The organism is Burkholderia sp. SIMBA_062 (assembly GCF_046534765.1).
GTDB classification, from domain to species: domain Bacteria; phylum Pseudomonadota; class Gammaproteobacteria; order Burkholderiales; family Burkholderiaceae; genus Burkholderia; species Burkholderia ambifaria.
The window spans coordinates 1-42,059 of the sequence record NZ_JAWRYD010000050.1 but is presented as its reverse complement, the minus strand read 5'-3'; the positions used below and the strand labels follow the sequence as shown (position 1 = coordinate 42,059).

At 67.0% G+C, this 42,059-nt stretch carries 33 protein-coding genes and 1 pseudogene; 23 read left to right on the top strand and 11 right to left on the bottom strand.

Annotated features, from left to right (window positions below; all coding sequences use genetic code 11):
• The 14 genes and pseudogenes from SB786_RS33295 to SB786_RS33230 form a co-directional block, all read left to right on the top strand.
• Nucleotides 1–94 (top strand): annotated as a pseudogene (locus SB786_RS33295) (transposase); the annotation flags it as partial.
• Between the two features lie 436 nt (nucleotides 95–530).
• A complete protein-coding gene (gene katG, locus SB786_RS33290; protein WP_410731169.1) occupies nucleotides 531–2,702 on the top strand; it encodes a catalase/peroxidase HPI in 2,172 nt (723 codons plus the stop codon).
• Nucleotides 2,703–2,759: 57 nt separating this feature from the next.
• Nucleotides 2,760–3,218, top strand: a complete 459-nt coding sequence (locus SB786_RS33285) for a pseudoazurin (protein WP_410731167.1) — start codon at nucleotides 2,760–2,762, stop codon at nucleotides 3,216–3,218.
• A gap of 322 nt (nucleotides 3,219–3,540) precedes the next feature.
• Nucleotides 3,541–4,431 (top strand): transporter substrate-binding domain-containing protein, encoded by an 891-nt coding sequence (locus SB786_RS33280; protein ID WP_410731166.1) that lies wholly within the window; start codon nucleotides 3,541–3,543, stop codon nucleotides 4,429–4,431.
• Between the two features lie 92 nt (nucleotides 4,432–4,523).
• Nucleotides 4,524–5,246, top strand: a complete 723-nt coding sequence (locus SB786_RS33275) for an ABC transporter permease (RefSeq protein ID WP_006753458.1) — start codon at nucleotides 4,524–4,526, stop codon at nucleotides 5,244–5,246.
• A 12-nt stretch (nucleotides 5,247–5,258) separates the two neighbouring features.
• Nucleotides 5,259–6,005 carry an ABC transporter permease gene (locus SB786_RS33270; RefSeq protein ID WP_410731165.1) on the top strand — a complete coding sequence of 249 codons (747 nt, stop codon included), beginning with the start codon at nucleotides 5,259–5,261 and terminating at the stop codon, nucleotides 6,003–6,005.
• Nucleotides 6,006–6,033: 28 nt separating this feature from the next.
• Nucleotides 6,034–6,825, top strand: coding sequence for an ABC transporter ATP-binding protein (locus SB786_RS33265; protein WP_011660730.1), 792 nt, complete (start codon nucleotides 6,034–6,036; stop codon nucleotides 6,823–6,825).
• Between the two features lie 7 nt (nucleotides 6,826–6,832).
• Complete coding sequence (gene hutH / locus SB786_RS33260; protein ID WP_410731164.1) at nucleotides 6,833–8,326, top strand: HAL/PAL/TAL family ammonia-lyase; 1,494 nt, start codon at nucleotides 6,833–6,835, stop codon at nucleotides 8,324–8,326.
• Between the two features lie 62 nt (nucleotides 8,327–8,388).
• Nucleotides 8,389–9,144 carry a histidine utilization repressor gene (hutC, locus tag SB786_RS33255; protein ID WP_410731163.1) on the top strand — a complete coding sequence of 252 codons (756 nt, stop codon included), beginning with the start codon at nucleotides 8,389–8,391 and terminating at the stop codon, nucleotides 9,142–9,144.
• 89 nt (nucleotides 9,145–9,233) lie between these two features.
• Complete coding sequence (locus SB786_RS33250) at nucleotides 9,234–12,689, top strand: AAA family ATPase (protein ID WP_410731162.1); 3,456 nt, start codon at nucleotides 9,234–9,236, stop codon at nucleotides 12,687–12,689.
• Between the two features lie 76 nt (nucleotides 12,690–12,765).
• Entirely contained in the window at nucleotides 12,766–13,815 is a 1,050-nt protein-coding gene (locus SB786_RS33245; protein WP_410731161.1) for a patatin-like phospholipase family protein, read from the top strand.
• A gap of 138 nt (nucleotides 13,816–13,953) precedes the next feature.
• The gene (locus SB786_RS33240) at nucleotides 13,954–14,493 is read left to right on the top strand and encodes a hypothetical protein (protein ID WP_410731160.1); all 540 of its coding nucleotides are present in this window, start codon (nucleotides 13,954–13,956) and stop codon (nucleotides 14,491–14,493) included.
• Between the two features lie 149 nt (nucleotides 14,494–14,642).
• Nucleotides 14,643–15,572 carry a glyoxalase gene (locus tag SB786_RS33235; RefSeq protein ID WP_410731159.1) on the top strand — a complete coding sequence of 310 codons (930 nt, stop codon included), beginning with the start codon at nucleotides 14,643–14,645 and terminating at the stop codon, nucleotides 15,570–15,572.
• A complete protein-coding gene (locus SB786_RS33230; RefSeq protein WP_410731158.1) occupies nucleotides 15,572–17,035 on the top strand; it encodes an alginate export family protein in 1,464 nt (487 codons plus the stop codon). The genes SB786_RS33235 and SB786_RS33230 overlap by 1 nt, the downstream gene beginning before the upstream one ends.
• Nucleotides 17,036–17,053: 18 nt before the next feature.
• Here SB786_RS33230 and SB786_RS33225 read toward each other — a convergent pair whose 3' ends face one another.
• The gene (locus tag SB786_RS33225) at nucleotides 17,054–17,959 is read right to left on the bottom strand and encodes a LysR substrate-binding domain-containing protein (RefSeq protein WP_410731157.1); all 906 of its coding nucleotides are present in this window, start codon (nucleotides 17,957–17,959) and stop codon (nucleotides 17,054–17,056) included.
• A 242-nt stretch (nucleotides 17,960–18,201) separates the two neighbouring features.
• Between SB786_RS33225 and SB786_RS33220 the strand changes: the two genes are divergently transcribed.
• On the top strand, nucleotides 18,202–19,143 hold the full coding sequence (locus SB786_RS33220; protein ID WP_410731168.1) for an MBL fold metallo-hydrolase: 942 nt from the start codon (nucleotides 18,202–18,204) through the stop codon (nucleotides 19,141–19,143).
• Between the two features lie 142 nt (nucleotides 19,144–19,285).
• Here the strand turns inward: SB786_RS33220 and SB786_RS33215 are convergent, their stop codons facing one another.
• Nucleotides 19,286–20,194: a helix-turn-helix domain-containing protein gene (locus SB786_RS33215; RefSeq protein WP_410731156.1), complete on the bottom strand. Its 909-nt coding sequence runs from the start codon at nucleotides 20,192–20,194 to the stop codon at nucleotides 19,286–19,288.
• 402 nt (nucleotides 20,195–20,596) lie between these two features.
• On the opposite strand from SB786_RS33215, the gene SB786_RS33210 reads away from it, so the two are divergent.
• From SB786_RS33210 to SB786_RS33200, 3 genes are all read left to right on the top strand, one after another.
• Nucleotides 20,597–23,443 carry an ATP-binding protein gene (locus SB786_RS33210; protein WP_410731154.1) on the top strand — a complete coding sequence of 949 codons (2,847 nt, stop codon included), beginning with the start codon at nucleotides 20,597–20,599 and terminating at the stop codon, nucleotides 23,441–23,443.
• Between the two features lie 157 nt (nucleotides 23,444–23,600).
• Nucleotides 23,601–25,481 (top strand): amidohydrolase, encoded by a 1,881-nt coding sequence (locus SB786_RS33205; RefSeq protein WP_410731153.1) that lies wholly within the window; start codon nucleotides 23,601–23,603, stop codon nucleotides 25,479–25,481.
• Nucleotides 25,482–25,555: 74 nt separating this feature from the next.
• Complete coding sequence (locus SB786_RS33200; protein WP_410731152.1) at nucleotides 25,556–26,227, top strand: phosphohydrolase; 672 nt, start codon at nucleotides 25,556–25,558, stop codon at nucleotides 26,225–26,227.
• A gap of 79 nt (nucleotides 26,228–26,306) precedes the next feature.
• Here the strand turns inward: SB786_RS33200 and SB786_RS33195 are convergent, their stop codons facing one another.
• The 7 genes from SB786_RS33195 to SB786_RS33165 all read right to left on the bottom strand — a co-directional run bounded on the left by SB786_RS33195 (nucleotide 26,307) and on the right by SB786_RS33165 (nucleotide 35,213).
• The gene (locus SB786_RS33195; protein WP_410731151.1) at nucleotides 26,307–27,419 is read right to left on the bottom strand and encodes an alkene reductase; all 1,113 of its coding nucleotides are present in this window, start codon (nucleotides 27,417–27,419) and stop codon (nucleotides 26,307–26,309) included.
• 156 nt (nucleotides 27,420–27,575) lie between these two features.
• On the bottom strand, nucleotides 27,576–28,793 hold the full coding sequence (locus tag SB786_RS33190; protein ID WP_410731150.1) for an MFS transporter: 1,218 nt from the start codon (nucleotides 28,791–28,793) through the stop codon (nucleotides 27,576–27,578).
• Between the two features lie 241 nt (nucleotides 28,794–29,034).
• Nucleotides 29,035–29,952 (bottom strand): LysR family transcriptional regulator, encoded by a 918-nt coding sequence (locus SB786_RS33185; RefSeq protein ID WP_105789103.1) that lies wholly within the window; start codon nucleotides 29,950–29,952, stop codon nucleotides 29,035–29,037.
• Nucleotides 29,953–30,019: 67 nt separating this feature from the next.
• Entirely contained in the window at nucleotides 30,020–32,281 is a 2,262-nt protein-coding gene (locus tag SB786_RS33180; RefSeq protein ID WP_410731149.1) for a molybdopterin cofactor-binding domain-containing protein, read from the bottom strand.
• A complete protein-coding gene (locus SB786_RS33175; protein ID WP_410731148.1) occupies nucleotides 32,281–32,781 on the bottom strand; it encodes a (2Fe-2S)-binding protein in 501 nt (166 codons plus the stop codon). Before SB786_RS33175 ends, SB786_RS33180 begins: the two co-directional genes overlap by 1 nt.
• Nucleotides 32,778–34,058: a c-type cytochrome gene (locus SB786_RS33170; RefSeq protein ID WP_410731147.1), complete on the bottom strand. Its 1,281-nt coding sequence runs from the start codon at nucleotides 34,056–34,058 to the stop codon at nucleotides 32,778–32,780. Before SB786_RS33170 ends, SB786_RS33175 begins: the two co-directional genes overlap by 4 nt.
• A 333-nt stretch (nucleotides 34,059–34,391) precedes the next feature.
• Nucleotides 34,392–35,213, bottom strand: coding sequence for an alpha/beta fold hydrolase (locus tag SB786_RS33165; protein ID WP_034176910.1), 822 nt, complete (start codon nucleotides 35,211–35,213; stop codon nucleotides 34,392–34,394).
• A 555-nt stretch (nucleotides 35,214–35,768) separates the two neighbouring features.
• Between SB786_RS33165 and SB786_RS33160 the strand changes: the two genes are divergently transcribed.
• The 3 genes from SB786_RS33160 to SB786_RS33150 all read left to right on the top strand — a co-directional run bounded on the left by SB786_RS33160 (nucleotide 35,769) and on the right by SB786_RS33150 (nucleotide 39,240).
• A complete protein-coding gene (locus SB786_RS33160; protein ID WP_410731146.1) occupies nucleotides 35,769–36,194 on the top strand; it encodes a DUF3331 domain-containing protein in 426 nt (141 codons plus the stop codon).
• Between the two features lie 68 nt (nucleotides 36,195–36,262).
• The gene (locus SB786_RS33155; RefSeq protein WP_410731145.1) at nucleotides 36,263–37,084 is read left to right on the top strand and encodes an alpha/beta fold hydrolase; all 822 of its coding nucleotides are present in this window, start codon (nucleotides 36,263–36,265) and stop codon (nucleotides 37,082–37,084) included.
• Nucleotides 37,085–37,464: 380 nt separating this feature from the next.
• Nucleotides 37,465–39,240 carry a winged helix-turn-helix domain-containing protein gene (locus SB786_RS33150; protein ID WP_410731144.1) on the top strand — a complete coding sequence of 592 codons (1,776 nt, stop codon included), beginning with the start codon at nucleotides 37,465–37,467 and terminating at the stop codon, nucleotides 39,238–39,240.
• A gap of 124 nt (nucleotides 39,241–39,364) precedes the next feature.
• Here SB786_RS33150 and SB786_RS33145 read toward each other — a convergent pair whose 3' ends face one another.
• Both SB786_RS33145 and SB786_RS33140 read right to left on the bottom strand, forming a co-directional pair.
• Entirely contained in the window at nucleotides 39,365–40,273 is a 909-nt protein-coding gene (locus tag SB786_RS33145) for a LysR family transcriptional regulator (protein WP_410731143.1), read from the bottom strand.
• Between the two features lie 75 nt (nucleotides 40,274–40,348).
• Nucleotides 40,349–40,630 carry a XapX domain-containing protein gene (locus tag SB786_RS33140; RefSeq protein WP_165754098.1) on the bottom strand — a complete coding sequence of 94 codons (282 nt, stop codon included), beginning with the start codon at nucleotides 40,628–40,630 and terminating at the stop codon, nucleotides 40,349–40,351.
• A gap of 308 nt (nucleotides 40,631–40,938) precedes the next feature.
• Between SB786_RS33140 and SB786_RS33135 the strand changes: the two genes are divergently transcribed.
• Together SB786_RS33135 and SB786_RS33130 are read left to right on the top strand one after the other, a co-directional pair.
• Entirely contained in the window at nucleotides 40,939–41,625 is a 687-nt protein-coding gene (locus SB786_RS33135) for a hydrolase (RefSeq protein ID WP_011656592.1), read from the top strand.
• 165 nt (nucleotides 41,626–41,790) lie between these two features.
• Nucleotides 41,791–41,958, top strand: coding sequence for a DUF1427 family protein (locus SB786_RS33130; protein WP_034177745.1), 168 nt, complete (start codon nucleotides 41,791–41,793; stop codon nucleotides 41,956–41,958).
• The last annotated feature ends 101 nt before the right edge of the window (nucleotides 41,959–42,059 follow it).

Sequence of the window (42,059 nt, the reverse complement as noted above, 5' to 3'; positions counted from 1 at the left end):
GGTGAAGGAGCTGTGCAGGCAGCATGGCTTCAGTGACGCGTCGTTCTACACCTGGCGCGCGAAGTTCGGCGGCATGGAGGTGTCGGCCAGGAGGGTGATGGTCGCTGGGTAACGCAGTGAGCATTCGAGCGTCTGCAGCACTCCGGAAGTGGCCATTGAATCAAGCAGGGCTTTCTTCTTCATCGGCATATCCATGACTTTTACTCCGCATGATATGCCCCGCCCACAAAATGACGGATAGGTCCCCGCCTTCGCGACTCGCTCGTTCGCGAGGCTTGCGTACGGACTGGCAAGGCACGCGGCAATGACGCTGCCGCCTCACGAGCCCGATTGCCGCATGTGAATCCGTGGCATCCGGATCGCGGCCATAGTCCGCATTAATCGGAAGAATAAAAAATACCGATTGGCCGACGAATTCCATCAAAGACCACAATCCTCCCGCATCCCAACATTACGCCCAATTACGGAGAGGTCATATGCAGAAAAAAGGTATCGGAAAATCGGTCGTGGCCGCGCTCGCCATCATCGCGATGAGTGCCGGCACCGTTGCCGCGTGGGCCGACGGTGCGCCGCGCACGAATGACTTCTGGTGGCCGGAGCGGCTCGATCTTTCGCCGCTGCGTCAGCACGACGTCGAGTCGAATCCGTACGGGAAGGATTTCGACTATGCGCAGGCATTCAACAAGCTCGATATCGAGGCAGTGAAGAAGGATATCCGCGCGACCCTGACGACGTCGCAGGACTGGTGGCAGGCTGACTACGGCAACTATGGGCCGTTCTTCATCCGGATGGCGTGGCACGGAGCGGGCACCTATCGCACGTACGATGGCCGTGGCGGCGCCGGCGGCGCACAGCAGCGATTCGAGCCGCTGAACAGCTGGCCGGATAACGCCAATCTCGACAAGGCGCGCCGTTTGTTGTGGCCGATCAAGAAGAAATATGGCCAGAATATTTCGTGGGGCGATTTGATGGTCCTCACCGGCAATGTCGCGCTTGAATCCATGGGTTTTCAAACCTTCGGCTTTGGCGGCGGCCGGGAGGACGACTGGCAATCGGATCTGGTTTATTGGGGAGCCGGCACGAAATTCATGTCGGATAACCGCGACAAGAACGGCAAGCTCGAGAAGCCGCTGGCGGCCACCCAGATGGGGCTGATCTACGTGAACCCGGAAGGTCCGAACGGCAACCCCGATCCCGTCGCCGCGGCAAAGGACATTCGCGAGGCGTTCGGCCGCATGGCGATGAATGACGAGGAGACCCTCGCGCTGATCGCGGGCGGTCATACCTTCGGCAAGGCCCATGGCGCGGCGTCACCCGACAAATGCGTGGGCGCGGCACCGGCGGGCGCGGGCGTCGAAGCGCAAGGCCTGGGCTGGGCGAACAAGTGCGGTACCGGGAAGGGCGCCGACACGATCACGAGCGGCCTTGAAGGCGCATGGTCGGTCGACCCCGTTCACTTCACGATGCAGTATCTCGACAATCTGCTCGAACACGATTGGGTGCTGACGAAGAGCCCGGCAGGCGCTCATCAGTGGATGCCGAAGGACGCGCAGGACATCGTGCCGGACGCACACGATCCGTCGAAGCGACATCCGCTGATGATGTTTACGACCGATATCGCGTTGAAGGTCGATCCCGCGTACAGCGCGATCGCCAAGCGCTTTCAGGCGCATCCCGAGGAATTCAAGCTGGCGTTCGCAAAGGCGTGGTTCAAGCTGACGCACCGGGATCTGGGCCCGAAGGCGCGCTATCTGGGCAACGAAGTGCCCACGGTCGACCTGATCTGGCAGGATCCGCTGCCCGTTGCCGGCTACCAAATGATCGGCGACGCCGATATTGCGGAGCTGAAGCGCAGGATCCTCGCATCGGGGGTGCCGAAGTCGGAACTGATCAAGACCGCGTGGGCGTCCGCGGCCTCGTTCCGTGCCACCGACTACCGAGGCGGCGCGAATGGCGCGCGCATTCGCCTCGCGCCGGAAAATGCCTGGGCGGTGAATGACCCGGCGAGCCTGTCGAAAGTGCTGAAGTCGCTGGAAGACATTCAGTCCGGCTTCAACACGAACAGAACGGATGGCAAGCAGGTGTCGCTGGCCGACCTGATCGTGCTGGGCGGCAGCGCGGCCGTCGAGGATGCGGCCCGCAAGGCTGGCTACGACGTCAAGGTTCCATTCTCGCCGGGACGCGTCGATGCGACGCAGGCGCAGACCGATGTCGCTTCCTTCGCCGTTCTCGAGCCGACCTCCGACGGGTTCCGTAACTACTATCAGAAAAGCAATGAGCGGTCGCCGGCCGAGTTGATGGTCGACCGCGCGAGCAAGCTGGATCTCACCGTTCCGGAGATGACCGTTCTCGTGGGCGGGCTGCGTGCGCTGGACGCCAATGCGGGCGATTCAAGGCTTGGTGTCCTGACCGATCGTCCCGGCACGCTGAGCAACGACTTCTTCGTGAATCTGCTCGACATGTCGACCCAATGGACGAAGTCCTCGAGCGCCGACGGGACTTACGAAGGGCGTGACCGCAAGACGGGTGCGCTCAAGTGGACGGCAAGCCCGGTCGATCTGGTGTTCGGTTCCAGTTCGGAGCTGCGGGCCGTTGCCGAAGTCTATGCGTCGGACGATGCGCACGAGAAGTTCGTGCGCGACTTTGTCCAGGCGTGGACGAAAGTGATGAACCTCGATCGCTTCGATCTGAAGCGCAGCTGATACCGTGATCGGATTGGCCGCGGGAGCGATCCCGCGGCGAATCCGTCGGAGAACGAAATGAATAAATCTGGATTGCCGCGGTTGATCGTCGGGATGGGATTGCTGTGGTCGCTCGGTGCTTACGCGGCCGACATCGAAGTCAGGATGCTGAATCAGGCGTCGGACGGCCAGCGTGGGTTCGAGCCGGCCCTCGTCCATATCAACCCGGGCGATAGCGTTCATTTTGTGGCCGCCGACAGCGGTCATAGCGTCGAAAGCATTCCCGGGATGGCGCCGGACGGGGCCCGGCCGTTTGCCGGAAAGATCAGTGAAGACCTGACCGTAAAGTTCGACACGCCGGGCGTCTATGGCTATCGCTGTCTCCCTCATCACATGTTGGGCATGGTCGGCTTGATCGTGGTGGGACAGCCGACGAACGAAGCCGCGGCCCGAAGCGTTGCACAACCGCGCGATGCGAAAGCGCGTTTCGATCAGCTCTTTGCGGTGTTGGACCGCGAGCAAACCAAGCAGAAGTAGTGCATGCGCGGGCCGGATCGTCGCCCGCCGCCGGGGGCTGGATCGGCACGGACGCGATTCATCGTCAGATGAATTGTGATGGTCGTCCGTGCCGAGGCCCCTCCCGATCGAATTCAAAATTTGTCTAGTCATCCTTGCGATTGGATCGTCCGAATTGCACCAAATCCGTGCCCGGATTCCCCTCGATGAGGCACGCCAGAGCCCTGAAATTAGGGGATTTCCCGCGTTTACGTAGTTTTTTTTGATCGCCGCTTGTCTCGCTGTTTTTCTTCTTGCATGCTTGTATAGACAAATTCCTGAGGCGGCTTGCTGCACCGAAGGGATGGCGAACTTCAACGCAAGGAGAACTCTCGTGAACGGCAAGCGCATCAAGTGGGCAATCAGGACGATCGGCGCCATCGCGGCCGCGGCGGCAACGCTCGCCGCACCGGTGCAGGCAAAGGAATGGAAGACGGTGACGGTCGCGCTCGAAGGCGGCTACGCACCGTGGAACCTCACGCTGCCGGGCGGCAAGCTGGGCGGTTTCGAACCGGAACTGCTCGCCAACGTGTGCGAGCGGATCAAGGTGCAATGCAACATGGTCGCGCAGGACTGGGACGGCATGATTCCCGGTCTGCAGGCCGGCAAGTTCGACATCCTGATGGATGCGATCTCGATCACGCCGGAGCGCGAGAAGATCCTGCTGTTCTCGCGCCCGTATGCGGCTACGCCGGCGACCTTCGCCGTCACCGATACGAAGATCCTGCCGAAAGCCGCGCCCGGCGCGCCGATGGTCAAGCTGACCGGCGACGCGAATGCCGACAAGCCGACCGTCGACGCGCTGCGCAAGCAGCTCAAGGGCAAGACGATCGGCATCCAGTCGGGCACCGTCTACACGAAGTTCATCAACGACAGCTTCAAGGACATCGCGTCGATCCGCGTGTACAAGACCTCGCCGGAGCGCGATCTCGACCTCGTCGCGGGCCGCATCGACGCGTCGTTCGACGACGTCACGTACTACGCGGCGAACAACGCGAAGAAGGACAACGCGTCGATCGTGCTCGCGGGGCCGAAGCTCGGCGGACCGATCTGGGGCCCGGGCGAAGGGCTCGCGTTCCGCAAGCAGGACGCCGACCTGAAGACGAAGTTCGATACGGCGATCGGCGCGGCGCTCGCGGACGGCACCGTGAAGAAACTCGCCGACAAGTGGTTCAAGACCGACGTCACGCCGTAAGCGCGTAACCGGCCGCCGCCGCGTGAGCGGCTCGAACGACGCGCGGCGGCACGCATCCTGCGGATTCATTCAACGCTTGCCGGGAGGCACGCATGGCGATTCTTGAAATGCTCGGCTTCGGTACCGAGGGCTGGGGCGGCGTGCTGTTGCTCGCCGCGCTGATGACGGTCGCGCTGACGCTCGCCGCGCTCGCGGTCGGCGCGGTGATCGGCGCCGCGATCGCGGCGGCCAAGCTGTCGCGCCACCGCAGCGCCCGCCTGCTCGGCGACCTGTACACGACGGTGTTTCGCGGCGTGCCCGAACTGCTCGTCATCTATCTGTTCTACTTCGGCGGCTCGACGCTCGTCACGACCGTCGGCCAGTGGTTCGGCGCGGAAGGCTTCATCGGTGTGCCGCCGTTCGTGATCGGCGCACTCGCCGTCGGGATGATCTCGGGCGCCTACCAAGCGGAGGTGTATCGCGCGGCGGTGCTCGCGGTGTCGAAGGGCGAGCTCGAAGCGGCGCGCTCGATCGGCATGCCGCGCGCGATGGTGCTGCGCCGCATCCTGGTGCCGCAGGTGCTGCGTTTCGCGCTGCCCGGCATCGGCAACGTGTGGCAACTGAGCCTGAAGGATTCGGCGCTGATCTCGGTCACCGGCCTCGCGGAGCTGCTGCGCACGAGCCAGATCGCGGCGAGCTCGACGCATCAGTACTTCGTGTTCTTCGTCGCGGGCGGCGCGCTGTACCTGGTGATGACGGGCCTGTCGAACCGCGTGTTCAACCGGGCCGAAGCGATCGTCGGCCGCTCGTTCCGCCGCAATTTCGCGCGCAACTGACGGAGAGCACGCATGACATTCGATTTCGATTTCCTCCTCGGCACACTGGGCCAGCTGCTCGCGGCCGTGCCGACCACGCTGGGCCTGTTCTTCGCGTCGCTCGTGCTCGGCGGCCTGCTGTCGCTCGTGATCGTCACGATGCGCGTGTCGCCGCACTGGCTGCCGAACCGCTTCGCGCGCGCCTACATCCTCGTGTTTCGCGGCTCGCCGCTGCTGATCCAGATGTTCCTCGTGTATTACGGGCTCGGCCAGTTCGGCGTGATCCGCGAAAGCTTCATCTGGCCGCTGCTGCGGGAGCCGTATGTGTGCGCGGTGCTGTCGCTCGCGCTGTGCACGGCAGGCTACACGGCCGAGATCTTGCGTGGCGGGCTGATGGCCGTGCCGGTCGGGCAGATCGAGGCCGGTTATTCGATCGGCCTGTCGGGCTTCGCGCTGCTGCGCCGCGTGATCGGCCCGATCGCATTGCGCCAGTGTCTGCCCGCGTATTCGACCGAAGCCGTGCTGCTGGTCAAGTCGACCGCGCTCGCCAGCCTCGTGACCGTGTGGGAGGTGACAGGCGTCGCGCAGCAGATCATCCAGCAGACCTACCGGACGACCGAGGTGTTCGTGTGCGCGGCGCTGATCTATCTGGGCCTGAACTTCATCGTCGTGCGCGTGCTCGGCGCGCTCGAATGGCGACTCTCCGGCCACCTGCGTGCGCCGAAGCCATCCGCTGCGCCGCCCGCGGCGTCACGCAATCCCCGGCGCGTTGCGTCCTGAGCGCCCCCGTCCTTTCCCGGAGAATCCGATGAACACCGCTGCTCCCGTTGCGCTGTCGGTCAAGAACATCCACAAGTCGTTTGGCGATCATCACGTGCTGAAGGGTATCTCGCTCGACGCGCACGAGGGCGACGTCATCTCGATCCTCGGCGCGAGCGGCTCGGGCAAGAGCACCTTCCTGCGCTGCCTGAACCTGCTCGAAACGCCCGACGACGGCTCCGTCGCGCTGGCCGGCGAGGAACTGAAGATGAAGCGCGCACGCGACGGCAAGCTGCAGCCGGGCGACCGACGGCAGGTCGATCGCATCCGCTCGCAACTCGGGATGGTGTTCCAGAACTTCAACCTGTGGTCGCACATGACCGTGCTCGACAATCTCGTCGAAGGGCCGCTGCGCGTGCTGAAGCGCAGCCGCGCGGAAGCGGTCGAAGAAGCCGAGGCGCTGCTCGCGCGCGTCGGCCTCGCGGACAAGCGCGGCTACTATCCCGCGCACCTGTCGGGCGGCCAGCAGCAGCGCGTCGCGATCGCGCGGGCGCTCGCGATGCATCCGAAGGTGATGCTGTTCGACGAACCGACGTCGGCGCTCGACCCGGAGCTGGTCGGCGAAGTGCTGCGCGTGATGCGCTCGCTCGCGGAGGAAGGGCGCACCATGCTGGTCGTCACGCACGAAATGGGCTTCGCGCGGCACGTGTCGAATCGCGTGATGTTCCTGCATCAGGGCGAGGTCGATTCGGACGGGCCGCCCGACGCGCTGTTCGGCGGCCAGTGTTCCGAGCGCTTCCGCCAGTTCGTGTCGAGCCATCACGACCGCGCCGCGAACTGAGGACGTCATGACCGTATTCCGTTCTGCACGGCCGCTCGACTGGCGGCAGATTGCGGCCGTCGCGGCCGGCGAACAGTTGGCGTTGACCGACGATGCGCGCGGGCGGATCGCCGCGGCGCGCGAGCTCGTCGACGAAATCGTCGCGCGCGGGATTCGCGCGTACGGCGTCAATACCGGCGTCGGCGCGCTGTGCGACGTGATCGTGTCGCCGGCCCAGCAGAGCACGCTGTCGCGCAACATCCTGATGAGCCACGCGGTCGGCGTCGGCATGCCGCTCGGCGCGCCCGAAACGCGCGCGATCATCGCGGCGGCGATCAACAACTTTGCGCATGGACATTCGGGCGTGCGTGCCGACGTCGTCGAACAGCTCGTCGCGCTGCTCGAACACGATTGCCTGCCCGAGGTGCCGGCGCACGGTTCGGTCGGCTACCTGACCCACATGGCGCACGTCGCGCTCGTGTGCATCGGGCAGGGTCATGCGCGCCATCGCGGCGAGCGCATGCGTGGCGACGAGGCACTGCGCCGCATCGGTCGCGAACCGCTCGCGCTCGGCGCGAAAGAAGGCCTGAGCCTGGTCAACGGCACGCCGTGCGTGACGGGGCTCGCCGCGTTCGCGCTGGCTCGCGCGGAGCGGCTCCTCGACTGGGCCGACTGGATCGCGGCGGCGAGCTTCGAGAATCTCGGCGGACAGCTCGCCGCGTTCGACCCGGCGTCGCTCGCGCTGCGAATTTCGCCCGGCATCGCGCACGTCGGCGCGCGCCTGCGGGCGATGCTCGCCGACAGCCCGATGCTCGGCGCGGCGAGCGGGCGGCATACGCAGGATCCGCTCAGCCTGCGCACGATCCCGCACGTGCACGGCGCGGCGCGCGACGTGTTCGCGGTGACGGCGGAAGTCGTCGACCGGGAACTCGCGTCCGTCACCGACAATCCGATCGTCGCCGGTACGCGCGACGCGCCGGTCGTTCATTCGCAGGCGCATGCGGTCGGCGCGGGCATCGCGCTTGCCATGGACAGCCTCGCGGCCGCGATGGCGCAGGTGGCGGCCATCGCCGAGCGGCGTCTGGACCGTCTCGTGAATCCGCTCGTGAGCGGGTTGCCGGCGTTTCTCGCGGCGCCCGGCGGCACGTGTTCGGGCTTCATGATCGCGCAGTACACGGCGGTCGCGCTCGTCGCGCAGAATCAGCGACTCGCGGCACCGGCGAGCCTCGACGGCGGCATTACGTCGGGACTGCAGGAAGATCATCTGTGTCACGCGACGCCTGCCGCGCTGAAGGCGCTCGACATCATCGAGAATACGACGCGCGTGCTCGCGATCGAGCTGCTGGCTGCCGCGCAGGCCTACGATTTGCAGGCGAGCGGAGCGGCGCGTGCGGCGTCGACCGATGCGCTGTGGCGACAGGTGCGCGAGCGTGTGCCGGCGTATCACGACGACCGGCCGCTTGCCGACGACATCGCGATCGCGGCCGGGATCGTCGCGGGCGTGCCGCCGTCCGTGCTGTAGCGGTAGGACGGATGACGGGCGACGGGCGGTGGGGCATCCAACCTTCAATCGGTCGAGGGCGCATGAACGAAACGGAACGATACACATCGGCGCGTCGGGTGGGCACGTCGGGCGACGACGTGCCCGCACGCGCGCTGCCGGCGTACCAGCAGATCAAGCGCTACGTCGTCGAGCGGATCGCGAACGGCGACTGGAAGCCGGGCGGCGCGATTCCGACCGAGGCCGAGCTGGTCAAGGAGTTCGGCGTCGCACGGATGACGGTGTCGCGTGCGCTGCGCGAGCTGACCACCGAGCGCGTGCTGACGCGCATCCAGGGCGCCGGCACGTTCGTCGAGCGCCGGCATTACGAATCGACGGTGCTGGAGATCCGCAACATCGCGGACGAGATTGCCGAACGCGGTCATCGGCACAGCGCGCGCGTGTTGCTGATCGAGCGCAGCGTCGAGCCGGAAGCGATCGATGCGCTGGGGCTTCGCACGGGGCCCGCGTTTCATTCGCGCATCGTGCATTACGAGGAAGACGAGCCGATCCAGTTCGAGGATCGATACGTGAACCCGGCCTTGTTTCCTGACTATCTGGAGCAGGATTTCACGCTCGAGACGCCGAATCATTACATGGTGCGGCTCGCGCCGATCCAGCGCGCGGAGTTCCGGATCTACGCGGAGAAGCCGAATGCACAGGTGCGCCGGCATCTCGTCATGGAGATCGGCGAACCGTGTCTGCTATTGCGGCGCCGCACGTGGGTCGGCGAGCAGGTCGCCACGTCGGTGAGGCTGTGGCATCCGGCGTCGCGGTTTCATCTGGCGGGGAGGATGTAGGGTTAATCGGCGCCGGTTTGGCCTGAATACCCGCGGAGAGTGGCGCATAATGTTTTGAAGTCGACCCTTGGCAGGAAGAGAGGGTTTTTATGCGCTGCACACTATGCGGGTCCGAGAATCCTCCCGGTGCGAGGTTCTGCCAGGAATGTCAGGCCGTGCTGTCCCGCACGTGCCCGCAATGCGGACATGACGCCGACCCCGCGGCCCGCTTCTGCAGCAATTGCGGAGCGTCGCTGGCTACACCTGCGGCTGCGCCGCCGCCTTCCCGGCCATCGGACCGCGAGCCGCCGCCAACCCCCGTTCATTACACCCCTGATCATCTTGCCGAGCGAATCCGTGCCGAACACGCGGCAATGGAAGCGCGCGGCGAACCCGCCGGCGAGCGCAAGACCGTTACCGCGCTGTTTGCCGACATGGCCGGATCGACCGCGCTGATCCACGATCTCGATCCCGAAGTGGCGCATCGCCTCATCGTGCCCGTGGTCGAGCTGATGATGGAGGCGGTCCACTACTACGAAGGGTACGTCGCAAAATCGCTCGGCGACGGCATCCTCGCGCTGTTCGGCGCACCGATCGCCCACGAAGACCACGCGCAGCGCGCGCTGTTCGCCGCCTTGCGCATGCAGCAGGCGATGCGCCAGCACGGCGATCGCATTCGTCTGCAGGAAGGCATTCCGCTGCAGATTCGCGTCGGCGTTCACACGGGCGAGGTGGTCGTCCGCTCGATCCGCACCGACGACTTGCACACCGAGTACGATCCGCTCGGGCATACCATCCACATCGCGTCGCGGATCGAGGGCATCGCGGCGCCGACGTCGATTCTCGTCAGCGAGTCGACCCACAAGCTGGCCGAGGGCTATTTCGAATTCAAGGCGCTGGGCGCGACGCAACTCAAGGGCATTCCCGCGCCGCTGTGCGTCTACGAGGTGCTGGGCCTGGGCGCGTTGCGCACGCGCCTGCAACTGGCGGCGCATCGCGGCCTCGCGCGGTTCGTCGGCCGTGAATCGGAAATGGACCACCTGAACCGGGCCCTGGACACCATGAGGGCCGGGCACGGGCGCGTGGTCGGCGTGGTGGGGGAAGCGGGCGTCGGCAAGTCGCGCCTGTTCCACGAGTTCAAGGAGCGTTCGCGGCGCGGCGCGCTGGTGCTGGAGACGTTCTCGGTATCGCACGGCAAGGCGTTTCCCAATCTGCCGCTCATCGAACTCCTGAAGAATTATTTCCAGATCACGACCCAGGACGACGAGCGGCGCTGCCGGGAAAAAGTGATCGGCAAGGCGCTCACGCTCGAGCGCAGTTTCGAGGATCTCGTGCCGTACGTCCTCTATCTGCTGGGAATCGGTGAAGGCGGCCCGGTGCTCGCCGAAATGGATCCGCAGATCCGGCGCGAGCGCACCTTCGACGCGATCAGGCAGCTTCTCGTGCGCGAGAGCCGGAATCAGCCGGTCCATCTGCTGTTCGAGGATCTGCAATGGCTGGACCGCGAAACGGAAGCCTTCCTCACGTACCTGATCGACCACGTGCCGGACGCACGCATCCTGCTCCTGGTGAACTACCGGCCCGAGTATCGGCCCGCGTGGGCGGGCGCGGCGCACTGGAGCACGCTCCGGCTCGAACCGCTTGGCCCGTCGGATGCGCAGGGACTGCTCACGGCGCTGCTCGGCGAGGATCGCTCGCTCGTGCCGCTGAAGCAGCTCATTCTGGAGAAGACGGAAGGCAACCCGTTCTTCATGGAGGAAGTGGTCCAGACGCTCGTCGAAGAGAAGTCGCTGCTCGGCGATGCCGGGCGCTATCGGATCGAGGAGACACCGGCGACGCTGCACATTCCCACCACCGTGCAGGGCGTGCTGGCTGCGCGGATCGACCGGCTGCCGCTCGACGAAAAGGAACTGCTGCAGGCGCTCGCCGTGATCGGCCACGAGTTCCCGTTCAGCCTGATCCGGCGCATTTGCGGCGAGGCGCCGGCACGGGACGACGAACTGCGGCGTCTGCTCGCGCATCTGGAAGCGGCGGAGTTCATCTACGAGCGTCCCGCCTTCCCCGAAGTCAATTATTCGTTCAAGCATGCGCTGACCCAGGAAGTGGCCGGCCGCTCGTTGCTCACGGAGCGGCGTACCACGCTGCACGAGCGCACCGCGCAGGCGATCGAGATGCTGTTCCCGACGCGCATCGCCGATTACTGCAGCGAGCTTGCGCACCACTACAGCCAGAGCGGCAACATTCCGAAGGCGGTCGAATACCTGCATCGCGCGGCCCAGCAGGCGTTGCGCCATGCCGCCCATCACGATGCAATGAATCATCTCGGCGCGGCGCTGGCGTTACTGAAGGGCTTGCCCGACACACCCGTGCGTGCGCATTGGGAGCTGACACTGCTGCTTTCGCTCGGGCCGGTCCTGATGGACGTGCGGGGGTATGGCGCGACCGAGGTCGGTGCGATCTATACGCGCGCGCTGGAGCTGTGCGAGCGGACCGGCGACGCATCGCAGCGCTTCGCGACGCAGTTGGGATTGCGGATGCACCACGTGGTGCGCGGCGAGTATGCGCTCGCGACCGATCTGGGCAAGCAGATGCTCGATACGGCCCGGGAGGCGAATGATCCGGGCTTCCTCATCGAGGCACATAGCGCACTGGGTTCGTGCTTTTTTCTGCAGGGCGAATTCGACGCGGCTCGCACGCACCTGGAACAGGCCCGGGCGATCTACGATCCGGAGCAGCATCAGGCGCACGTGTTCGCGCACGGCGTGGATCCCGGCATCCGGGCGCTCAGTTTCCTCGTGCTGACCCTGTGGATTCAGGGGTATCCCGACCAGGCGCTCGAGCGCAGCGTCGAGGCACTGGCGCTCGCACGGAGCCTTTCTTACGGGCCTTCCCTCGCGTTCAGCCTGACCTATACCGCGCACTTGCACCAACTGCGGCGCGAGCCGCTGCTTGCCGCCGAGCGCGCGGAAGCGGTCATCGCCGTATCGACCGAGCACGGGTTGCCGTACTGGCTCGCATGGGGATCGGTGCTGCGAGGCTGGGCGATGAGCGCGCAGGGGAACATCGCGGACGGCATCGCGCAGATGCGGCAGGGCCTCGACGCGCAACGGGCAGCCGGCGGCGAAGACCAGCGTCCTTATTCGCTCGCGTTGCTCGCCGACAGTTACTGGCGCGCGGGCGACAAGCGTTCGGCACTGGGCATGCTGGAAGAGGCCAGGGCGATCGTCGAGAAATCCGGCGAGCATTGCTACGAGGCCGAGGTGTACCGGCTCACCGGAATCTATCTGGCTGACGGCGCGGGCAACGAAGGCACGGCGCCCGAGCGCGACGACGAAGCCATCGATTGCCTTCACAAGGCGATCGCGCGAGCGCGCCAGCAGGGTGCCAGAGGGCTGGAACTGCGCGCGGCGTCAGACCTCGCCAGGCTGTTGCAACGACAGGGAAAGACCGTGGAGGCGACGCAGGCGCTGTCCGGGGTGTACGCCTGCTTCACGGAGGGCTTCGACACGAGCGACCTGCGAGAGGCCAAAACGCTGCTGGATGCATTGGGCGCGCGCGCGGGATGAACGGGCCCGCGGCGCACGGCGACTCATCGTGTGACCGCGTGCCGCCCGCGCCCCGCCGCTGCTTGAGGAGACGGGCATGACAATCACGCACACGAGACGTCACCGCGACGTGCCGCGCAAACCGGTCGCGCTGGCGTTGCAGGGCGGCGGGATGCACGGCGCCTTCACCTGGGGCGTGCTCGACCGGCTGATCGAAGACGGCAGGCTCGAAATCGAGGGCGTCAGTGCCACCAGCGCCGGCGCGATGAACGCCGCGGTACTCGCCTACGGGCTGCTGCAAGGGGGCGAGGACGGTGCGCGTCAGGCACTGCACGACTTCTGGCAGGCGGTCGCGCAATCGGCGGAGCACTACAACCCGCTGCGCTGGGCGCCCTGGCTGAAGGGCACGCACAGCTTCGGGCTCGATCATTCGCCGATTTATGCGTTCGCCGACATGATGCTGCGCGTTTTCTCGCCCTATCAGTTCAATCCGAACAACCTGAATCCGCTGCGCGAGGTGCTCGAGCGCCGGGTCGACTTCGACGCGCTGCGCAAGCACTGTCCGATCCGGTTGTACCTGTGCGCCACCAACGTCGAGACAGGGAAGATCCGCATCTTCACGGGCGAGGATGTCAGCGCCGACGCGGTACTTGCGTCGGCATGCGTGCCGACACTGTTCCAGGCGGTGTCGATCGATGGCGAGTACTACTGGGACGGCGGCTACATGGGTAATCCGGCCATCTATCCGCTGATCTACAACTGCGCGACGCGCGACGTCGTGATCGTGCACATCAATCCGCTGGTGCGCCGCGGTGTCCCCGTCACGGCCGCCGAGATTCTCAACCGTATCAGCGAGATCAGTTTCAACTCGTCGCTGATGCGCGAAATGCGCGCCATCGCGTTCGTCACCGACCTGATCCGGGAAGGCACGATCAAGCGCGGCGACATGAAGGAAATGCTGATTCATTCGATTCGCGCGGACGACGCGCTGAGCGCATTGAGCGTATCGAGCAAGTACAACGCGGACTGGCGATTTCTGAGCGAGCTGCGCGACCACGGGCGGCGCGAAGCGGACGCGTGGCTCGCGCATCATTACGGAAACATCGGACAGCGGTCGAGCATCGACATTCGCAGGGAATTTTTCTGAGCGCATCGCGGTAATGTCGGCATGGGGCGCTCGTGCGCGGGCGCCCCGCGCCAAGGAGCGAACGTGAACCGGACGCAAGCGCGATTCGTTGCGTTGTGGTCATGCTGCGGCGGCACACGTGCCGAGGAGGTCTATCGCATGCTGGCGCGGTGCTATGCGGAGCCGGCGCGCCATTACCATACGCTGTTGCATGTACGGCGATGCTTGCGTCATCTCGACCTGGCGCGCGGCGCGATTCCCGAACCGGACGCCGTCGAGCTCGCGCTCTGGTTCCATGACGTGATCTTCGTTCCCGGCGCGCAAGATAACGAGCAGCGTAGCGCCGACTGGTTCCGGCGCCAGGCGGATGGACGCATCCGCGCGTGCGACCCGGTCTGCGCGATGATTCTCGCGACCACCCACGCGGGCGTTGCCACGGAACCGGATACCCGTTTCGTGCGCGACATCGACCTAGCGGTGCTCGGTGCGTCGCGCAGTCGGTTTCGCGAAGACGGGCGGCGCTTGCGGGCCGAGCGCCCGGATCTCGACGACCGCGCTTACGACCGTCTTGAACGTGCCATCCTGCGCGGGCTGCTCGAACGCCCGCGCATCTATCTGACCGACTTCTTCTACACGCGCTGCGAGGCGCGTGCGCGCGGGAATCTGAGCTGGCGGCTGGGTTTGCCGATGCCGGCGTGACGGCGGGCGTTATCGATGAAGTTGCGCAGCCCGAGCGGCGTATTCAGAACAATTCAGGATGTCGCCATGACATTCAGGCCCGCCTTCACTAGTCTGTTTCGAATCGCCGCACGGGCAGCACGCCTGTCGGCAAGCTCAAGGAGAACTCGATGATTGCAGTGAAGTTGCGACAGGTATTGCTGACGACGGCCGTATTCGGCGCATTGCTGGCGAACGCGCCGGCCCATGCCGATACGACCCGTCTGGTCGAATCCGCATCCGGGCGTGTACCGGCCGTCACGGTCGGCCCCCAATACGATACGACGCACGTATGTGTCGCGCCGGAAGATTTCGACCGCTTTACCGACAGCCTCGTCGCGACGTTCGGCGGCAAGAAGTCGAAGCAGGGCGTGTTCCAGGTCACGCCGACGCCGAGCCAGACGATGTCGCAGCTCGTGCTCACCCCGGTCGGCACGGTTTCGGTGTTCGGCTTCAAGACGCCGATCCCTTACCCGTTCTGCGAGGAGCGCACCGGCTATCTCGTCACCGACATGGACGTCGCGATGAAATCGGCGCGCGCGCACGGCGCGGACGTGATCGTCGACACGTTCCCGGACCCGATCGGCCGCGATGCGATCATCCGCTGGCCGGGCGGCGTGAACATGCAACTGTACTGGCATACCGAAGCGCCGCACTACGATGCGCTGCAGACGGTGCCGGAAAACCGCGTGTACGTGTCGCCGGAAAGCGCGAACAAGCTGGTGCACGATTTCGTCGCGTTCTCGCGCGGCAAGGTCGTGTCGGACGTGCGTCACGCGCCGGGCGTCGAGATCGGCCGGCCGAACGATACGTACCGCCGCATCCGCATCGAATCCGGCTTCGGCAAGATGACCGTGCTCGCGACGGATGGCCGTCTGCCTTACCCGTTCGGCCGCGAGATGACGGGTTACGAAGTGTCCGATCTCGCCGCCACGCTGAAGCAGGCGCAAGCGGCAGGCGTGACCGTGCTCGTGCCGACATTTACGTCGGACGGCCGTGACGCGGCGCTCGTGCAGTTCCCCGGCGGCTATGTCGCCGAGATCCACGCGCGGTCGAAGTAATGGGACATCGGTCGAGGCAACGTGCGTGGCGGGGCGTCCTGCCGACCGCCATGCTGGCGGCGGGCGTCGCGACGTACGCCGGTACGGCGGCCGGTGCCGACGCATCGTCGGCCGCGGCCGCGGCCCCGGCCGACGGCACGTCGTGCACCGCGAAGCGGCCCACGGTGCTGTTCAACCGCTGGCAGGAAGACTGGTCGGTGCTCGCGAATCCGTGCGTGCCGCGCAAGCCGCTCGACGCGTTGAAGTACATCCCGCTGGGCGGCGATCCGTCGACCTACCTGTCGCTCGGCGCGAACCTGCGCGAGCGCTTCGAGCTGAACAACGCGCCGCTGTTCGGGCTCGGCACCGCGCATGACGACAATTACGTGATTCAGCGTGCGAACGTGCACGCGGATCTGCGCTATGCCGGGCATTTCCAGGCATTCGTCCAGTTCGTCGATTCCCGGCCGTTCGGCAAGGATACGGTCGGGCCGGTCGATCGCGATCAGTTCGACATCGAACAGGCGTTCGTCGCGTATGTCGATCAGGTGGGCGGCGGCACCTTCAAGACCCGCATCGGCCGGCAGGAGATGGCATTCGACTTGCAACGGTTCGTGTCGGTGCGCGACGGGCCCAACGTGCGCCAGGCGTTCGACGCGCTGTGGGCCAATTACGAAATCGGCAAATGGCGGCTGATCGGCTATGTGACGCGCCCGGTGCAATACCGCAACGACGCGGTGTTCGACGACGTGTCGAACCGGCACCTGAGATTCGACGGCGTGCGCGTCGAGCGCAGCGGCACCGGTCCGGGCGACCTGTCCGCGTACTGGTCGCGCTATACCCGCGACAATGCGCGCTATCTCGCCGGGGCCGGCACCGAACGACGCGACGTGTTCGACATGCGCTACGCGGGCAAATCCGGGCAATTCGACTGGGACGCCGAGGCGATGGTCCAGACGGGGCACATCGGACCGGACACGATCGGTGCGTGGGCATTCGGCACGCTGGCCGGCTATACGTTCGCGAAAACGGCCGGCACGCCGCGCATCGGCATTCAGTTCGACGGCGCGTCGGGCGACAGGCATCCCGGCGACGGGCGCATGGGCACCTTCAACCCGCTGTTCCCGAACGGCTACTACTTCACGCTTGCCGGCTACACCGGCTACAGCAACCTGATCCACGTGAAGCCGTCGCTGACGTTCAAGCCGGCCAGCAACGTGACGGTTATGACTGCGGTCGGCTTCCAGTGGCGCGCGACGACGGCCGACGCGATCTACGGGCAAGGGATGTCGGCGGTGCCCGGCACGGCCGGCAAGGGCAGTGCGTGGACCGGCATGTATGCGCAGGCCCGCGTGGACTGGCTCGTCAATGCAAACGTGGCGCTTGCCGTCGAGGCCGTGCACTTCCAGATCGCCGATTCGATTCGTGCGCTGGGCGCGCGCAATGCCGACTATGTCGGCATGGAGGCGAAGTTCGGCTGGTAACACGGCATGCCGTGCGATTCAGCACGGCGTGCGAGCCTGCGCCTCGACAAAATCGATGAACGCGGTGACGCGCTTCGAGCCCCGCTGATTCGGCAGGTAGAGCGCGGTGACGATCGAGCGTGCCGCGTCGGGCACGACGTCGTACTGTTCGAAAAGCCTGCGCAGGCGGCCCGCCCGGACGTCGGCATCGACCAGCCAGTCGGGCAGCAGCGCGATGCCGCCGCCATCGAGCGCGGCGGCGCGCAACACTTCGCTGTGGTTCGATTTCAGCCGCCCGGTGACGAGCACCTTCGTCGCGCCGTGCGCATCGACAAACGACCACGCCTGCTGGTCGCCGCCGAAGTGAAAGCGCAGGCATCCATGATCGACCAGCTCACCCGGCATCGATGGCGTGCCGTGCGCATCGAGATAGTCGGGGCTCGCCACGACATACCGCCGGAACGTGCCGAGCTGACGCGCGACGACCTCCGCGGACGGCGCGGCTTCGCCGAGCCGGATCGCGACGTCGATCCGGCCGGTGACGAGATCGACGCGTTCGTCGGTGAGTTGCAGATCGAGATCGAGCCTGGGATAGCGCGCAAGGAATGCGCCGACCTGCGGTGCGATTCGGTGCATGCCATATGCGACCGGCACGGACACCCGCAGCGGTCCGGACGGCTCGTCGCCGCGATCGGCGACGAGTGCATCGGCTTCCGCGAGCGCCTCGAGCAACTGCTTCGCCCGTGCATAGTAGACGGCGCCGGCGTCGGACAACGTGACCTGTCGCGTGGTGCGGTTCAGCAGCACGGTGCCGAGCGATGCCTCGAGCGCGTCCACCGCACGCACCACCGACGAAGCGGCGAGATCGAGGCGGCGTCCCGCGCTGGAGAAGCCGCCGGCTTCCGCTACTTCAACGAACGCGCGCAGCGCGGAGAATTTGTCCATGTCGTCGTCGGGGTGCGTGTCGCTGTCGCGACGATGCGTTGCATGCCGTTCGCATTCTATCGCCGGCCGGCGGCCGTGGAACGCACCGTGTCCCGCGTTCAGAACGATTCATGCGTCGCCCGGGATGATTCACGGTCCTGACGGTTAAGCTCGGTGTCACGGCATGACGTGGATACGCAAACCGGGGATCGCACATGAAGAAGAACCTGAACTGGATTACACGCGCGGCGCGCGCGGGCCGCATGCTGCTCGTCGTGGGGTGCCTCGGCATCGTCGCGTCGGCGGCATTCGCGGACGAGCCGGGCGGCGGGCGCCAGGCGCCTGGATTCTATCGGCAGCAGCTCGGCAGCGTACAGATCGTCGCGCTGTCGGACGGTACGCATCCGTTTCCGATCGATACGGTGTTTCGCGACGTGTCGAAGGAGACCATCCGGCGCGATCTCGATCGCGCGTTTCTCGAGCCGCCGGTTCAAGGGTCGATCAACGCGTTCCTGATCGACACCGGGTCGAAGCGGATCCTCGTCGACACGGGCGCCGGCGTACTCTATGGCGACTGCTGCGGCAAGCTGCTCGCCAACCTGCGCGCGGCCGGCTACGAGGCCGGGCAGATCGACGAAGTGCTGCTCACGCATCTGCACAAGGATCATGTCGGCGGCCTGGTGTCGAACGGCAGGATGACCTTTCCGAATGCGACCGTCCGCGTGAACGAGATCGACGCGAAATACTGGCTCGATCCGGACGGCAAGGCGCAGGCACCGGCGTTCCTCGCGTCGTTTTTCGATGCGGCGGCCGCATCGGTCGCGCCTTACGTCGCGGCCGGGCGCTTCAGCACGTTTCGCGGCGAAGCGACGCTCGCGCCGGGCATTCGCGCGGTGCCGATGCCGGGCCATACGCCGGGCCATACGGCCTATCTGATCGAGAGCGGCAACGCCGGGCTGCTCGCGTGGGGTGACATCGTCCACGTCGCGGCGATCCAGTTGCGGGACCCCGCCGCCACCGTCCAGTACGACACCGATGCCGATGCGGCTCGCCGCACGCGGCGCGACACGCTCGCGCGCGTGGCGGGCAGGCGTTATCTGGTCGGTGCCGCGCACATCGCGTTTCCGGGGCTCGGGCATTTGCGAAAAGACGGCGAGCGGTACGACTGGGTGCCGGTCAACTACGACGCGACGCCGCTGCAATAGCGCCTGTTCACGTCAATAACGCAGACTCCGCCGTGGGAAAAATCGTTCGTCGCGCCGGGCATTGCCGTTGGCCGTTGGCCGGCGCCCGGCGCCCGGCCGTGACCGGCGGGACCGGCGGGACCGGCCCCTCGGCGCTGGCGGCTCAGCGCGCCATGCCGCGCCGCCATGCGCCGGGCGGATGGCCGACGATGCGGGCGAACAGGCGGTTCAGGTGGCTCTGGTCCGAGAAGCCGCAGGCGGCCGCGATTTCCGCGAGCGTCATGTCGGTCGTCTCGATCAGTTGGCGCGCGCGGACCACGCGCTGTTCGAGCAGCCATTGATGCGGCGTGCGTCCGGTCGCGCGCGAGAACGCGCGGATGAAATAGCCGCGCGACAGATCGCATTCGTTGGCGACTTCCTCGATCGACACGCCGAGGTCCGCCTTCTCCATCAACAGCTCCTTGGCGAGCGCGACCTTGACCGGCGACAGCGTGCCCTTGCGCTCCAGGTCGCGCGCGCGCGCATTGCCGTAACGGCAGGCCAGATGCGTGCCGATCGCGAGCCCCATCTGCTCGACGAACAACGCGTTGAGCGCGCCGGCCCCGTCGAGGCTGTCGGCGACGGCTTGCGCGAGGTGGCCCAGCACCGCGTCCTGCACGTCGGGCGCGCAACTCAGGCCGCCGATTTCCAGACCGTCGTGCTCGCGGCCGAGGTCGCCGAGATAGCGATGCGACAGCTCGACGAGGACGAAATCGAACTTGCCGTAGAGGTCGGCGCGGAAATTCCGCGAAAAATCGCGAATGTAGATGGAGTTGTGCTGAAACCGCCGCTCGGATTTGCCGGACCCGCGGTAGATCGTGCGCCGGTGGCCGGCGTTCAGCGATACGCCGATCAGGAAGCCGCGATCGCTGGCGGCCATCTCGATGCGCTCGAACTGTTCGTCGCGCATGCATTTGCGGTGGAGCGTCAGGCCGCCCGCGGACCTTTCAATATCCTTGGACAGCAGGTTCGCGATGCATCCGAGCGTGTCTTTCGGTGGTGCCGCGGGTGGCGCGACGAGGGGATCTGGCATGGCGGAGAATCCTTCGGAGTCGGACGGCGGGCGAGCATCGTTGCGTCCAGTACATACAGCGGGCCCGATAGGGCGAGGATAACTTGAACAAATGTCCGTTGGTTGACGAAATGCTTGCCCCGGACCGTTTCGCGCGGTGCGGGGGCCAGACCCGCACGCGAACCCGCTGGGGCGGATGATATCGCCCGATTTGCATTCGCGCCACGCCGGTCGAGCGGCGGCCGCCGCCGGCGCGGCGCGTCAGCGCATTTTCCTTCAAGATTTTTATGAATGCCGCGTATACACTCGCCCCACATTTTCGAGACTTTGAACCCGCCCTGAACGGCAGGCCGGGTGCGGACTCCCGCCCCCGTGACCTGCTCCGTTCACATGGCGGTCATCGTGGGGAACCTGGAGGCGGCCATGATCCAGATCGGGGCTTTATCGGTGGATTTCGCGCAGCGGGACATTCGCCGTCACGGCGCGTCGCTGCGTATTGGCGCGCGCGCGCTCGACATACTTGAAGTACTGCATCGCGCCAACGGTTCCGTCGTGTCGAAGGACGACATCATGGATGCCGTCTGGCCCGGCCTGATCGTCGAGGAGAACCGGCTGCAGGTTCATGTCGCGGCGTTGCGCAAGGCGCTCGGCGCGAGCCGCGACCTCATCAAGACCGTCCCGGGCCGCGGGTACCTGCTGGTCGCGAATCTGCCGCTCTTGCACGCGGCGGCGCCGCACCCGGCTGCCGCGGCGCCGGACGCCGAAGCGGCCCGTCAGGCCCCGCTCGTCGGACGCCGGGCCGAGCTCGAGCAGATCGTCGACATGATCGACCGTGTGCCGGTCGTCACGCTCGTCGGCGCGGGCGGCATCGGCAAGACGAGTCTGGCCGACCGGGTCGCGCACGCGTGGCGCGGCCGTGCCGGCGAGCGCGTGCTGTTCGTCGAACTGGCGCGAGCCACGACGCGCGACGACGTGCTGCTCGCGATTGCCGCGGAACTGGGGCTCGATACGAATGGCGTGCCGGCCGTGGACCGGATCGGCGACGCATTCGCCGTCTCGCGCAGCCTGCTCGTGCTCGACAACGCGGAGCACGTCGTCGATCTGGTTGCCGATCTCGTCGAGTCGCTGGCGGCGCGCGTCGTGCCGCTGCGGGTGCTCGTGACGAGTCGCGAACCGCTTCATATCTCGGTCGAAACCGTGTTTCGCGTGAGTCCGCTGGCGGTGCCCGACGGCGCTGCAACGGTCGACGAGATCGCGCGTCATTCGGCGGTCGAGCTGTTTCTGGCGCGGGTTCGCGCGGCCACGCCCGATTGCGTGATCGACGCGGCCGGTGTCAGGCTGATCGGCGATATCTGCCGGCGGCTCGACGGGCTTCCGCTCGCCATCGAACTGGCTGCCGCGCGCGTCGCGACGCTCGGGCTGGAGGTCGTCGCGTCGCGACTCGACGACCGGCTGAACCTGCTGACGGGCGGCCTGCGCTCCGCGTTGCCGCGCCATCAGACGCTGCGCGCGACGTTCGACTGGAGCTACGTGCTGCTGGATGCGCCCGCGCGTGCGCTGTTTCGGCGGATGGCATGCTTCGTCGGCCCGTTCATGTTCGATGCGGCCCGCGAAGTCGCGATGGATCCCGGCATGTCGCCCGCCGAAATGATCGCGGTGCTCGGCGAGCTGATCGCGAAGTCGCTGGTGACCGTCGAATTCAACGGCGCGCAGGCGCGCTACCGATTGACCGAATCGACCCGCGCGTATGCGCTCGAGAAGCTGCACAACGAGGGCGAGTTCGAACGCATCGCCGAGCGTCATGCGCGCCATGAACACGCGCAGGCGCTAGCCCGGATGCCGGTTCACGCGCCAGCCGCGCGCGAACCCGTGGCGGCCGAGCCGCCCGCCGCGGAAGCCGACGCGCTGGCGCTCGCATTGCGGGAGCCGGCGCGCATGCGCGACAGTTCGATCCCGGCGAGGCGCGCGCTCGATGCGATCGAGGCCGGCGCGCTCGGCGCCGTCGACGCGTCGAGCGAGATGCGGCTGCGCGCGGCCTATGCGTCGGCGCTGCTGTATACGGACGGCGATACGCACACGGCCGCCGCGATGTGGGAGCGCACGCTCGGCCTTGCCGGGCGGGTCGGCGACGAGGCATTCGACGCCAGCGCGATGGTCGGGCTCTGGAACGCGATGCTGTCGCGTGGCGACATTCACGAATCGCTGCGCTATGCGATGCGCTTCGAGCGGGCCGCCGAGCGGCGCGGCGACCGGCCGCAACGGCTGCTGGCGAACGCGATGGTCGCGACGTCGCTGCATTACTTCGGCGAGCATGCGCAGGCGCGCGAGCGGCTGGAGGCGGCCACGGCCGAGCTGGCCGTGGCCGGCGAACCGCCTTGCGCGGCAGCGGCGCTCGGCATCGACGTCGCGACGCTTGGCCACACGGTGCTGGCGCGGCTCGTCTGGATGCAGGGCGATCCGGACGATGCGATGCGGCTCGCCGCGCGGGCGGTCGAATCCGCGCGCCGCGGCGGGTCGGCGCTGGCGTTGTGCGTCGTGCTCGGCGCGGCGGCCGTGCCGATCGCGTTGCGCCATGGCGATCACGACATCATCTCCGACTATCTCGCGACGCTGCGATCGGCCGCCGAGGCGAACGGGTTCGATATCTGGCTCAGCCATGCGGAATGTCTCGCGGGACAGTTCGACATGCAGGCCGGCCATCCCGGCGCCGGGCTGGCGCGGCTCGAACCCGCGCTGCGTCGCATCGAGGCGAGCGGCTTCCGGCGCCTGCTCGCGCCGCTGGTGGTCGCGTATGCGGAAGGGCTCACACGCACCGGCCGCGCGGACGAGGCACGCGCGAAGCTCGACGCGACGCTCGCGTCCTGCCGCGCGCAAGGCGAGCATCTGTTCGTGCCCGAGCTGCTGCGCGCCAGAGGTCTGGCGATGCTCGAACAGGCCCGCACCGCCGACGCGGAGCGCGCGATCGCGTGCGAAGCGGACGGGCACCGACATCTGCTGATGGCGATCCATGCCGCGAACGGGCAAGGCGCGGCGATGTGGGCGCTGCGCGGCACGCTCGATCTCGCCGATCATCTGATCGAGCGCGGGCGTATCGGGCAGGCATCGTCGCTGGTGGCGAACCTGTCGGGGCATTTCGACCCGCAATCGCGCGCGGTCGACGTGCGGCGCCTCGCGCGGGTGCAGAGCTTCATCCGCTCGGAGACGGCGCGGCCGACCGGTCATGCGCACATTCGCCACGAGACCCGGGATGCGATGCAATCGGCGGCGTGATGGCGCGCGCGGCCCGCTCAGGACGCACCCGCGCAACGCGGCCGGCCGTCCGATCGATCAACATTCAACGGAGGGTGGATGGTGCTTGTAACGTCAAACCGCCGGCATGCCGCGTGCGGTCGGTTGCCAGCCTGCGGCGCAAGCGGGGAGGCTGACGGTGCTTAAGGCGACGGAATCCGCGGAATCGGCGGACCTCATCGTATTCAACGGCAAGATCGCGACGCAGGACGACAGGCAGTCGTTCGTGACCGCGCTCGCGGTGAAGGACGGCCGGATTCTCGCGGCCGGCGGCGCACCCGAGGTCATGCGCCATGCGCGTGGCGACACGCTTCACATCGACCTGAACGGCCGCACCGTGATCCCGGGGCTGAACGACTCGCACCTGCACGTGATCCGCGGCGGCCTGAATTTCAACCTGGAACTGCGCTGGGACGGCGTCTCGACGCTGGCCGAGGCGCTGCGCATGCTGCGTCGCCAGGTGCTGCGCACGCCCGCGCCGCAGTGGGTGCGCGTGGTCGGCGGCTGGACCGAATTCCAGTTCGCCGAAAAGCGCGGGCCGACGGTGGCCGAGCTCAACGCGATCGCACCCGACACGCCGGTTTTCGTGATGCACCTGGGCGACAGCGCGCTCCTGAACGCGGCCGCGCTGCGCGCGATCGGCTATGGCCGCGACACGTGCGATCCGCCCGGCGGCGAGATCCAGCGCGATCGCGCCGGCAGGCCGACCGGCATGCTGCTCGCGCGCCCGGACGTGGCCGTCCTGCATGCGGCGCTGGAGAAGGGCCCCAGGCTCGGCTTCGAAGACCAGATGAATTCGATGCGGCACTTCATGCGCGAGCTGAACCGCCTCGGCGTGACCAGCGCGATCGACGCCGGCGGCGATTTTCAGGCCTATCCGGACGATTACGCCGCGCTCATGGCGCTCGCGAAGCGCGGCGAAATGACGGTGCGCATCGCCTACAGCCTGTTCGTGCAGCATGCGGGGCGCGAGATCGACGACTGCGCGCGCTGGATGACGCTGGCGAAGCCGGGCGACGGCGACGCGTTCCTGCGGCTGAACGGCGTCGGCGAACTGCTGGTGTATTCCGCGGCCGATTTCGGCAATTTCCTCGAACCGCGCCCGGACCTGCCCGACGAACTCGAGGCGGAACTGACCGCGGTCGTCCGGCTGCTGGTCAGCCGGCGCTGGCCGTTCAGGCTGCACGCGACGTACGACGAGTCGATCGGCCGCTTCCTGAACGTGCTCGAAGCCGTGAATCGCGACGTCCCGTTCGACGGCCTGCGCTGGTTCTTCGATCATTGCGAGACCATTTCGGATGCGAACATCGCGCGCATCGCGGCGCTCGGCGGTGGCGTGACGGTGCAGCACCGGATGGCGTTTCAGGGCGAGTACTTCATTGCGCGCTACGGCGCGCAAGCCGCCACGCGCACGCCGCCGATCCGCGCGATGCTGGCGGCCGGGCTGCCGGTCGGCGCGGGCTCCGATGCGACGCGCATCGCGAGCTACAACCCGTTCGTGTCGCTGTACTGGATGGTGTCCGGGCGCACGGTCGGCGGCACCGTGCTCTATCCGGAGCGCAATCGGCTCAGCCGGATGGAGGCGCTGCGCCGCTATACGGTCGGCAGCGCGTGGTTCTCGAACGAAGACGATCGCAAGGGCGCGCTGTTACCCGGCCGGTACGCGGATTTCGCGGTGCTGACGGACGACTACTTCACGATCGACGAGTCGCGCATCAAGCACCTGTCGTCGGTCTTGACGATCGTAGACGGCAAGGTCGTGCACGCGGACGACGAATTCGCACCGCTGGCGCCGCCGCCGCTCCCAGTCAGCCCCGCGTGGTCACCCGTGGCCGAGTTCGGCGGCATGGGCCGGTGGCGTCCGGTCGCGTCGGCGCAGCCGCGAGCCGCGGCCGACGGCGGCCGCGATAGCGGTTTCGCGCACGAATTCGGACGTCGTTTCGCGCGGCGCCTGGATGCGGCCGCGACGGAGCTCGCCGAGCCGTGCGACGCGTACGGTTGCCTCGGCGCCGCGTTTTAGGCGACGGGTGTCGGCGCGCGCGGCGCGAAGAACAAGCAATTTTTCGGCCCCGGCACGGGGCAGAAGGAGACGACATGAATTCTGCGCACACGTGCGCATCGGCGAATGACGAAGTCGCCGGCGTTCGCATTCCGCGCACGCCGATCGCGATCGAGGCCGCCGAAGCCGCGCGCGCGTCGCTGCCGCGCGTGATCACCGACCACGCTTGCCGGGTATTCGTCCTCGCATCGCTCGCCGCGCGCCGCGCCGGCGACACGTGCGATGCCGATGTGCTCTACGTGGCCGCCATGTACGCGAACATGGGCCTGAGTGCCGCGTATTGCCGCTCGAGCGCGCGCTACGAGCTCGACAGCGCCGATGCCGCGCACGCGTTCCTGTCGCGGCACCGCACGCCGCAGCCGATCTGCGACGACGTATGGCGCGCCATCGCGCTGCATACGACGCCCGGCGTGGGCGCGCGCGTGTCGTCGCTGGCGCGCGCGCTGTCGAGCGCGGTATCGACGGACCTGATGGCCACCGACGCCGACGCGCATTCGGCCGACGAGCGCCGCGCGCTGCTCGCCGCTTATCCGCGCGGCGACGGGTTCGGCGACGCGTTCCTCGACGCGCTCGCCCGCGGGGTCGCGCACCGGCCGGCATCGACGTTCGGCACCTGGAGCGCCGACGTGCTCGAGCGGGCCGATCCGGATTTTCACCGGCCGAATTTCTGCGGGCGCGTGCTGGGTGCGCATTGGAAGGACGCCTGAAGAAACCGTTGCGAAGCGACAGCCGGCGGCGGGCGTCCGCCGCCGGTCATGGCGGCGGGGCGTCGCCGTGCCACGGGGCTCAGGCGGTCGGCGCCGCTGCGTCGTGCCGCGCATAGTCGACGTATCCCGCGCGCTCGCCGCCGTACCAGCCGATCGACTTCGGCACGGCGAGCGGCGCTTGCGTGGCGATGCGTTCGACGAGATCCGGGTTCGCGATGTACGCGCGCGCGAACGCGACGAGATCGGCGTCGCCCGCATCGATCAGCGCATTCGCGGCGTCCGGCGTGATGCCGCCGTTGACGATCAGCGTGCCGCTGAAGGTCTTGCGCGTGTGCTCGATGATGCGCGGCAGGTCGGGCTCGCCGCTCCAGCCGTTGGTATCGGCCGCGTGCAGGTAGGCGACGCCCGCTTCGTCGAGCATGCGGCCGACGTACGCGTACGTTGCATCCGGATCTGCGTCCCGCACGTTGTTGTAATTCGCGTACGGCGAGATGCGCACGCCCACGCGGCTGAGCGGCATCACGTCGCCGACCGCGTCGACGATCTCCTCGAGAAAGCGCGCGCGGTTCGCGACCGAGCCGCCGTAGCGGTCGTCGCGGCGGTTCAGCGTCGATGACAGGAACTGGTGCGGCAGGTAGCCGTTGGCCGCGTGAATCTCGACGCCGTCGAAGCCGGCCGCCATCGCGCGGGCGGCCGCGCGGCCGAAGTCATCGACCGTTGCGGCGACTTCGTCCGTCGTCATCGCGCGCGACGGCGTCGCGTGAATCTTCGTGTAATAGCCGTTCTGCAACCGGGCCCACACCTGCAACTGCTCGAGATCGTCGTTGACGCCGGACGGCGACAGCGGCGCGTCGCCGCCGAGCAGCGTCAGCGAGCTGACGCGGCCGCCGTGCCACAGCTGCGCGAAGATGCGGCCGCCATTCGCATGGACCGCGTCGGTGACCTGCTTCCAGCCGGCCGCCTGCTCGTCGGTGACGAGCCCGGGCGTCAGTTCGAACGCCGCGGACGTGTGGCTGACGTTGGTCGCCTCGGTGACGATCAGGCCGGCGGACGCGCGCTGCGCGTAATACTCGGCCATGAGTGCGGTCGGCTGGCCGCGCGATGGTGCGCGCGAGCGCGTCATCGGCCCCATCACGACTCGGTTGGGCAGCGGCAGGCCGCGCAGATCGTAGGTGCTGAGCAGGGAAGACATGGTGGATTCCTTGTGCGTTGAGCAGGGGGCGCCGCGCGCCGTCGCAAGCGGCGAAACAGCGGCCCCGGTGGAAAGTCGGAATGACATGCCGGCGGCGTTCCGGCGCGCGCACGTGCCGTGCGGCATGCGTGCGCTCGACCGGCGGCCGGCGCCGGTTCAGGTGCGTGCGTGGCGTTGCGCGTACGGCCGGCCGATCGCGAGGTAGTGCGCGAGCGCGACGATCGGGAAGGCGCCGGCGACCGCGGCGACGAGCGGCCAGCCGCCGTGTTCGTACAGCGGGCTCGCGAGCGCGGAGCCGATGGCGCCGCCGACGAAGATGCTGGTCATGTACAGCGCGTTCAGACGATTGCGGCTCGTCGCATCCAGCGCGTAGATCTCGCGCTGGCCGAGCACCATGTTCATCTGCACCGCGAAATCGAGCACGATGCCCGTGACGACGAGGCCGTACAGGCCGACGCCGTGAAGCAGCGCGACCGCATACGACAGTGCGCCGGCGACCAGCGCGATCAGCGTCGCCCGCACGGTATGGCCGGCGTCCGCCAAGCGGCCGGCGACCGGCGCCGACGTCGCGCCGATCGCGCCGACGAGCGCGAACAGGCCGATGGCGGATTGCGACAACCCGTAGTGACGCGTCAGCTCGACCGGCACGGCGGTCCAGAACAGGCTGAACGACGCGAACATCAGGCCCTGGTAGAACGCGCGATGGCGCAGCACCGGCAGCGTGCGCACCAGATGCAGCAGCGAGCCGATCAGGTCGAAATAGGTCGCGCGATGATCGGGCTGGCGCGACGGAATCGTCAGCGCGAGCACGACCGTCACGAGCGTCATGACCACCGCGGCGCCCGCGAACACGAAGCGCCAGCCGAACGCGTCGGCCACCACGCTCGACAGCGGGCGCGCGAGCAGGATGCCGAGCAGCAGCCCGCTCATGATCGTGCCGACCACCCGGCCGCGCGAATGATCCGGCGCGAGGTGCGCGGCGAGCGGGACCAGGATCTGGACGGCGACCGAGCTGAAGCCGATCAGCAGCGAAATCGCGAGAAACAGGCCGGGCGTGCGGGTCAGCGCGGCCGCGGCGAGGCTCGCGATCGAGATCACGGCCGTGACGATCATCAGCTTGCGGTTCTCGAGCAGGTCGCCGAGCGGCACGATGAAGAACAGGCCGAGCGCGTAGCCGATCTGCGTCAGCGACACGATGAGGCTCGCCATCCCGCCGGACATGTGCAGCGCGGGCGCGATGAGCTCGGTGATCGGTTGTGCGTAGTACAGGTTCGCGACGATCGCGCCGCAACTGAACGCGAACAGCAGGATGAGGCCCTGCGTGAGCCTGGGCGTCGGCCCGTGGGCCGCGAGCGGGGTGGATTCCGTTGACATGGTCGACTCCTTGAACGAGATGTCGGACGCCCGTTTGCCGGGCGGCGCATTGCAATTTCGCAAGCGGCGAGCCATGCACGCCGCATTGCCGTCAAGACTATTGATCGAGCGATGACAACGGAATACGTCCGTCGCGCAATCGAGCATTGCGTGCCGCGCAAAGGCGCGCAACGCTCGCGGTGTCAGGGGCGTGAAAACGGTTGGGACGCGGGCGTCCGGGCAGGAGGGCCGGTGGCGGCGTTCAGCCGCGCTGGCCCTGCAGCGTCGGAATCTGCGCGAACAGGCTCGCGAGCCAGTCGACGAAGATCTTGAGCTTGACGGGCGTATGCCGATTGGGCGGATACAGGATCGAGATCGGCCGGGGCGGCGCGTTGAAATCGGTCAGCACCTCGCGCAACCGCCCCGATTTCAGATACGGTTCGACCAGGTACAGCGAGGTCTTGATCAGGCCGATGCCCGCGACCCCGCACTCGATGTAGGTATCGGCGTCGTTGACCGCGACCGTGCCGCACATCTGCACGATCCGCGTTTCGCCGTCGACGACGTAATCCCACGGCCGCGGGCGGCCGGTATCGGCCGAGATGTGGCTGATCGCGACGTGCTGCGCGAGTTCGTCGACCGTTTCGGGCGCGCCGCATCGGTCGAGATACGCGGGGGCCGCGCACGTGCAGGTGGTCAGGCTGCCGATGCGCCTGGCGATCATGCCCGAATCGTCGAGTGCGCCGATGCGCACCACGCAATCGACGCCCTCGCCGACGAGGTCGATCTGGCGATCGGTCACGCCGAGTTCGATCGAGATGTTCGGATGGGCGGCGAGAAACTCGGGCAGCGCGGGCACCATGATCTGCTTGGCCATCGCCGGCGGCAGGTTCACTTTCAGGCGGCCGCGCGGCACGTTGCGCGCCTGCGATACCGCGGCTTCCATGTCGTCGATTTCGCGCAGCACTCCGACGCAGCGTTCGTAGTACGCCTGCCCGTCCTCGGTCAGCGAGATGCGGCGCGTCGTGCGGTTCAAGAGCCGGCAACCGAGGTGCTGTTCGAGCGTGCTCAGCAGCGCGGACACGCGCGGTGTCGTCAGCCCGGTCGTGTCCGACGCGCGCGTGAAACTGCCCGTTTCGACGATGCGCGTAAACACGCGCATCGAAAGCAAGGTATCCATCGTTCAATCTCCAGCCTGTCGGTTGTCGGCGCCGGTTCGTGCCGGCGCGATCGGTTGTGTCGTGACGCTATGCGTCGATGCGTTTCCTCAGCCCGTCGCCGGCAAACGGCATTTCGCGGAGGCGTTGGCCCGTCGCGTCGAAAATCGCGTTGGCGAGCGCGCCGGCGGTCGGTCCCATCGACGCCTCGGCCGCGCCGAGAAACGGTGCGCCGGGACGATTGATCAGGTGGACCTTCACGCTTTGCGGCGCCGCCGAAAAACGCAGGATCGGATAGCTGCTCCAGTCGAAGCTGCGGATGCGCTGCGTATCGTATTTCAACGCCTCGTACAGCGTCCAGCTGGCGGCCTGCAAGATGCCGCCTTCGATCTGGTTGCGGATGCCGTCGGGCGACACGACCTGCCCGGCGTCGACGGCGACTTCCGCGTGGTCGAGCGTGACCTGGCCCGTTTCCGGCACCACCGAAATCTCGATCGCCATCGCGACGTAAGCCATCAGGTTCTTGTATTTGCCGAACGCGAAGCCGACGCCGCGGTTGCGCGCGCGCGGCGCACGCGGCCAGCCGAACTTGGTCGCGGCGAGCTTGATCACCTGGCGCGCACGGTGATCCTGCATGTGACGCAGCCGGAATTCGACGGGATCGACGCCGGCGGCATGCGCCAGCTCGTCCATGAAGCTTTCGATCGACCAGATGTTCGTGTGCGCGCCGAGCGAGCGCATCGCCGACGTCTGCAGCGGCATCGTCGGCGAGAAGTTGTTGACGATCTGCATGTTCGGCAGCGCGTACAGCGGGATCGCGTTGCGATCCCCGCCGCCCTCGGGCTGCAGCATCGGCGTCGACGGCGCGGGGACGAACGGCGGCTCGAGCATCCGCGCGGGCAGCAGCCGGCCGGCATTGACGATGCGTTCGTTGTGCGAACTGCTCCACAGCGCGTACTTCCAGTCGACGATGCGCCCGCCGGCGTCGAGCGACGCGCTGAGCTCGGTGACCATCGCCGGCGTGAAGTGATCCCACGTATGTTCCTGTTCGCGCATCCACTGGACGCGAATCGGCTTGGCCGGCATCGCGGCGGCGATCAGCGCCGCATGCGCGGCCGCGTCGTCCGCGCCGTTGTGCCCATAGCAGCCCGAGCCCTCGGTGTGGATGCAGCGGATGTTCGCCTTCGGCATCGACAGCATCTCGGCCAGCGCGTCGCGCAGCGGATACACGCCCTGCGAGTGGGTCCACACCGTCAGCATGCCGTTCTCGAGATGAGCGACCGAGCACGACGGCCCGATCGAGCCGTGCAGCAGGTAATTCTTCAGGAACGTGGCGCTCAGCGTCTTCACCGCGGGCGCGGCCGGCGCATGCGTATTGGCGATCTCGATGTGCTGCGTCGCGATCCGCTTCAGGTCTTCATGAACCGTATTGCGGTCAGGCAGCGTCCGCCCGGGAGACCAGCGGCACGCGGCGGCCAGCGCGCGCTGCGCGACGACGGCCTGCCATTCCCCCTGGGCGACGACGGCCAGCATGCTGCCGTTGCGCACGATCCGTACGACGCCCGGCATCTTCAGGATCGCGGCTTCGTCGAACGACAGCAGTTTCGCGTCGTACACCGGCGGCATCACGACGCGTGCATGCAGCATGCCGGGCAGGTCCATGTCCTGCACGTAGCTGACGCCACCCGTGACCTTGTTCGGAATATCGACGCGCGGCAGCGACGTGCCGATCACGGCGAACGTCGCCGGCGGCTTCAGCGGCGAGGTCGGTGTCGCGGTGCGATGCAGGTCGACGGTGCGAACCGCGTCGCCATAGCGCATCGTGCGGCCGTCCGGCGCCTTGATGAGCGCATCGGCGACCGTGAGCGTGCGCGGATCGACGCCGAACTGCTTCGCCGCGCCGTCGACCAGCAGCGCGCGCACCTGCGCGGCCGCGTTCAGCAGCGCGGAGCCGCTGTCCGCCATCGTGTGGCTGCCGGCGGTCAGGCCCTCGTCCGGCGACGCGCCGGTGTCGGCGGTCAGGAACGTGATCAGCGAGGGCTTCATGTTCAGCTCCTCGGCCGCCACCTGCAGCAACGCGGTGCGCACGCCGGTGCCGAGCTCGACCTTGCCGGTAAACACGGTGACCTTGCCGTCGGGCGTGATCTTGATCCAGGCGTCCAGCAGCGGGTTGGTCTTGAGGCTGCCGGCCAGCGTCTCGGTAGCGCGCGATACATGGACGGCCGCGCCTTCGTCCGCGATCACGACCTGGGCGGTGGCGCGTGCGGCCGGTGCCAAGCTGAACGCGACGAAGAGCGCGCCGGAAACCATGAAGTGCCGGCGGCCTTCGTCGATGTCGTCGGGTGCGTTCATCAGATGCCCTTGCTGATCATGACCGGCGCGCCGGCCGGTTCCGGGTCCGGCAGGCCCGCGACCTGACGCACGGCCGCCAGGATCCGCAGGTGGGTGCCGCAACGACACAGGTTCGGTTCCATGTGGGTGCGCAGTTCGCGTTCGGTCGGTTTCGGGTTGCGTTCGAGCAGCGCCTGCGCGCGCATGATCATGCCGGCGATGCAGTAGCCGCACTGCGCCGCCTGATGATCGATGAACGCTTGCTGAAGCTTGCCCGGCCGCTCGGCGGTGCCGAGGCTCTCGATGGTCCTGACGCTGCGTGCGCCGATCGCGGCGACCGGGATCAGGCACGAGAACATCGGCTTGTCGTCGACGATGACGGTGCACGCGCCGCATTGTCCGAGGCCGCAACCGAACTTCGCGCCGTGCAGGTGCAGGTCGTTGCGCAGCGCATAGAGCAGCGGCGTGGACGGGTCGATGTCGAGCGTATGCCGCGCGCCATTCACGGTGAGGGTGATCATCGCGTGCGGTCCTCCTTTCTGAGTGTCGCGGCCAGGGATTCGACGCCGCTCCACGCGGGGCGATCGGAATACGTTTCGCGGATGTACGCGGCAAGATCCGCGATTTGCCGGTCGTCGTACTGGTCGAGGTATGACGGCATGTAGTTCAGCGTGTCCTCGCCATGCCAGCCGATACCGTTGAACATCATCTGGATCGCGTTGCGCGGCGTGTCGGCGGCGACCGCCGTGCTGAACGCGAGCGTCGGCCGCTCGCCGATCGATTGCATCGGCGCCGCCGGCCCGTGGCACTGCGCGCACGACGCCTGGAACAGCACCGAGCCGCGCTGGCCGGCGGGCGTCGTCGGGTTGTGTCCGGGGCCGGCCGTCGCGGGCCGCGCGCCGACGGGCTTCTGGATCGACAGGATGTAGGCGGCGATCGCCTCGACGTCTTCCGCGGGCACGGTCGCGAGATCGCGCGTGACGGGAAGCATCGGGCCGGCTGCCGCGCCATGCTCGCTCGCGCGGCCGGTGCGCAGATACGCGACCAGTTGCGCCTGCGTCCACGGGCGTGCCGCGTTGCCGAGCGTATTGAGCGGCGGCGCTTCCCATCCGTCGACGATGCCGCCGTCGAATGCCTTGCCCGCTTTCTCGCCGCCGATCGCATTCAGCGGCGAATGGCAGGACGCGCAGTGGCCGAGGCCGTCGACCAGCGCCTTGCCGCGATTCCACTGCGCGGATTGCGCAGGGTCCGGCGTGCTTGCGCCTTCGTGCAGGAACAGGACGTTCCAGAACGCGACGAGCGGGCGGAAGTTGAGCGGGAAGATTAGGTCGTTCTGCGGCGTGCTGGCTTGAACCGGCTCGCGGGTCATCAGGTACGCGTAGGCCGCCGCGATCTCGTCGTCGGACATCCGCGTGAAGTGGATGTACGGAAACGCGGGGTAGAGCGGATGCCCGTCCCGGGCGATGCCGCTGCGCAGCGCGCGCGAGAACGCGTCCCGCGACCAGCGGCCGATGCCGGTATCGGCATCCGGCGTGATGTTGGTCGCGTAGATCGTGCCGAACGGCGTCGCGAGCGGCAGCCCGCCGGCGAACGGTTTGCCGTCCTTCGCCGTATGGCAGACGACGCAGTCGCCGAGCGCGACCACGCGTGCGCCGGCTCGGACGAGTTGCGGATCGAACGACGCGCGTGCGGGCGGTTCGATCGGCGCGATCGACGGCCGGACCATGATGCCGACGGCGATCGCGAGCCCCGCGATCGCGACGCCGGTCGCACCGAGCCAGAGTCGTTTGTGCTTCATGCGTGCTCCACGCGAATCGGCCGGTCGTACCTGATTCGATGCGCGGGACAATGTGCGCCGGAAATCATTCGTCACTCCAGGAAGGGCGCCGACGCGCGGGCAAGCATCTGCACGACGGCTCGTGAAACCAGTCTACGTGTGCGCGCTCGCCATTTCCTGAAGCCGCGCTGAAACGTTCTGAACGCTCGAGTTCGCACGACGTGGCCAGTCCGTCCATCGCGTCGAGCGCGTGGGTGACCGGATTCGGGATGACCTGCCGAACCTGCGTGCGATTCGCCATCACGCGGATGGCGGCGCGGCGCGGGTCGACGCGCGGCGCGCCGTGCGGCGGCGTTACGCCTTCAGGAACGCGAGCAGTTCGGCATTGATGCGCGCCGCGTCGACGACGCACATGCCGTGCGCGCCGCCGGGGATGATCTTGAGCTGCGCGTGCTTCACGATCTTCGCGGACAGGCGCGCGGAATCGTCGATCGGCACGATCTGATCGTCGTCGCCGTGCAGGATCAGCGTCGGGACGTCGATCTTCTTCAGGTCCTCGGTGTAGTCGACCTCGGAGAATTCCTTGACGCACAGATACTGGCCATGGGCGCCGCCCATCATCCCTTGTGCCCAGAATGCGTCGATCGTGCCCTGCGACACCTTCGCATTGGGACGATTGAAGCCGAAGAACGGCACGGCGAGATCCTTGTAGAACTGCGAACGGTTCTCGGCGACGTTCTTGCGGATGCCGTCGAATACGTCCATCGGCAGGCCGCCGGGATTGGACGGCGATTTCACCATCTGGGGCGGCACGGCGCCGATCAGCACGGCCTTCGACACGCGCTTCGTGCCGTGACGGCCGATGTAGTGGGCGACTTCGCCGCCGCCGGTGGAGTGGCCGACGAGCGTCGCTTCGCGCAGGTCCAGCGCATTCATCAGCGCGGCGAGATCGTCCGCGTAGGTATCCATGTCATTGCCTTGCGACGGCTGGCTCGATCGGCCGTGACCGCGGCGATCGTGCGCGATCACGCGGTAGCCGTGCTGCACCAGGAACAGCATCTGCGGATCCCATGCGTCGGCGCACAGCGGCCAGCCGTGCGAGAACACGACCGGACGGCCGCTGCCCCAGTCCTTGAAATAAATCTGCGTACCGTCTTGCGTGGTGATCGTGTTCATCGGAGAGGTTCCTTGATGGGCGGAAGCGGCGTGTTTGGGTGCGGCTGCTGCGGCGGCGGCCGGCAGCGCGGCGGCTGCAACGGCGGTCGCGCCGGCAAGCAGCATGTCGCGGCGGCGTGCCGAGGGGACGGCGTCGAGGTCTGCGGGACGCATTGAAGCTCCTTGAACGTGCGGTGCAATGATGTCGTGTGGAATCGATGGTCCGGATCTGCCCGCATGCGGCACGCTCGCCGGCAGCCGGCGTGCGTTCGCGGTCGCGGGCCGGCAGGCGCCCGAGCGGAGCGAACGAACGTCGACGGGAGCCTAGCGCGGGGCCCTGCGGCGTGTACTGAAATTCGGCTGAATTTTCATGAACCGGCCGGGCGGCGGCGCGCGCGAGCAACGCCACCAGAACAATTAAGCATGGGGATCAAGACTCTTCAGCGGCCGCTCGCTATCGTCAGCATCAAGCCGTCCCGTCGCGGGTCGCTGCCGGTTCGCGCCAGCGCATGACGATCGTGATGCGCACGGATGCGAAACGTCCGAATCTCTCGCCACTTGCCTGGATACGCCGTCATGGACACATTCGATCGCTGGGAGCACGTGATGACGCTGCTCGATCCGTCGTCCGGCGCAAGCCGCTGCGCGTCGCTGAATCTTCGCGACCGGGATGCGGCGCGCCGCCGTCATCGCGACGACGTGCGCGGGGCGTCGATCGGTGGCGCACGTCGCCGGTGCGCGATCGTCGCGGTCGAGCGGCAGACCGATTCCTCGCTGCTGGTGTCGTGGAGCGACCCGACCCACTGCCGGTATGACGAGCAGCGCTGGATCAGTGCAAAGGCCCGCTCGCCGGGGCGCTGCGCACTGACCGGCCTGCCGATTCGCGCCGGCGATGCGATCTACAAGCCGCAGTGGCGCGGAGCGAAGCGTCCCGCGAATTGCTGGGAGGCGATCCTCGCGTCCGAGCTGGACCGATTCATCGTCAGGCTGTCCCGTTCCTGACCGGGAGCGGTGCGCCCATTCATCGGCGGCGGCTGGCGCTGCTGCCTTTTCTTCGCCAAGGAAGCTTCATGAGTACGTTCACGACACGCGACGGCGTCTCGATTCACTACAAGGACTGGGGCGCTGGGCGCCCGGTCGTGTTCATTCACGGCTGGCCGCTGAATGCGGACATGTGGGACGTCCAGATGCATCATCTGGCATCGAACGGTTTTCGCGGCATCGCGTACGACCGGCGCGGTTTCGGCCGGTCCGGCCAACCGTGGACGGGCTACGACTACGATACGCTGGCGGACGATCTCGCGACGCTGATCGAGACGCTCGGATTGCGCGACGTGACGCTCGTCGGCTTTTCGATGGGCGGCGGTGAGGTGGCCCGATACATCGGCCGGCACGGCACGCGCCACATTGCGAAGGCCGTCCTGATCGGCTCGGTGACGCCGCTCATCGCGCGGCGCGACGACCATCCGGACGGCGTCGACGTCGCGATGTTCGACGGCATTCGCTCGGCGATCGTGGCGGACCGCGCCGCGTTCTTCGAGTACTTCTGGCCGTTGTTCACCGGTTCGAACCGGGCGGATTCGACGATCTCGCGCGCCGCGCTCGACTGGACTTCGTTCATGGCGCTGCAGGCCGGATTGAAGGGCACGCTCGATTGCGTCCGCGCATTTTCCGAAACCGATTTCAGGGCGGATCTCGACAAATTCGACGTACCGACGCGCGTGATTCATGGCGACGACGACCAGACGGCGCCGCTCGCCCTGACAGGGGCGGCCACCGCCGCGCGCGTGCCGCACGCGACGCTGAGCATCTACGAAGGCGGCCCGCATGCGCTGTATCTGACACATGCACAACGATTGAACGACGAACTGCTGGCGTTCGTCAGTGCGTGACGGGGCGTGAGGGGGCGTGACGTAGCGTGACATATCGGGCGGCCAAGGCCGTCCGGCGCCCTTGCTGCGCACGTCTCGAACCGTGTGTTCAAATACGGGCCGGAACCGCGGCTCGCTCGAATTCCCGCGTCAATCGAATCGCGGAATAATCGTACGAAAACCAATTCATCGCTGAATGCCGGCTTCTCCGGTCGGGAATGAAGCGCGCCATGCCGTGCCATGCGCAGAAGATGCGAAGCCCGCCGATTTCAACGATTCAAAAAATTTGCTCATTCCATTCTGATAATTTGAATCATCATACGCAGCAAATGCCGTAGTATTGGTGTCAAATCGGTGTCGTTTCGACAGGCATCGATAAATGCCATCGATTAGACCCTCCCATGATCCGCATTGGAACGCTTCACGTTTTTCTAGACAGACGTGAAATTCGCGCGAACGGCGAACTGTTGCGCATCGGCAGCCGTGCATTCGAAATTCTCGAACTCCTGGTTCAGGCAAATGGCGCGCTGGTCTCGAAAGACGAGATCATGCAGCGCGTGTGGCCGCATACGTTCGTGGAGGAAAATAACCTGCAGGTGCATATCGCGTCGTTGCGCAAGGCGCTGGGCCAGGACCGGCATCTGATCGTCACGGTGCCGGGGCGCGGCTATCGGCTCGTCAGCGAACTCGCCGAAGGCGCGGCCTCCGTGCGCCCGGCGTCGTCCCGGCTCGCGCCCGCGCCGACCGCGCTCGTGGGGCGGGAGCAGATGGTCGCCGATGTCCTCGCGGCGCTCGACGCGTCGCGCGTCGTGACGCTGGTCGGGGCGGGCGGCATCGGCAAGACGCGCGTCGCGATCGAAGCCGCGATCCGTGCCGAGGCGCACTTTCCGGATGGTGCGGCGTTCGTGTCGCTGGCGACGGTTGCGGGCCCGCAATTCGTCCCCGCCGCGCTGGCGGACGCGCTGGACATCGCGCTGCCGGCCCGCTCGCTGACGCTCGAAGCGGTGCTGTCGAGCGTCGCGCATCGCAGGATGTTGCTCGTGCTCGACAATTGCGAGCATCTGCTTGATGCAGCCGCGCGAATCGCCGCCGTGTTGACCGAGTCCGATACCGGGCTGCGCGTGCTGGCGACCAGCCGCGAGGCGCTTCGCATCCACGGCGAGCGACAGTGCCCGGTGCCACCGCTCGAGGTCGGCGACGAAGGTGCCGACGCAGCCGACACGCTGGGCGCAAGCGCGGTGCAATTGTTCGCGGCACGCGCGTGCGCCGCCGATCCGCGTTTTCCGCTCGACGAACGCAGCGTGTCCCTGATGGCGTCGGTTTGCCGACATCTCGACGGCCTGCCGCTGGCGATCGAGCTGGCCGCCGCCCGTGCGGCCGTGCTCGGCATCGACGTACTGGCCGATCATCTCGACGACCATTTCCGGTTGCTGACCGGTGGCTTTCGCACGGCATTGCCACGCCACCGGACGCTGCAGGCCATGTACGACTGGAGCTACCGCTTGCTGGGGGACAAGGAGCGCGTGCTGTTGCGCTGGCTCGGCGTGTTCCGCGACGGTTTTTCGATCGAGGCGGTGCGGGACATCGTCGGCACGAAGGGGCTCGCCGATGCGGACCTGCTCGACACGATCGCCGGCCTTGTGTCGAAGTCGCTCGTCAACGTCGAGAATGCGCACGGCGTGCCACGCTACCGGTTGTTGACGACGACGCGCGCCTATGCGCTGCAGCAGCTCGCGAACAACGGCGAATGCGCGGCCGCCGCGCTCGCGCACGCGAACTACTTTCTTACGTTGTTCACGCTGGCGCCCGGCGGCGGCGATGCGTCGCCGGCCGAAGCGCGGCTCGATCTGGTGCGCCGCGAACTCGGCAATCTGCGCGCGGCGCTCGACTGGGCATTTTCGCCGAACGGCCACGCGGAGACCGGCATCGCGCTGGCGGCCGTGGCGGTGCCGTGCCTGGTGGGCCTGTCGCTCGTGGACGAGTGTCGCGAACGCGCGCGCGTGGCGCTCGATGCGATGCGCGATCTGGATGCGACGCCGGCCCGAGACGATGCGCGCAAGCGCCTGCTGGCCGCGTATACCGCGGCGCTCGCGCATGGCGCCGGATCGAGCCGGGGCGTCCACGACGCGTGGCCCGAAGCGAACCCATTCGCGTGCGAGACAGGCGACGAACCGTAACGACGCGCGCGGCCGGCGCAATCACGACGTTCGGTGCGATGCGGCGGTCCGGACGCGTGACCCGGGAAGGAAATGAAGTGCGTTCGCGATCCGTTCGGCCGACACGGCGGGATCACTGGCGGGATCACGCAAGCGCGATGAACCGGTCGACGAGATCGGGGCGATCGAGCTGCTCGACCCACCAGCGCAACGCACGGCCGGCTTCGTCGCTGCGCCACGCCATGTAGCAATGCGTCGTGTCGCGCATGCCGGTCACCTGGCGGGCGACGAGCTTGCCCTGGGCGATCGCGCGCGCCGCGATGCAGTCCGGCAGCGTGCCCACGGCGAGTCCTTCGCACTGCGCGGCCAGTTTTGCCGCGAGGGTAGGTACCGCGAGCGTCGGCTGCCCGGCATCGACGGCGACCGAGCGCGGCTGCAGCTCGCGAGACGTGTCGCTGATGACGGCGCCGCGATGCTCGACGATCGACGCCATCGACAGCGGTTCGGGCAAGGCCGCGAGCGGATGGGCGGGCGCGACCGCGAACACGTGCGTGAGCGTGCCGATCGGCCGCGTGACGATGCCCGGCAGCTCCGGCGGCTCGCCCGTCGCGCCGACGACGAGATCCGCGCGGCGCGCAACCAGCGCGTCCCAGGTACCGCCGAGGACTTCGGTCGAGAGCCGCAGCCGCGTATCCATTTCGAGCCCGTAGAACGCATGCACGCAAGGCCATAGCGCGTCGAACGGCAGGATCTCGTCGATACAGATGCGCAGCTCGGTTTCCCAGCCTTGCTGCGCGCGCTGCGCCTTGAGTTCGAGCTGTTCGGCCGCATGCAGGAGCCGTCGGCCTTCTTCGACGACGACGCGACCCGCATGGGTGAGCTTCGCACGGCGTCCGCTGCGGTCGAACAGTGCGACGCCGAGGTCGCCCTCGAGCTTTTGCACGAGGTAACTCAGGGCCGACGGTACGCGATGCAGCAGTTCCGCGGCTTCGGCGAACGTGCCGGTGCGGTCGATCGCGTCCAGCGCTTCGAGCGCTTCGAATGACAGCTTCATGATGGATTTCACAGGCGGGGCGTCGGGCTGTCATGTTAACGCCGTGAGCCCCTTTGTCCAGTCAATAGCGGTCCGTCACGTCGGCGTCGACTCGTGGTGCTTCGCCGCGGCGTTGGAGGGCTGCGCGCCGGGCAGGGAGCCGAACATGTGCTGCGTGCACTTCGCCTCGCTCCATGCGGCCTTCAGGTGGATGCCCGCGAGCATCCGGCGTGCGACTGGCAGGATCTGTTCGCCGGCCAGGATGCCCAACAGGCCGGCCAGCGCAATGGTGGGCGGCGCGGGCGCTTGCACGCCAATCAACGCGTAGACGGCGCCGGCGAGAATGCCGGCCAATAGCGACGAAACGTACGGTTTCATAATATAAATTGAAGTGGATGACAACCGTGTGGACGGATGCGAATAAATCCCCGTCGATGAACCGACGAAGTCGAAAAAGAGCCTATCAGGTCATCGCTGGAGCGGCGCGAAAATTCAACCGATTTAAGATCTTTTAAGAATTCGTTTGTCGGATGTTTTTGAACAGAACGATTAATTGGCATTGCTTCAAGTTTCCGTGTTGAATGGCAGGCGTTGGCAGGAAAAACCTCCCAGCACAGCACATCGGGCCCCCCGGCTTGCCGGCGAGGCAGGCTTTATTTTTCTCCACGTCAAAGGACATGACCGCCATGAGCAACCCGAAACTTGAAGTACTCACTCCGCAGAACAGCCAGCTGATCTTCATCGACCAGCAGCCGCAAATGGCGTTCGGCGTGCAGTCGATCGATCGCCAGGTGCTGAAGAACAACGTCGTGGGCCTGGCGAAGGCCGCGAAGGTATTCAACATCCCGACGACGATCACGACGGTCGAAAGCGACAGCTTTTCGGGGCATACCTACCCCGAGCTGCTCGACGTGTTCCCGAACCAGAAGACGCTCGAACGCACGTCGATGAACTCGTGGGACGACCAGAAGGTGCGCGACGCACTGGCCGCGAACGGCCGCAAGAAGGTGGTCGTGTCGGGCCTGTGGACCGAAGTCTGCAACACGACGTTCGCGCTGTGCGCGATGCTCGAAGGTGACTACGAGATCTACATGGTCGCCGACGCCTCGGGCGGCACGTCGCAGGCCGCGCACGACATCGCGATGCAGCGCATGGTGCAGGCCGGCGTGGTGCCGGTCACGTGGCAACAGGTTCTGCTCGAATGGCAACGCGACTGGGCGCGCCGCGACAGCTACGACGCGGTGATGGCGATCGCGAAGGAGCATTCGGGCGCATACGGGATGGGCGTCGACTACGCGTACACGATGGTCCACAAGGCACCGCAACGCACCGCGACGCCGCACGAGTCGATTCCGCCCGTGCCGGCGAAGTAACGCGGACAGTTGAAACTGTCGATGCCGCCGGGGTGTGCTCGATGAGCGCGCCGCGGCGGTGATACGTCAATGCGGGCGGCGTGACGCGATTCATCCGCGGAGGCCGCCCGCGGAGCGTTTGCAGGGCATGCGCCCGCATTCCAATTTGTTCGAGAGATTGATTGTATGGAACCTTATCTGGTTTCCCTTGGTGCGGGCCTGCTGATAGGCGTGATCTACAGCGCTATCAAGGTTCGCTCTCCCGCACCGCCGCTGATTGCCCTGGTCGGGTTGCTCGGCATGTTGATTGGCGTGCAGGCGATCCCCGCCCTCAAGCAGCTCATCGGCCTTTGATCGAAGTGAGGTGACGCATATGACCGCAACCGATACTCAACCGGATCTGATCCTGCACAACGGGCGCATCACGACGCTCGATCGTGCGAACCCTGTCGCCG

What these genes read in the sequence shown, in the direction of transcription:
- SB786_RS33170 (WP_410731147.1), bottom strand. Translation starts at nt 34,058, where the DNA reads ATGAAGCACAAACGACTCTGGCTCGGTGCGACCGGCGTCGCGATCGCG.
- hutH (WP_410731164.1), top strand. Translation starts at nt 6,833, where the DNA reads ATGACCGTATTCCGTTCTGCACGGCCGCTCGACTGGCGGCAGATTGCG.
- SB786_RS33245 (WP_410731161.1), top strand. Translation starts at nt 12,766, where the DNA reads ATGACAATCACGCACACGAGACGTCACCGCGACGTGCCGCGCAAACCG.
- SB786_RS33175 (WP_410731148.1), bottom strand. Translation starts at nt 32,781, where the DNA reads ATGATCACCCTCACCGTGAATGGCGCGCGGCATACGCTCGACATCGAC.
- katG (WP_410731169.1), top strand. Translation starts at nt 531, where the DNA reads ATGAGTGCCGGCACCGTTGCCGCGTGGGCCGACGGTGCGCCGCGCACG.
- SB786_RS33270 (WP_410731165.1), top strand. Translation starts at nt 5,259, where the DNA reads ATGACATTCGATTTCGATTTCCTCCTCGGCACACTGGGCCAGCTGCTC.
- SB786_RS33180 (WP_410731149.1), bottom strand. Translation starts at nt 32,281, where the DNA reads ATGAACGCACCCGACGACATCGACGAAGGCCGCCGGCACTTCATGGTT.
- SB786_RS33285 (WP_410731167.1), top strand. Translation starts at nt 2,760, where the DNA reads ATGAATAAATCTGGATTGCCGCGGTTGATCGTCGGGATGGGATTGCTG.
- SB786_RS33265 (WP_011660730.1), top strand. Translation starts at nt 6,034, where the DNA reads ATGAACACCGCTGCTCCCGTTGCGCTGTCGGTCAAGAACATCCACAAG.
- SB786_RS33275 (WP_006753458.1), top strand. Translation starts at nt 4,524, where the DNA reads ATGGCGATTCTTGAAATGCTCGGCTTCGGTACCGAGGGCTGGGGCGGC.
- SB786_RS33240 (WP_410731160.1), top strand. Translation starts at nt 13,954, where the DNA reads ATGCTGGCGCGGTGCTATGCGGAGCCGGCGCGCCATTACCATACGCTG.
- SB786_RS33230 (WP_410731158.1), top strand. Translation starts at nt 15,572, where the DNA reads ATGGGACATCGGTCGAGGCAACGTGCGTGGCGGGGCGTCCTGCCGACC.
- SB786_RS33190 (WP_410731150.1), bottom strand. Translation starts at nt 28,793, where the DNA reads ATGTCAACGGAATCCACCCCGCTCGCGGCCCACGGGCCGACGCCCAGG.
- SB786_RS33185 (WP_105789103.1), bottom strand. Translation starts at nt 29,952, where the DNA reads ATGGATACCTTGCTTTCGATGCGCGTGTTTACGCGCATCGTCGAAACG.
- SB786_RS33220 (WP_410731168.1), top strand. Translation starts at nt 18,202, where the DNA reads ATGCTGCTCGTCGTGGGGTGCCTCGGCATCGTCGCGTCGGCGGCATTC.
- SB786_RS33235 (WP_410731159.1), top strand. Translation starts at nt 14,643, where the DNA reads ATGATTGCAGTGAAGTTGCGACAGGTATTGCTGACGACGGCCGTATTC.
- SB786_RS33150 (WP_410731144.1), top strand. Translation starts at nt 37,465, where the DNA reads ATGATCCGCATTGGAACGCTTCACGTTTTTCTAGACAGACGTGAAATT.
- SB786_RS33130 (WP_034177745.1), top strand. Translation starts at nt 41,791, where the DNA reads ATGGAACCTTATCTGGTTTCCCTTGGTGCGGGCCTGCTGATAGGCGTG.
- SB786_RS33160 (WP_410731146.1), top strand. Translation starts at nt 35,769, where the DNA reads ATGGACACATTCGATCGCTGGGAGCACGTGATGACGCTGCTCGATCCG.
- SB786_RS33135 (WP_011656592.1), top strand. Translation starts at nt 40,939, where the DNA reads ATGAGCAACCCGAAACTTGAAGTACTCACTCCGCAGAACAGCCAGCTG.
- SB786_RS33200 (WP_410731152.1), top strand. Translation starts at nt 25,556, where the DNA reads ATGAATTCTGCGCACACGTGCGCATCGGCGAATGACGAAGTCGCCGGC.
- SB786_RS33215 (WP_410731156.1), bottom strand. Translation starts at nt 20,194, where the DNA reads ATGCCAGATCCCCTCGTCGCGCCACCCGCGGCACCACCGAAAGACACG.
- SB786_RS33155 (WP_410731145.1), top strand. Translation starts at nt 36,263, where the DNA reads ATGAGTACGTTCACGACACGCGACGGCGTCTCGATTCACTACAAGGAC.
- SB786_RS33165 (WP_034176910.1), bottom strand. Translation starts at nt 35,213, where the DNA reads ATGAACACGATCACCACGCAAGACGGTACGCAGATTTATTTCAAGGAC.
- SB786_RS33210 (WP_410731154.1), top strand. Translation starts at nt 20,597, where the DNA reads ATGATCCAGATCGGGGCTTTATCGGTGGATTTCGCGCAGCGGGACATT.
- SB786_RS33140 (WP_165754098.1), bottom strand. Translation starts at nt 40,630, where the DNA reads ATGAAACCGTACGTTTCGTCGCTATTGGCCGGCATTCTCGCCGGCGCC.
- SB786_RS33145 (WP_410731143.1), bottom strand. Translation starts at nt 40,273, where the DNA reads ATGAAGCTGTCATTCGAAGCGCTCGAAGCGCTGGACGCGATCGACCGC.
- SB786_RS33280 (WP_410731166.1), top strand. Translation starts at nt 3,541, where the DNA reads ATGGCGAACTTCAACGCAAGGAGAACTCTCGTGAACGGCAAGCGCATC.
- SB786_RS33250 (WP_410731162.1), top strand. Translation starts at nt 9,234, where the DNA reads ATGCGCTGCACACTATGCGGGTCCGAGAATCCTCCCGGTGCGAGGTTC.
- hutC (WP_410731163.1), top strand. Translation starts at nt 8,389, where the DNA reads ATGAACGAAACGGAACGATACACATCGGCGCGTCGGGTGGGCACGTCG.
- SB786_RS33225 (WP_410731157.1), bottom strand. Translation starts at nt 17,959, where the DNA reads ATGGACAAATTCTCCGCGCTGCGCGCGTTCGTTGAAGTAGCGGAAGCC.
- SB786_RS33195 (WP_410731151.1), bottom strand. Translation starts at nt 27,419, where the DNA reads ATGTCTTCCCTGCTCAGCACCTACGATCTGCGCGGCCTGCCGCTGCCC.